Annotated in this window: 51 protein-coding genes (2 of these 51 running past the window's edge); 18 read left to right on the plus strand and 33 right to left on the minus strand. The window is 59.3% G+C overall.

From position 1 onward, the window contains the following. Positions 1 to 112: the end of a glutathione-dependent disulfide-bond oxidoreductase gene (gene yghU / locus BBB56_RS02135; RefSeq protein ID WP_123798341.1), read on the plus strand. Its footprint begins 755 nt before the window's first position; only the last 112 of its 867 coding nucleotides appear in the window; the start codon falls outside the window, past its left edge; its stop codon occupies positions 110 to 112. Positions 113 to 123: 11 nt separating this feature from the next. Then, positions 124 to 417, plus strand: a complete 294-nt coding sequence (locus BBB56_RS02140) for a DUF1330 domain-containing protein (RefSeq protein ID WP_123798342.1) — start codon at positions 124 to 126, stop codon at positions 415 to 417. Between the two features lie 129 nt (positions 418 to 546). Here the strand turns inward: BBB56_RS02140 and BBB56_RS02145 are convergent, their stop codons facing one another. Next, entirely contained in the window at positions 547 to 1,632 is a 1,086-nt protein-coding gene (locus BBB56_RS02145) for a YncE family protein (protein WP_123798344.1), read from the minus strand. A 125-nt stretch (positions 1,633 to 1,757) separates the two neighbouring features. Then, positions 1,758 to 2,675 (minus strand): LysR family transcriptional regulator, encoded by a 918-nt coding sequence (locus BBB56_RS02150; RefSeq protein WP_123798346.1) that lies wholly within the window; start codon positions 2,673 to 2,675, stop codon positions 1,758 to 1,760. 86 nt (positions 2,676 to 2,761) lie between these two features. Here BBB56_RS02150 and BBB56_RS02155 point away from each other — a divergent pair, with 86 nt between their 5' ends. Then, positions 2,762 to 3,838 carry a tartrate dehydrogenase gene (locus BBB56_RS02155; RefSeq protein ID WP_123798348.1) on the plus strand — a complete coding sequence of 359 codons (1,077 nt, stop codon included), beginning with the start codon at positions 2,762 to 2,764 and terminating at the stop codon, positions 3,836 to 3,838. Between the two features lie 18 nt (positions 3,839 to 3,856). On the opposite strand, the gene BBB56_RS02160 is transcribed toward BBB56_RS02155, so the two are convergent. Both BBB56_RS02160 and BBB56_RS02165 read right to left on the minus strand, forming a co-directional pair. Then, entirely contained in the window at positions 3,857 to 4,711 is an 855-nt protein-coding gene (locus BBB56_RS02160; RefSeq protein ID WP_123798350.1) for a glucosamine kinase nucleotide-binding domain-containing protein, read from the minus strand. 17 nt (positions 4,712 to 4,728) lie between these two features. Beyond that, a complete protein-coding gene (locus BBB56_RS02165; RefSeq protein WP_123798352.1) occupies positions 4,729 to 5,967 on the minus strand; it encodes an MFS transporter in 1,239 nt (412 codons plus the stop codon). A gap of 389 nt (positions 5,968 to 6,356) precedes the next feature. Here BBB56_RS02165 and BBB56_RS02170 point away from each other — a divergent pair, with 389 nt between their 5' ends. Together BBB56_RS02170 and BBB56_RS02175 are read left to right on the plus strand one after the other, a co-directional pair. Next, positions 6,357 to 6,944: a hypothetical protein gene (locus BBB56_RS02170; protein WP_233592972.1), complete on the plus strand. Its 588-nt coding sequence runs from the start codon at positions 6,357 to 6,359 to the stop codon at positions 6,942 to 6,944. 280 nt (positions 6,945 to 7,224) lie between these two features. Beyond that, positions 7,225 to 9,615: a glucose/quinate/shikimate family membrane-bound PQQ-dependent dehydrogenase gene (locus tag BBB56_RS02175; protein ID WP_123798354.1), complete on the plus strand. Its 2,391-nt coding sequence runs from the start codon at positions 7,225 to 7,227 to the stop codon at positions 9,613 to 9,615. Positions 9,616 to 9,724: 109 nt separating this feature from the next. On the opposite strand, the gene BBB56_RS02180 is transcribed toward BBB56_RS02175, so the two are convergent. The 5 genes from BBB56_RS02180 to BBB56_RS02200 form a co-directional block, all read right to left on the minus strand. Next, positions 9,725 to 10,156: a hypothetical protein gene (locus tag BBB56_RS02180; protein ID WP_233592973.1), complete on the minus strand. Its 432-nt coding sequence runs from the start codon at positions 10,154 to 10,156 to the stop codon at positions 9,725 to 9,727. Positions 10,157 to 10,163: 7 nt separating this feature from the next. Next, positions 10,164 to 10,661: a helix-turn-helix domain-containing protein gene (locus BBB56_RS02185; protein WP_123798356.1), complete on the minus strand. Its 498-nt coding sequence runs from the start codon at positions 10,659 to 10,661 to the stop codon at positions 10,164 to 10,166. A 98-nt stretch (positions 10,662 to 10,759) separates the two neighbouring features. After that, positions 10,760 to 11,956, minus strand: coding sequence for an MFS transporter (locus BBB56_RS02190; protein ID WP_123798358.1), 1,197 nt, complete (start codon positions 11,954 to 11,956; stop codon positions 10,760 to 10,762). Positions 11,957 to 12,064: 108 nt separating this feature from the next. Beyond that, the gene (locus tag BBB56_RS02195; protein ID WP_123798360.1) at positions 12,065 to 12,955 is read right to left on the minus strand and encodes a LysR family transcriptional regulator; all 891 of its coding nucleotides are present in this window, start codon (positions 12,953 to 12,955) and stop codon (positions 12,065 to 12,067) included. 66 nt (positions 12,956 to 13,021) lie between these two features. Then, positions 13,022 to 13,390 (minus strand): helix-turn-helix domain-containing protein, encoded by a 369-nt coding sequence (locus BBB56_RS02200; protein WP_123798362.1) that lies wholly within the window; start codon positions 13,388 to 13,390, stop codon positions 13,022 to 13,024. 186 nt (positions 13,391 to 13,576) lie between these two features. Here BBB56_RS02200 and BBB56_RS02205 point away from each other — a divergent pair, with 186 nt between their 5' ends. The 3 genes from BBB56_RS02205 (at position 13,577) to BBB56_RS02215 (ending at position 16,727) form a co-directional block, all read left to right on the plus strand. After that, on the plus strand, positions 13,577 to 14,236 hold the full coding sequence (locus tag BBB56_RS02205; protein WP_123798364.1) for a response regulator: 660 nt from the start codon (positions 13,577 to 13,579) through the stop codon (positions 14,234 to 14,236). Next, entirely contained in the window at positions 14,233 to 15,588 is a 1,356-nt protein-coding gene (locus BBB56_RS02210; RefSeq protein ID WP_123798366.1) for a sensor histidine kinase, read from the plus strand. The genes BBB56_RS02205 and BBB56_RS02210 overlap by 4 nt, the downstream gene beginning before the upstream one ends. 272 nt (positions 15,589 to 15,860) lie before the next feature. Further along, positions 15,861 to 16,727 (plus strand): nucleoside-specific channel-forming protein Tsx, encoded by an 867-nt coding sequence (locus BBB56_RS02215; protein WP_123798368.1) that lies wholly within the window; start codon positions 15,861 to 15,863, stop codon positions 16,725 to 16,727. Positions 16,728 to 17,007: 280 nt separating this feature from the next. Here the strand turns inward: BBB56_RS02215 and yjdN are convergent, their stop codons facing one another. Together yjdN and BBB56_RS02225 are read right to left on the minus strand one after the other, a co-directional pair. Continuing rightward, on the minus strand, positions 17,008 to 17,445 hold the full coding sequence (gene yjdN, locus BBB56_RS02220; protein ID WP_123798370.1) for a VOC family metalloprotein YjdN: 438 nt from the start codon (positions 17,443 to 17,445) through the stop codon (positions 17,008 to 17,010). A gap of 73 nt (positions 17,446 to 17,518) precedes the next feature. Then, positions 17,519 to 18,415 (minus strand): LysR family transcriptional regulator, encoded by an 897-nt coding sequence (locus tag BBB56_RS02225; protein WP_123798372.1) that lies wholly within the window; start codon positions 18,413 to 18,415, stop codon positions 17,519 to 17,521. Between the two features lie 104 nt (positions 18,416 to 18,519). Between BBB56_RS02225 and BBB56_RS02230 the strand changes: the two genes are divergently transcribed. The 4 genes from BBB56_RS02230 to BBB56_RS02245 all read left to right on the plus strand — a co-directional run bounded on the left by BBB56_RS02230 (position 18,520) and on the right by BBB56_RS02245 (position 24,469). Then, the gene (locus BBB56_RS02230) at positions 18,520 to 19,833 is read left to right on the plus strand and encodes an amidohydrolase (RefSeq protein WP_123798374.1); all 1,314 of its coding nucleotides are present in this window, start codon (positions 18,520 to 18,522) and stop codon (positions 19,831 to 19,833) included. Next, positions 19,830 to 21,272, plus strand: a complete 1,443-nt coding sequence (locus BBB56_RS02235; protein ID WP_123798376.1) for a M20 family metallopeptidase — start codon at positions 19,830 to 19,832, stop codon at positions 21,270 to 21,272. Before BBB56_RS02230 ends, BBB56_RS02235 begins: the two co-directional genes overlap by 4 nt. A 77-nt stretch (positions 21,273 to 21,349) precedes the next feature. Further along, entirely contained in the window at positions 21,350 to 22,870 is a 1,521-nt protein-coding gene (gene abgT / locus BBB56_RS02240) for a p-aminobenzoyl-glutamate transporter (protein ID WP_123798378.1), read from the plus strand. A 186-nt stretch (positions 22,871 to 23,056) separates the two neighbouring features. After that, the gene (locus BBB56_RS02245; RefSeq protein WP_123798380.1) at positions 23,057 to 24,469 is read left to right on the plus strand and encodes an MFS transporter; all 1,413 of its coding nucleotides are present in this window, start codon (positions 23,057 to 23,059) and stop codon (positions 24,467 to 24,469) included. Between the two features lie 48 nt (positions 24,470 to 24,517). Here BBB56_RS02245 and BBB56_RS02250 read toward each other — a convergent pair whose 3' ends face one another. From BBB56_RS02250 to BBB56_RS02260, 3 genes are read right to left on the minus strand one after another with little or no spacing between them, the layout of a single operon-like run. Further along, positions 24,518 to 25,834 (minus strand): c-type cytochrome, encoded by a 1,317-nt coding sequence (locus BBB56_RS02250; protein WP_123798382.1) that lies wholly within the window; start codon positions 25,832 to 25,834, stop codon positions 24,518 to 24,520. Positions 25,835 to 25,844: 10 nt separating this feature from the next. Next, positions 25,845 to 27,629 (minus strand): GMC family oxidoreductase, encoded by a 1,785-nt coding sequence (locus BBB56_RS02255; RefSeq protein WP_123798384.1) that lies wholly within the window; start codon positions 27,627 to 27,629, stop codon positions 25,845 to 25,847. 2 nt (positions 27,630 to 27,631) lie between these two features. After that, positions 27,632 to 28,363, minus strand: coding sequence for a gluconate 2-dehydrogenase subunit 3 family protein (locus tag BBB56_RS02260; protein WP_123798386.1), 732 nt, complete (start codon positions 28,361 to 28,363; stop codon positions 27,632 to 27,634). Positions 28,364 to 28,659: 296 nt separating this feature from the next. On the opposite strand from BBB56_RS02260, the gene sbmA reads away from it, so the two are divergent. After that, positions 28,660 to 29,901, plus strand: coding sequence for a peptide antibiotic transporter SbmA (sbmA, locus tag BBB56_RS02265; RefSeq protein WP_123798388.1), 1,242 nt, complete (start codon positions 28,660 to 28,662; stop codon positions 29,899 to 29,901). A gap of 140 nt (positions 29,902 to 30,041) precedes the next feature. Here the strand turns inward: sbmA and BBB56_RS02270 are convergent, their stop codons facing one another. The 4 genes from BBB56_RS02270 to BBB56_RS02285 all read right to left on the minus strand — a co-directional run bounded on the left by BBB56_RS02270 (position 30,042) and on the right by BBB56_RS02285 (position 34,649). Beyond that, positions 30,042 to 31,679 (minus strand): dihydroxyacetone kinase subunit DhaK, encoded by a 1,638-nt coding sequence (locus BBB56_RS02270; RefSeq protein WP_123798390.1) that lies wholly within the window; start codon positions 31,677 to 31,679, stop codon positions 30,042 to 30,044. Between the two features lie 109 nt (positions 31,680 to 31,788). Then, on the minus strand, positions 31,789 to 32,829 hold the full coding sequence (yncE, locus tag BBB56_RS02275; RefSeq protein ID WP_123798391.1) for a 7-bladed beta-propeller protein YncE: 1,041 nt from the start codon (positions 32,827 to 32,829) through the stop codon (positions 31,789 to 31,791). A 207-nt stretch (positions 32,830 to 33,036) separates the two neighbouring features. After that, positions 33,037 to 33,246 carry a YdgH/BhsA/McbA family protein gene (locus tag BBB56_RS02280; protein WP_123798393.1) on the minus strand — a complete coding sequence of 70 codons (210 nt, stop codon included), beginning with the start codon at positions 33,244 to 33,246 and terminating at the stop codon, positions 33,037 to 33,039. A 215-nt stretch (positions 33,247 to 33,461) separates the two neighbouring features. Further along, positions 33,462 to 34,649: an MFS transporter gene (locus BBB56_RS02285; protein WP_123798394.1), complete on the minus strand. Its 1,188-nt coding sequence runs from the start codon at positions 34,647 to 34,649 to the stop codon at positions 33,462 to 33,464. Positions 34,650 to 34,754: 105 nt separating this feature from the next. On the opposite strand from BBB56_RS02285, the gene BBB56_RS02290 reads away from it, so the two are divergent. Then, positions 34,755 to 35,717, plus strand: coding sequence for an AraC family transcriptional regulator (locus BBB56_RS02290; protein ID WP_123798396.1), 963 nt, complete (start codon positions 34,755 to 34,757; stop codon positions 35,715 to 35,717). On the opposite strand, the gene BBB56_RS02295 is transcribed toward BBB56_RS02290, so the two are convergent. From BBB56_RS02295 to gltP, 3 genes are all read right to left on the minus strand, one after another. Next, positions 35,714 to 37,258, minus strand: coding sequence for a methyl-accepting chemotaxis protein (locus BBB56_RS02295; protein ID WP_123798398.1), 1,545 nt, complete (start codon positions 37,256 to 37,258; stop codon positions 35,714 to 35,716). The genes BBB56_RS02290 and BBB56_RS02295 overlap by 4 nt on opposite strands. A 188-nt stretch (positions 37,259 to 37,446) precedes the next feature. Then, a complete protein-coding gene (gene murQ, locus BBB56_RS02300) occupies positions 37,447 to 38,346 on the minus strand; it encodes an N-acetylmuramic acid 6-phosphate etherase (RefSeq protein ID WP_123798400.1) in 900 nt (299 codons plus the stop codon). 152 nt (positions 38,347 to 38,498) lie between these two features. After that, on the minus strand, positions 38,499 to 39,800 hold the full coding sequence (gene gltP, locus BBB56_RS02305; protein ID WP_123798402.1) for a glutamate/aspartate:proton symporter GltP: 1,302 nt from the start codon (positions 39,798 to 39,800) through the stop codon (positions 38,499 to 38,501). Positions 39,801 to 40,337: 537 nt separating this feature from the next. Here gltP and acs point away from each other — a divergent pair. From acs to actP, 3 genes are all read left to right on the plus strand, one after another. After that, positions 40,338 to 42,293: an acetate--CoA ligase gene (gene acs, locus BBB56_RS02310; RefSeq protein WP_123798404.1), complete on the plus strand. Its 1,956-nt coding sequence runs from the start codon at positions 40,338 to 40,340 to the stop codon at positions 42,291 to 42,293. 141 nt (positions 42,294 to 42,434) lie between these two features. Then, positions 42,435 to 42,764: a DUF485 domain-containing protein gene (locus tag BBB56_RS02315; RefSeq protein WP_123798406.1), complete on the plus strand. Its 330-nt coding sequence runs from the start codon at positions 42,435 to 42,437 to the stop codon at positions 42,762 to 42,764. Beyond that, positions 42,761 to 44,410, plus strand: coding sequence for a cation/acetate symporter ActP (actP, locus tag BBB56_RS02320; protein WP_123798408.1), 1,650 nt, complete (start codon positions 42,761 to 42,763; stop codon positions 44,408 to 44,410). The genes BBB56_RS02315 and actP overlap by 4 nt, the downstream gene beginning before the upstream one ends. Before the next feature lie 70 nt (positions 44,411 to 44,480). On the opposite strand, the gene BBB56_RS02325 is transcribed toward actP, so the two are convergent. The 8 genes from BBB56_RS02325 to BBB56_RS02360 all read right to left on the minus strand — a co-directional run bounded on the left by BBB56_RS02325 (position 44,481) and on the right by BBB56_RS02360 (position 50,956). After that, positions 44,481 to 45,269, minus strand: a complete 789-nt coding sequence (locus tag BBB56_RS02325; protein WP_123798410.1) for an AraC family transcriptional regulator — start codon at positions 45,267 to 45,269, stop codon at positions 44,481 to 44,483. Then, complete coding sequence (locus tag BBB56_RS02330) at positions 45,232 to 46,197, minus strand: DMT family transporter (RefSeq protein ID WP_123798411.1); 966 nt, start codon at positions 46,195 to 46,197, stop codon at positions 45,232 to 45,234. The genes BBB56_RS02325 and BBB56_RS02330 overlap by 38 nt, the downstream gene beginning before the upstream one ends. A gap of 7 nt (positions 46,198 to 46,204) precedes the next feature. Beyond that, the gene (locus BBB56_RS02335) at positions 46,205 to 47,464 is read right to left on the minus strand and encodes an ATP-grasp domain-containing protein (RefSeq protein WP_123798413.1); all 1,260 of its coding nucleotides are present in this window, start codon (positions 47,462 to 47,464) and stop codon (positions 46,205 to 46,207) included. Further along, on the minus strand, positions 47,461 to 48,201 hold the full coding sequence (locus BBB56_RS02340; RefSeq protein WP_123798415.1) for a class I SAM-dependent DNA methyltransferase: 741 nt from the start codon (positions 48,199 to 48,201) through the stop codon (positions 47,461 to 47,463). Before BBB56_RS02340 ends, BBB56_RS02335 begins: the two co-directional genes overlap by 4 nt. 27 nt (positions 48,202 to 48,228) lie before the next feature. Next, positions 48,229 to 48,981, minus strand: a complete 753-nt coding sequence (locus BBB56_RS02345; RefSeq protein WP_123798417.1) for a HalD/BesD family halogenase — start codon at positions 48,979 to 48,981, stop codon at positions 48,229 to 48,231. Between the two features lie 206 nt (positions 48,982 to 49,187). After that, positions 49,188 to 49,733 carry a YfaZ family outer membrane protein gene (locus BBB56_RS02350; RefSeq protein ID WP_123798419.1) on the minus strand — a complete coding sequence of 182 codons (546 nt, stop codon included), beginning with the start codon at positions 49,731 to 49,733 and terminating at the stop codon, positions 49,188 to 49,190. Between the two features lie 109 nt (positions 49,734 to 49,842). Next, on the minus strand, positions 49,843 to 50,538 hold the full coding sequence (locus BBB56_RS02355) for an LrgB family protein (protein ID WP_123798421.1): 696 nt from the start codon (positions 50,536 to 50,538) through the stop codon (positions 49,843 to 49,845). After that, positions 50,531 to 50,956, minus strand: coding sequence for a CidA/LrgA family protein (locus BBB56_RS02360; RefSeq protein ID WP_123798423.1), 426 nt, complete (start codon positions 50,954 to 50,956; stop codon positions 50,531 to 50,533). The genes BBB56_RS02355 and BBB56_RS02360 overlap by 8 nt, the downstream gene beginning before the upstream one ends. 102 nt (positions 50,957 to 51,058) lie before the next feature. Between BBB56_RS02360 and BBB56_RS02365 the strand changes: the two genes are divergently transcribed. Then, positions 51,059 to 51,961: a LysR family transcriptional regulator gene (locus BBB56_RS02365; protein ID WP_123798425.1), complete on the plus strand. Its 903-nt coding sequence runs from the start codon at positions 51,059 to 51,061 to the stop codon at positions 51,959 to 51,961. Positions 51,962 to 51,975: 14 nt separating this feature from the next. Here the strand turns inward: BBB56_RS02365 and BBB56_RS02370 are convergent, their stop codons facing one another. From BBB56_RS02370 to soxR, 4 genes are all read right to left on the minus strand, one after another. After that, the gene (locus tag BBB56_RS02370; protein ID WP_123798427.1) at positions 51,976 to 53,625 is read right to left on the minus strand and encodes a Na+/H+ antiporter; all 1,650 of its coding nucleotides are present in this window, start codon (positions 53,623 to 53,625) and stop codon (positions 51,976 to 51,978) included. Between the two features lie 147 nt (positions 53,626 to 53,772). Beyond that, positions 53,773 to 55,122 (minus strand): NCS2 family permease, encoded by a 1,350-nt coding sequence (locus BBB56_RS02375; protein ID WP_123798429.1) that lies wholly within the window; start codon positions 55,120 to 55,122, stop codon positions 53,773 to 53,775. A 300-nt stretch (positions 55,123 to 55,422) separates the two neighbouring features. Beyond that, positions 55,423 to 56,097, minus strand: a complete 675-nt coding sequence (locus tag BBB56_RS02380; RefSeq protein ID WP_123798431.1) for a glutathione S-transferase family protein — start codon at positions 56,095 to 56,097, stop codon at positions 55,423 to 55,425. Between the two features lie 47 nt (positions 56,098 to 56,144). Beyond that, positions 56,145 to 56,625 carry the 3' portion of a redox-sensitive transcriptional activator SoxR gene (gene soxR / locus BBB56_RS02385; RefSeq protein WP_123798433.1) on the minus strand. 5 nt of this gene lie beyond the right edge of the window, so the window shows 481 of its 486 coding nt (coding positions 6–486); its start codon lies beyond the right edge, outside the window — the gene reads right to left on this strand; it ends in the stop codon at positions 56,145 to 56,147.

The raw sequence follows: 56,625 nt of genomic DNA on the forward strand, positions 1-56,625 counted from the left end.
GATCCGCGGCCGCAAGGTCAATCGCGTTATGGGCGAACCGGCCGACCAGCTGCACGAGCGCCACGACGCATCCGATTTTGATACCAATACCGAAGATAAACGCCAGGCGTAAAGGAGCCGACAATGAGCGCATATGTGATTTTTATTCGCGACAAAATTACCAATCCCGAAGAGTTCGCGATTTACGGCGAGAAAGCCGGTAACGCGCGCGGCGATCACCCCATTAAGCCGCTGGCGTTTTACGGTCAGCTGGAGACGCTGGAAGGGCCGGAAGCGGACGGCGTGGTGGTGCTGGAGTTTCCTACCGTCGAAGCGGCGCACGGCTGGTATGACAGCCCGGAGTATCAGGAAGCGAAGGCCCATCGCCTGAAAGGCGCGGAGTACCGCGTGGTGCTGGTGCAGGGCGTAGAGCAATAACAGAAGCTGAGCAGTAAAAAAGGACGCCGGAAGGCGTCTTTTTAAAATCTGGCGGCGTGCTGACGCGGGTTGCATGGCCCGCGTTTCACACTCTGTGCCGCCATAACTAAAACCAAAGGAAAGTTCGCCTTAATTCAGCGCGATGCGCGCCACGCTATCCGGTCCCTTGCTGCTGTGATCCTTGTTGAACCCCTGCTTAATCGTGACGTACAGCGTCTGACCATCCGGCGTGACCAGCAGGCTATTAGGATGCCCGTCAAACGACCAGCTGTTTTTCACCGCATATGTGGTGGCGTCAAGCTGCAATACTTTCTGCGATTCACGCTGGCTGATATAGATCTCATTGCGCGCGGCGTTGAACTTAATGCCCAGCGCATCGCCGTCGATCCGCTTGATCACCTTGCCGGTACGCTCGTCAAACACCAGCGTGGTCTTCGCTTTCGAGTTATCGGTGACAAACAGACGGCCGGTGGCCGGATCTTCCGCCATATTCAGCAGCAGATACTCTTTGCCGTCGCCTGCGGTTAAGCGCTTCTCGATCTTATGGCTGCGCGGATTGATCACCAGGATCTCGCCGCCGCCGTTCGCGGCGTAAAGTCGATCGGTAACCGGTGAGTAGATAATGCCCGTGACCCACTTGCCCGCGTTTTTAATGCGCGTTTTCAGCTTCATGGTCTCCTCGTCCACCACCCAGATCACGCCCGGATCGCCGACGCCGCCGATATAGAGCAGGCCGTCATGCAGGAAGATCTCACGCGCGCCGAACGGAAACCCCTTCTCGTTGCGTTCGCTGAACAGGGTGCGGGCAAGAACTTTTCCTTTTACCGGATCGATCTTCGACACGCCGCCGTCCAGCGAGTTGGTCACATAGAGCACGCTGCCATCGCTGTTCATGGTCATGCCAAAGTTTTTCAGATCGGTATAGCCCTTGCCGGTGGTCGCCAGCGTGGCGGGGTCGAGGCGATAGATCACGCCGCCGCTGACATCTTTAAAGGCATCCGCGCTGGCGACATAGAGCGCTTTCGCGCCAGGCGCATACGCCATCTCATACAGGCCGAAGCCGAGTTCACGCTGCTTTACCTGAGAGGCGGCGGGCTGCGCGGCAGCCGTCGGGGCGTCGGCTTTTTTTACCGGCGCCTGACAGGCGGTCAGGCCGAACGCGGCCATAACCGCCAGAGCAAGCGCGGCTTTACGCGGGCTGAAAGGAGATTTCATGCATGACTCCATGTAGAAAATAAATCGCCTCCGCCTGGCTCAGCCGCAGCGGTCAGCGTTTAAAAAGAATGAGAATCATACGCATTATCACGCATTGTGTAAATGTTAGCCCCTTGCCGCCGCGTTTACGCTTCCCGCTGTAGCTGCGCCTGCAAAAAATCGACAAAGGCCATAATGCGCGTCGGCAGCTGACGCTGCGCCTGCCAGACCGCGAAAATATCGCCGTCAGGCGCCTGCCACTCCGGCAGCACGCGCAGCAGTTCGCCGCGCGCGATGGCGTGCTGCGCATCCCACCACGACCGCAGCAAGATGCCGTGGCCGTCCAGCGCCATACGCATCGCCACTTCACCGTCGTTGGTGAGCAGCGTGCCGCGCACCTTCTGGCTGACGCTTTCGCCGTCCCGCACAAGGCGCCATAGCGTAAAGTCGCCCTCATGCTGGCGCAGCAAAATGCAGTTGTGCTGCGCCAGCGCAGGGACAGTGGCGGGCAGGCCGCAGCGCGCCGCATAGGCGGGCGAACAGCAGAGCACCCGCGGGTTGGCGCGCAGCCGACGCGCCACCAGCCGCGAATCCGGCGGCTCGCCGACGCGCACGTCAATATCGACGCTGGCGTCGAGAAAATTAAGCGGCTGACTGCTGAGCTGGAGCGAAATCGCCACTTCAGGATGCAGGGCGGCAAACGCCGAGACGCAGGGCGCGACGTGGCGTCGGCCAAAGCCGAATGAGGCGTTGATCGTCAGGGTGCCGCGCAGTGCCTGCGTCTGGCCGCTGACCGCCTCCTCCAGCGCCGCCAGCTGATCGAGCAGCGGACGCGCGCCTTCCAGGTAGCGTCGCCCTTCCGCCGTCAGCTCCAGACGTCGCGTGGTGCGCTTCAGCAGCTGCACGCCGAGCCGCCGCTCCAGCATGCTGAGCCGCTTACTCACCGCCGCCAGCGACAGGCCGAGATCGCGCGCCGCCGCCGTCAGGCTGCCCAGGGAGGCGATACGCACAAAGAAGGCGAGATCGTCGGTCGAGGTACGGGATTCTCTACTTTGATTCAACATTGGCTTGCGTTTCAGGCTAATTATTTCCCGGTGATGCAAAGTTATACTGCGCTAACAATTCGAACATCAACCCTGTGAGGTGCCCTGTGACGCAAAAAACCCATCGTATCGCTGTGATTGCCGGCGACGGTATCGGCAAAGAGGTGATGCCGGAAGGCATTCGCGTAATGAACGCGGCGGCAGAAAAGTTTGGTATCGCGCTGCGCTGGGAGTGGTTTGATTTCGCCAGCGCCGAGTACTGGCAGCAGCACGGTAAGATGCTGCCCGATGACTGGTTCGCGCAGCTGAAAAGCTTCGATGCCATCTACTTCGGCGCCGTGGGCTGGCCGGAGATCGTGCCGGATCACGTCTCGCTGTGGGGATCGCTGCTCCAGTTCCGCCGCGAGTTCGATCAGTACGTTAACCTGCGTCCGGTGCGCCTGATGCCAGGGGTGAAGGCGCCGCTGGCGAACCGTCAGCCTGGCGACATCGACTTTTACGTGGTGCGCGAAAACACCGAAGGCGAATACTCCAGCGTCGGCGGCACCATGTTCCCTGGCACCGACCGCGAAGTGGTAATCCAGGAAACGGTGATGACGCGCACCGGCGTCGATCGCATCCTGAAATTCGCCTATGAGCTGGCCAGCAGCCGGCCGAAAAAACATCTGACGTCCGCCACCAAATCCAACGGCATCGCCATTACCATGCCCTACTGGGATCAACGCGTAGAGGCGATGGGCGAACGCTATCCCGACGTCAGGGTCGATAAATACCACATCGATATTCTGACCGCTAACTTTGTGCTGCACCCTGACTGGTTCGACGTGGTGGTGGCCAGCAACCTGTTCGGCGACATCCTTTCCGATCTGGGTCCGGCCTGCACCGGCACCATCGGCATCGCCCCTTCGGCCAACATCAATCCGGATCGCACCTTCCCCAGCCTGTTTGAGCCGGTACACGGCTCCGCGCCTGACATCGCCGGGAAAGGCATCGCTAATCCCATCGGGCAGATCTGGTGCGGCGCAATGATGCTGGAGCATCTGGGTTATCAGGCGGCGGGCGAGGCGGTGCTTGACGCCATCGAACGCACGCTGGCGCAGGGAGAATGTCTGACGCGCGACCTCGGCGGACAGGCGTCCACAGAAGCGCTGGGCGCGGCGATAGCCGCCGCGCTCAGCGCCTGAAGCCAGCCGACCGCCGCGTCAGGCGCGGCGAGCCAGCGCCAGCGCGCCGCTCAGCGCGTCCCCCTGCGGCGGCGTCAGCGCGCGTTGCAGCGCTTCCGCCAGATAGGGGGCGATGGGCTGCGCCAGCCCGCCCATTAGCGCCAGCCTGCCGGGCTGGCGCGCCAGCAGCGGCTGCGTCATCAGCCTAATCTCTTCGGCGGTCTGCCGCACCAGCGTCAGCGCGTGAACGTCGCCCTGCTGCGCGGCGGCAAACACCTCTGGCACCACGCTGCCCCAGTCCGCCGTGGTCGCCTGCTGCGACCAGAGCAGCAGGGTTTCCGCGCTGTCGGCGAACCGCCGCATCAGGCGCTGCGTCAGGGGAGAGTCCGGCACGACCGCTTCATGCGCCAGCAGCGCCAGCCGCAGCGCGCGCTGCCCCAGAATCGCGCCGGAACCCAGGTCAGAAAGCGCAAAGCCCCAGCCGCCGAGCAGTGTGAAATTTTCACCATCCCAGCATGCGCCCTGACTGCCGGTGCCCACGATAAACACCGCGCCGGGCGCGCCGCCGTGCGCGCCCACGCAGGCGATCTCGACGTCTGTCACCACGCGCAGGGAGGCGCAGGCCGGATGCCAGTCGGCAAGACGTCGCTGAACCGACGGCACATTGGCCCCCGCCAGCCCGGCAACAATATGTATCTGCGTGGCCGCTATCTGCGCCTCATTCGCGACCTGCGCGATAAGCGCCTCAAGCACGCCGATAGCCGCTTCACAGTTAGCGAAGACATTGGCCGGGCCGCCTTCGGCCTGCGCCAGCATCGCGCCCTGCGCGTCAACGAGCCGCGCGCGGCAGCGCGTGCCGCCGCCGTCCAGTCCGAGGTAATAAGAAGAAGTCATATGCCGTTCCACGCCGCCTAAGGTTGCGGCTCATTTTCCAGTTTCTGACGCCGGCGTAAATGCGGAAACAGCGCCATCCACAGCCCGACCACCACCAGCGTGCCGATCCCGCCAATGGCGGCGGCGGGTACCGCCCCAAACCAGGCGGCCAGCATGCCCGACTCAAACTCGCCGAGCTGGTTCGAGGTGTTAATAAAGATGGCGTTTACCGCGTTGACGCGACCGCGCATATCATCGGGCGTATCGAGCTGCACCAGCGAGCCTCGAATCACCATGCTCACCATATCGAAGCCGCCCAGCGCGGCCAGCGCCAGCAAAGAGAGCCAGAGCTGAGTAGAGAGCGCGAAGACCAGGGTGGCGACGCCAAAACCGGCCACCGAGCCGAACATAATCATGCCGACATGCTTTTCCAGCTTGTTGCGGCTGAGCCACAGCCCCACCAGCAGCGCGCCCACCGACGGCGCGCCGCGCAGCAGGCCCAGTCCCCAGGGACCGGTGTGCAGAATATCCTGGGCGAAAATCGGCAGCAGCGCCGTCGCGCCGCCAAGCAGTACGGCAAAGAGATCCAGCGAGATAACGCCGAGCACGTCTTTACGTTCGCGAATAAAGCGCACCCCGGCAAACAGCGTTGACAGCGTCATCGGCAACCGCGCCTGCGGCGGCCGCTCGTAGCGCAACCAGGCGACCAGACAGAGCGACAGCAGATAGAAAGCGGCGGACACGCCGTAGACCACCTGCGGTCCGGCAACGTAGAGCAGTCCGCCAAGCGTTGGGCCGACAATGACCGCCGCCTGGCTGCCGACCGAGGTAGAGGCCATCGCCCGCGCCAGAATGCCGGGCGGCACCAGCGAAGGCAGCATAGAGGTAATGGCTGGCCACTCCAGCGCTTTGGCGACGGAGATTAAAAACACCAGCCCCCAGATTTCAATTTTCCCTGCCCAGTTAAACAGGGTTAACAACACCAGCGCCGCCAGCGCGGCGCACTCGATGAACTGCCCCAGCAGCACGATGCGGCGGCGATCGAACTGATCGGCCAGATGCCCGGCGGGCAGCGCCAGCAGCACCGAGGGTAAAAACTGCATCAGTCCAATCATGCCCAGCGCCATAGCGCTGTTGGTCAGGGCGTAAATCTGCCAGCTGATGGCGACTGAAAACATTTGAAAGCCAAACGATGAGCAGGTGCGGGCCAGCCAGAACGCGACAAACGCCCGGTGTTTTAACAGCGACTCGTCCGCTGCCGATGCCATAGAATCCATAGTGTATCCCGTTAATTAACGTGCTGGTTCACGTCGTGGCGCGAACCTCTCTTTTTATCTGTCCGTTCAGGCGGACAGGCAGCACAGCCTGCTTGATTTCTTGCTGCCTGACAACGGCGGGAAGTGCTTTAGCGGGTAAACTGGACTCAGCGCAGAGAGGCGGGTTAATTACTGACTATTATCTGAATCTTTATTTCCAGAAAACAGGAATCAGGTCCAGTAATTTATAAAAAACACATTACCAACACCTGTTAATTACCCTGCGGCACGGTGCATAAAAAGAGTGACGCCTTTAATATTTCCGTTTTATATTGAGTCCAGCCGTAACCTGAGCGTTACCTCAAGACCCTTTTTTAATTTTGTCCGACTTTTCTTTTAACCAGAGATGCATGGAAAATAGCTTGTACAATCCATATGTTACTGAAAATATTTATAGCCCGTCAGGGACTCTGCTGGGCTTTTATTATTCAAAGCCGTACCTTCGGGATGATGTGGAAGAGATCAATAATAACGCTGACATAATTGCCTGGATAAATTACTATGCAAATGAAGCAGCCTTAATGATTATTCCCCTCAATCTGCAACAAGTTAAACAAATCATCGCCGCGCCGGAACAATATTCATTCTGGCAGGAAGCGCATGTTCGACTGGCCATTAACTATGCCGTTTTTAAAGAATGCCGGCTCGCTTTACTTGAAATAACAAATGTTTTCAGCTTCTGGCTGCTGGATTTTGCTCCGCCCGGCGCAGACTGGCAGCTGATTGAAGCCTTTCCCTTCTCAGGCATCATGCTAAACGAGGATTTCTTTAACACTAATTATCAAAAATTCACCTTCCCGTTTTTATTATCTTCATTTGCTGAAAGAGATATTAAGGTTATAGTTCGCAGCACTCAGCCTGCTCCACCCGCCGGAGTGATGACCGCCCTCAATATATCCGGCTGGCAGCAGTGCCGCGCAGATCATCGGCTGGGGTAAATCTCCGCGGAAAAAACCAAACGCTGACGTTATGAGCGCAGGCTTTGCGCCATAACGCAGCGTAAACCTCATAAAATGTTGTGCTATTTACGCGCTTAAGAGCAAAGCGCTAAAAAAAACAAACTTCTTAACGTTTTTACTATAAAATTTAACTCACATGGACAGCGAGGCTCACAGGAAGAGCGGCATTGAACACCTGCTTTCTACGTACTTTATGACGTGAAGACAGCATAACTTGTTGTTTTCTGTGTTTTTATGGCAAAAAAACGAGGTCGACACTATGGGGAAAAATTCCTCATCTTTTGGCGTAATTCGTTTCCTGACGGTACTGTTCGCATTCCTGACGGGCGCGTTTATGCTGATTGGCGGTGGCTGGTTAGCCGCCATTGGAGGTTCCTGGTATTACGTTATCGGCGGTGTGGTTATGCTTATCACCGCTTATCTGCTGTCACGTCGCAAAAGCACCGCGCTGGTTCTCTATGCGCTGCTGCTGATTGGCACCCTGATTTGGGGCGTATGGGAAGTCGGCACTGACTTCTGGGCGCTTGCGCCGCGTACCGACGTGCTGGTGATCTTCGGCGTCTGGCTGATCCTGCCGTTTGTTTACCGTCGCGTAAACGCGGGCAGCAAAGCCGCGCTGGGCACCATGGCGGTGGCGCTGCTCGCCAGCGCGCTGGTGCTGGCATATGCGGTATTCAACGATCCGCAAACGGTGAACGGCAAGCTGCCGGAAACCGCGCAGAACGCCCCTCAGGCACAGCCGCTGAGCGCTATCGACGATGCCGACTGGCCAGCCTATGCGCGCGACCAGCAGGGCACGCGCTTCTCGCCGCTGAAGCAGATCAACCAGGAGAACGTGAAGAACCTTCAGGTTGCCTGGCAGTTCCAGACCGGCGACCTGAAAACGCCGAACGATCCGGGTGAAATCACCGACGAAGTGACGCCGATCAAAATCCGCGACACGCTCTATCTCTGTTCTCCGCATCAGATTCTGTTTGCGCTGGACGCCACTACCGGTAAGCAGAAGTGGAAATTCGATCCTGGCCTGAAGCCGAATCCGACCTTCCAGCATGTGACCTGCCGCGGCGTGTCTTATCACGAAGTGCCTGCCGCCGCTGACGCCGCTAATGCTCAGCCAGCGCTTTGCTCACGTCGCATCTACCTGCCGGTCAATGATGGCCGTCTGTTTGCCCTGGACGCGGAAACCGGCGAGCGCTGCCCGTCTTTCGGCAACAATGGCGAACTGGATCTGCAACACAAACAGCCGGTCACCACGCCGGGTCAGTATGAGCCGACCTCTCCGCCGGTGATTACCGACACCACCATCGTGATTGCGGGCGCGGTTACCGATAACTACTCAACCCGCGAGCCGTCAGGCGCCATCCGCGGCTTTGACGTCAATACCGGTAAACTGCTGTGGGTCTTCGATCCGGGCGCGAAAGATCCTAACGCGATTCCGGCGGACGAACACACCTTCACCATGAACTCGCCGAACTCCTGGGCGCCGGCGGTCTACGATCCGAAACTGGACATCGTTTACCTGCCGATGGGCGTGTCTACGCCGGACATCTGGGGCGGCAACCGCACGCCGGAGCAGGAGCGCTACGCGAGCAGCGTACTGGCTCTGAACGCGACCACCGGTAAGCTGGTGTGGTCTTATCAGACCGTGCATCACGATCTGTGGGATATGGACCTGCCATCACAGCCGACGCTGGCTGATATTACCGACAAAGACGGCAACACGGTTCCGGTGATCTACGCGCCGGCGAAAACCGGTAACATCTTTGTGCTGGATCGCCGTACCGGCAAGCCAGTCGTCCCTGCGCCAGAAACCCCGGTTCCACAGGGTGCGGCGAAAGGCGACCACGTTGCCGCGACTCAGCCTTACTCTGAGCTGACCTTCCGTCCGAAGCAGAACCTCACGGACAAGGACATGTGGGGCGCGACCCTGTATGACCAGCTGGTGTGCCGCGTGATCTTCAAGCGTCTGCGCTATGAAGGTCCGTTCACGCCGCCGTCTGAGCAGGGCACGCTGGTGTTCCCAGGTAACCTGGGCATGTTCGAGTGGGGTGGTATTGCTGTTGATCCGCATCGTCAGATCGCGATTGCTAACCCGATGGCGCTGCCGTTTGTCTCTAAACTGGTGCCGCGCGGTCCGGGCAACCCGATCGAGCCGCCTGAAGGCGCAAGCGGCGGTTCTGGTACCGAAACCGGTATTCAGCCGCAGTATGGCGTGCCGTTCGGCGTGGAGCTGAATCCGTTCCTGTCTCCTTTCGGTCTGCCGTGTAAGCAACCGGCCTGGGGCTACGTCTCTGCCGTTGACCTGAAGACCAACGAAGTCGTCTGGAAGAAACGTATCGGCACCACGCGCGACAGCGCGCCGGTTCCGCTGCCGTTCAAGATGGGTATGCCGATGCTCGGCGGTCCTATTGCAACGGCGGGTAAAGTGTTCTTTATCGGCGCGACCGCAGATAACTACCTGCGCGCCTTCAGCACCGAAACCGGCGAGCAGCTGTGGCAGGCGCGCCTGCCAGCGGGCGGCCAGGCGACTCCGATGACCTACGAAGCGAACGGCAAGCAGTACATTGTCATCGCCGCAGGCGGTCACGGTTCCTTTGGTACTAAACTGGGCGACTACGTTATCGCCTATGCGCTGCCGGACGAAAAATAACGACTTAAGTTAAGTCGCATACCGAATGCCGGTCGCCCTGGGTGACCGGCATTTTTTTTGCCTCAGGAAAACTTATCCAACAGCGCGTCGCGCACGGAGGGTTTCATTGTCAGGCCGAGGTCGAGAAAGGCCTGAAAAAAAGCCGCGCCTGCGCTTTGCTAATCAGGTTGCGGTTCACCGCCTCTTCCAGAATACCGCCATGTTGCGAGACTTTTATCCCTCGTTCCTGGCAGGTTTTACAGACGGCATTATCAGCAGACAGACAGGTCGCCTGCTGCAAGCGCGCCTGTATGACACAGCTAATATCAGCATGTTTAAGCGCGCGTCTGCGCGTTTTGATCTCCTGCATTTCAGCGTAGTGCTGGGGTTCGTAATCATTGGTGAAGGTGTAGGGCAACTGCAAATGCGCCAGCGCATGCTGAACGTCAAGCGAGTACTTCGCCTTGAGTTCTTCGCAGACATAAGGGTCGATCCACACCCCGCCCGGAAACAGCTGCCAGATTAGCGCTAAGCAGCCACACTCATGAAAATCCGCAAGCACATTGGTATCAATTACGCACCTGGGGCATTGAAATGGCATCCTGGCCAGCCTCCTGTTCGGCGTACCATTTATTCAGCAGTACGCTTAATTCCTGTCTGTTGAGTTCCAGTAGATCTGACAGGAAAGATTCAGAGGCCGCTCCGGCTTCCCATGCCTTGCGTGACAGTACTTTTAACCGGCTTTTATAACTCAGCGCCTCAGTTATCGGGCTGGGTTCATATTTATTCCAGCCTTCACGCTGGACGATTGCCCACAGCCAGGCTGAATTTTTTTGTGAAATCAACCGGCACTTGCTCAGGCGGTCAAGCATACAGACGAAAGAGACGCGATAGATATTTTTCAGCCGCAATACCGTTTCTTCATAGGCCCAGCCGCTCTGCGCCTGCTCGAATTTACCGTAGGTTTGCCGCACGACACCGATGGCATCGGCAACGGCGACCGCGCTCAGGCCCGCCTCGACGCGCGCCTCAACTAATTTTTTCGCTATCTGTTCCTGGATATTCATAGGTTACTCCCGGTTAACATTCACGGGAGCTTCTCAGGATTCCATGTTAATTATGGCATGCAGTATCAGTTCACCAGCCAGCAGGATAATGATTAAAATTAATAACGCCGGCTTTGCTGCCAGTTTACTGCGCCACACAACAGCATTACCGCCGCCGTCAGCAAAAACACCGGCTGCATGCCGAAGGCGCCAGCCACAAAACCGCCCGTCAGCGGACCGCTGACCTGACCGATATACTGCGCGGAGGTGGAATAGCCGAGCATCCGGCCAACCTGCCCTTCCGGCACGCTGTGGCGAATAATGGCCGTGACGCACGGCAGCAGTCCGCCCAGCGCCATGCCCATCAGAAAACGCAGCGCCACCAGCTGCCACGCGGCGCTGATAAACGCCTGGGGAATAAGCAGCAGCGCGCACGCCAGTAATCCGGCGCTCAGCACGCGCCAGTGGCCGATGCGGTCAGCCAGTTTGCCCAGACGCGGCGCAGAGAGAATGCTGCCCAGCGCAGCGGCGGCCATCACCAGTCCGGCCATCACGGTTGTCGCCTGCTGGCCCTGCACAAACTGCCCGACATAGAGCGTGATAATGGGTTCAATCGACATATTGGCGAAAATCAACAGCATGCCGGACAGCCACATCAGCCTGACCACGCGGTGATTCACCGCGCCGGACTCCCCGTCCGTACGCGCTTGCGCCGCAGGCTGCCGCGGCTGCTCTTGCAGCAGAAAGGTCGTTGCCAGGAAGGCGAGAAAAATAACGCCGCCAGTCAGCCAGAAAGTATGACGAATGCCGATAAGCGGCGGCAGCACGCCGCCGAGCAGCGGGCCGACAACATTACCCGCCATAATCCCGGACGACAGCACGCCAAGCGCCCAGCCGGTTTGCGCTTTCGGCGTTTGCGACGCCACCAGAATGGTAGAGCCGGAGGCGTAACCGCCGAGCAGACCGGCCAGCAGCCGCAGCGCCACCAGCTGCCAGGGCGCGGTCGCCATCCCGATCAGCGCCATCGCGATGGCCATGCCGAGGCTGGCGCGGATCAGCATCAGCTTACGGCCATAGCGATCCGCCAGCCGTCCCCACAGCGGCGCGGTCAGCGCCGCGCTCAGGAAGGTCGCGCCGTAGGCCAGTCCGGACCAGCGCGCAATGGCTGCCGGTTCCGTGACGCCAAGCTGCTGCACATAGAGCGGCAGAAAAGGCAGCAGCAGCGTCATCGCGACAATGGTGCTGAACGAACCCAACACGCATACCCATAAATTACGTTTCCAGATTTGCGCATCTGGCGCGGCGATCTGTTCCATAGCGGTCCCCATCGTTAGTGTGCGTTCAGGCTAACGATGTTGACGCCCGAACAACAGTCATGGCGCGATAATTGCCTGGGACCGCCTTTTGTTGTCTGCCAGCAACAATCAGCCGCCGAGCGCGGCGATCAGCGCATCGCCCAGCAGCGTGACGGGCGCGCCCGGCTGCGCCTCTTTCAGCAGCAGATAGCTTTGCAGACGATCCATCTGCCACTCCGCCAGCAGTTGAACAATCTCGCCGCGCGCCAGCGCCGCCTGCGCCATGTAAGAAGGCAGATAGGCAATGCCGCTGCCCGCCTGCGCGGCGTTGAGCAGCGCCATACTGTTATTAGCGCGAAAACGACTGCGCACGTCGACTACCAGCCGCTGCTTATCGCGGCGAAACGGCAGCGCGGCGGTGTGCGCCGGGCCGTGAAACATCAGCAGATCGTGGCGCGGCAGCATATCGGGATGAACGATGGGCGCGCGCTGGGCCAGGTAGTCTGGCGCGGCGTAGAGTCCCCAGTCGATATTGCCCAGCATCCGCACCTGGTCGCCCTGCGGCGCGCGAGCGCGAATAACGATGGCGACATCGACCTGTTCATCCAGCGTCTCGCTGCCGCGATCGGTCAGATCGAGATCGACGTTGATATGGATATGGCGACGCAGAAAGGCGTTAAGCGCGGGCGCTACGCACTGGCAGCCGTAGGTCACGGGCGCCTGCAACCGTACGTTGCCCGCCACATGCTGATGCAGCTGCTGGACAAAGGCGTCGGCGCGATGCATCTCAGCCAGCATGCGCGTGCAGAAGGGATAGTAGGCCAGCCCAAGCTCGGTCAGCGCCATTTTGCGCGTGGTGCGCTGCAACAGCTTAAATCCTAGCCGGACTTCAAGCCGGGCGATCTCCCGGCTGACGTGGGATTTTGACAGGCCGAGCGCGCGCGCGGCCTCGCTAAAGCTCTGACACTCCACCACGCGGGCGAACAGCATCATCGCCGTTAAGTTTTCGCTGTTATCCATGATTGTCGTTGTCTGCTGTAAAAAAGCAGACTAAACAATTCAGCCATCCGTGACATCTGTTTGTTTTCAGCTCGCCATCGCCAGCGGAAACAGCAGCCGGTCCGGCTCGACGCGCCGCTGTCGGCGCAGCTGGCCTGGGGTGACGCGAAAATAATTTTTAAAGGTGCGGGTGTAGGCCTGCTGGGTGTCGAACCCGTAGTTCATCGCCACCTGCAAAATGGCCTCGTTGCTGTTAAGCAGCAACAGCGCGGACTCCGTCAGGCGGCGCTGACGAATATATTCCGCCAGCGAAAAGCCGGTATGCTGACGAAACAGACGTTGCAGGTGCCAGCGGGAATAACCTGAACGGCGCGACACCTCGTCCAGATGCAGATCCTGACCTAAGTTGCTCTCAATCCACTCCAGCAAACTACGAATAAATTCACGCTGATTCATGGCTTCCTCCTGATACGGCATGATGTTCAGTGCAGCCACTTTAGCGCGGAAAATTTATCCCTTAATTAGCGGAAAATTAGCGCAGAATTAGCCTGACGCGCCGCGCGGGACGGCGTGCGGCAAAGTTAATTCTGTGCTAATAATCGCGGCGTAAACTGCGGCTATCTGTTGATGAGGGCATCGACTATGCGCGTGTTACTGGTTGAAGATGATGAAATGATCGGCGCGAATTTGCAGCAGGCGCTGGAAGGGGCGGGCTGGTCGGTAGACTGGGTGCGCGACGGCGTCTTCGCCCATAACGCCTGGAGCCAGGGCGATTACACCTGCGTCCTGCTCGACCTGGGCCTGCCGCGCGATGACGGGCTACAGGTGCTGAAGCGCGCCCGCGCCCGTGGCGACGCCACGCCGGTGCTGATTTTAACCGCGCGCGACACCGTCGCGCAGCGCGTGCAGGGTCTCGACAGCGGGGCCGACGACTACCTTCTTAAACCTTTCGATCTGCAAGAGGTGCTGGCGCGTATGCGTGCAATAACCCGACGCCGCCACGGCGCAGCGGACTCGCTGCTTGGCAGCGGCGATGTGCAGCTGGATATGATGACGCGCGAAGTGCTCTACAAAGGCCAGCGCGAGCAGCTTACCGCACGCGAATATGCGCTGCTTTACGCGCTGCTGGAGCGCCCCGGCGCGATCCTGTCGCGCGAGCAGCTTGAGAATCGCATTTACGGCTGGGGCGAAGAGGTCACCAGTAACGCGGTCGATGTTCTGATCCACGGCATGCGCCGCAAGCTCGACAATGACGCTATTCGCAACGTGCGCGGGCTTGGCTGGCGCGTACCCGCTTTATGAAACCCTTTACCTTTATGCGCTCCCTGCGCAATAAGCTGCTGAGCACGCTGCTGATTATCCATCTGCTGATGATCGGCGGCGTCACCTGGTATTTCTTCAGCTGCTATGGCGACATGATCGGCACCATGAAAGATGACCAGCTGTCGAAAATTGCCGACGCCTGGGCGACCAATAAAGAGATCCCGGCGCTGATGCCGCTGATGCTGCACGCCGACAAGGTGAAAAGCGCCTACGTGGTGCAGTTGTGGGACAGCAACGGCAAGCTGCGCGCCAGCTCCTGGCCGGAGCTGCACGCGCCGCTCCAGACGGAAAAAGGCTGGCACGACATCGAGGTCGGCGACTGCGACGAGTGCGCCTGGCGGATCTACACTCGTCCAGGCGAGCCGGGAAGCGAGATAAAAACTATTCAGGTCATGCATAACCTCAGCTATATGCGCGCCGTAATGGTTCAGCGCGCGCTGGCGGCGATTATCCCGATGATTTTAATGATGCCGCTCTCGCTGCTGGTGATCTGGCTGGTGGTGCGCAAAATTACCCGCGATCTGCGCGTCGCGTCGCGCCAGATCGCCGCTCAGGAGACGCTGCATCCTCACCTGGTGTCGCCCGAAGGGTTGCCGGATGAGATCCTGCCGCTGGTGGACGCCTACAATTCGCTGCTCAATAAACTGCGCGCCGCCTGGTCGTCGCAGCGGCAGTTTCTGGAAGATGCCGCGCATGAGCTGCGCACGCCGGTTACCGCCGTTACGCTTCAGCTGGAAAATCTGCGCCAGCATATCCAGCCGGGCGAAGCGAGCCGCCAGTTCGACCAGCTTGAGGCCGGCGTCACGCGCACCCGTCATCTGGTTACGCAGCTGCTCAACATTTCGCGTCAGGAAGATAAAACCGTGGTGGCGACGGTTGAGCAGATTGAGCTGGAAGAGGTGCTGAAAGAGAGCATCGAACAGCTGATGGTGGTGGCCGATAAGCGCGGCATCGACATCGGCTTTAACGGCTCGACGCACTACCGCCTGCAAGCCAGCCGATCCGAGCTGCGCAGTTTGTTCGATAACCTGATTGGCAACGCCATGCTGCACACGCCGGAAGGAAGTCTGGTGGACGTGCTGCTGCATCGCGTAGATGACCATACGGTGGTGGATATTATTGATAACGGTCCGGGTATGCCGGAATCCTTTATCGACCGCGCCTTTGATCGCTTTACCCGTTCGCCTGAGGTAAAAGCGCAGGGCAGCGGATTAGGTTTGTCGATCGTGCGCAGCGTCGCGCAAAAACACCATATTCAGGTCTCCCTCTCCAACTGTCTCAATCCGCAGGGCGCCGTTTGCGGCTTGCAGGTGCGCGTTACCCTGCCCTGATTTCACGTTCGCGCGCGATAGCGACAACGTAAACGGTTGCGGCGTTCCGTTCGCCGCCGCTTAATTTCGTGACGCACTTCACATTTTCACGTAAACATCATGCAACACATTTTGACAAACGTGAGCAAAATCTATTTTCTATCGCCCTGTAACGGTCAGGCTACGCAGGCTTCACTCCGATAGTAAAAACGGTTACACCTTCGCCGCCCACTCTGGGATTGATTTCACCTTGACTGCGTTTTTGCGCGGTCGAAAGCATGTGGTTAATGAGAATGACATTTAAAACCTTGGTAGCAGGTGCCTTGCTGGCGACATCTCTGGCGGGCAGCGTGCAGGCCGCTGAAAGCGATCCGCAATATCTCTCCGACTGGTGGCATCAGAGCGTCAACGTGGTAGGCAGCTATCACACCCGTTTCGGACCGCAGTTTAATAACGATGTCTATCTGGAATATGAAGCCTTTGCGAAGAAAGACTGGTTCGATTTTTACGGCTATCTCGACCTGACTAACTTTTTCGGCATGGGCAACAGCAACGCCAACGGTATTTTTGACCACGGCTCGCCGATGTTTATGGAAATTGAGCCGCGTTTCTCAATCGACAAGCTGACCGGCACCAGTCTGGCCTTCGGTCCATTTAAAGAGTGGTATTTCGCCAATAACTATATCTACGATATGGGCCGCAACAGCGCCAACCGTCAAAATACCTGGTATATGGGTCTGGGCACCGACATCGACACGCACAGCGACATCGGCCTGTCGCTGAACGTCTATGCCAAATATCAGTGGGAAAACTACGGCGCGGCCAACGAGAACAGCTGGGACGGCTATCGCTTCAAGGTGAAGTACATGGTGCCGATCACTACCCTGTGGGGCGGCAACCTGAGCTATATCGGCTTCACCAACTTTGACTGGGGTTCCGATCTGCGCGACAAATCTGACGCCTCGCGCACCAGCAACTCCATCGCCTCCAGCCATATTCTATCGCTGGGCTACGATCACTGGCACATCTCCGCCGTGGCGCGTTACTTCCATAACGGCGGTCAGTGGGCGGATGGTCAGGAGCTGAACTTTGGCCGTGGTCCATTTGAAGTGAAATCTACCGGCTGGGGTTACTACCTGGTGGCGGGTTATAACTTCTGATAACGCGGGCGGCTAAGCGCGCCCGCTTTAAAAGCGAGCGGTTGCTCGAAAGCCGATCCGATAGCAAAGACGCAGGCCGGGCATCCATACCAGCCCGGCCTGCGCAATCAGGCGTCTCACCCCTGAGGCGCGCCCGTTGCCGGGCGGCCTGTTTTTCCCCTGGCGCAGCACGCTTTGTTTCTCAAATCGGCTCTCCCGCTTGCAGGCTTTACCGCTGTCTGTAAATCACCGCCTTGCTGCCGGATCAGGCTCACCGCGTACGCGCTCTGCGTGGCCCTGCTTAATGCTGCGGTTTTACCACGTTAATACGCCACGGAATGCCGAACTTATCGATAAACATGGCGAACCCTTTCGACCAGAAGGTCTCCTGCCACGGCGTCGTGACTTTCCCACCGGCCGACAGTTTTTCAAACCAGACTTTCCCCTGCTCCACGTCGGTGGTCGACAAACTGACCGCGTAGCCCGCATGTTCTGAAGCCGGCGGCTGGTCGGTATTCCCGTCGCTCAGCATCAGCTCGCCCTGGCCGATGCGCAGATGAGCATGCATGATCTTCTCTGGCGGCAGCGGCGTCGCAGACTGGTCGCCGACCTGTTCGCCCTGATCCGGCATATCGCCGAAGGTCATCTTGTACAGCAGCTCGCCCTCGGTGGCTTCCAGGTAAAAGTCGATAGCCTCTTCGCAGCGGCCATAGAGAAACAGATAAGGACTGACTTGCATCTTCACCTCCGTTTGTCGGTTGGATTTCTTACAGCACCCTGAAAGTGTAGACGATCGCCCTTTTCTCTTGATTTTACTGACAATAACGTCGAAAAAGCTGCGCCATATAGGCGCTCATCGGCGTCAGCGCCGTATCCTTACGCTGGATCAGGTAGAAAGTGGCCTGCGGCAGCGGATCCGCCAGATCCAGCGCCACCAGATGCTGCCCCAGCACCGCGTCGTTGATCACATCTACCGACAGAATGCTGACAAAATCGCTCTGCGCCACCAGGCTGGTGCAGGCCATAAAGGTCTCGCAGGAGACGACGATCTTCGGCGCCATGCCGCGCTCGGCGAAAAGATCGTGCAGCAGGCGATAGTAGCTGCCCTTCGGCGTCGGCATGGTCCAGTCGCAGTGCTGCAATTCCGCCAGCGATCGCGCCTTTTCCATCGGGTGTCCTTTGCGCACCACTACTCTGTAATCACGCTGCATCACCTTCTCAAAGCTCAGTTCCTGATCGAGATGGCTTTGATCGTAGGTATTAATGGTGAAATCGAGTTCTCCCTGGCGCAGTTCTGGAATCATCGACACCAGCTGTCCCTCGACGATCCGCACTTTCACCAGCGGATATTCGCGATGAAACTGGGTGATAACCTGCGGCATGATGGTACGCGCCACGCTGCCTCCCACGCCAATATTGACGCGACCGCCCGCCAGACCAAGCCGCTGCTGAATATCCTCCTGCGCCACACGTAATTCTTCTAAAACGAGACTGGCATGGCGAAAAAAGTTATCACCCGTGTCGGTCAGCACCACACCCTGCTGGCGGCGAATAAAGAGTTTTGCGCCTAAAACCTGTTCAAGTTCCTGTATCGCTTTGGTCAGCGCAGGCTGGGAAAGCCCGGAAAGACGGCTTGCGGCGCGGATGCTGCCCTGACGGGCGACGTCAACGAAGGCGCGTAGCTGATGCAGTTTAAGCTGGGCAGGCATGATAACCACTGTTTATCAGGAATAAGTTATTCGCATCTTATGCGGTCAGAAAGGCTTGTGTAAATTCGGGGGTGTGCATAAAAAACCAACAATAAGGATTTCCTATGACAACCCTTTCCGAGCAGGTCCTGGCGCTGCAACCTCAGATGCAACGCTGGCGACGCGATCTGCACCAGTTTGCCGAGTCCGGCTGGCTGGAGTTTCGTACCGCTACGCGCGTCGCCGAGACGCTGCACAAGCTGGGTTATCACCTGCAACTGGGCCGCGAGGTCATTAACGCCGAGGCGCGTATGGGCCTGCCTGACGCCGACGTGCTTAAACAGCAGGAGGCGCGGGCGCTGCAACAGGGCGCGCTGCCGCAGTGGCTGCACTACTTCTCCGGCGGCTTTTGCGGCATTGTCGCCACGCTGGAGACCGGCCGTCCCGGTCCGGTGATGGGCTTCCGCGTCGATATGGATGCGCTGGATCTCAATGAGAGCCAGGCCGCTGAGCACCTGCCGCAGCGCGAAGGGTTCGGCTCCTGTAATCCCGGCATGATGCACGCCTGCGGCCACGACGGCCACACCACGATTGGACTCGGCCTCGCCAGCGTGCTGATGGCGATGAAATCGCAACTGAGCGGCACCATCAGGCTGATCTTTCAGCCTGCCGAAGAGGGGGTGCGCGGCGCAAAAGCCATGGTCGAGGCGGGCGTGGTGGACGATGTCGATCTCTTTACCGCTATCCATATCGGCACCGGCGTGCCCGCTGGCGAACTGGTTTGCGGCAGCGACAGCTTTCTCGCCACCACCAAGCTGGACGTGCGCTTTACCGGCGTCGGCGCGCACGCGGGCGGCAAGCCTGAAGAGGGTCGCAACGCCTTACTGGCGGCGGCCCAGGCCACGCTGGGGCTGCACGGGCTGCCGCAGCACAGCGGCGGCGTGGCGCGCGTTAACGTCGGCGTGCTCCAGGCGGGAACCGGCCGCAACGTGGTGGCCGACACCGCGCTGATGAAGGTCGAAACGCGCGGCGTCAGCAATCAGGTCAACGACGACATCTACCAGCAGGCGCTGCGCATTATCGCTGGCGCGGCGGCGATGTACGGCGTCGAGTATGAGGTGAAGCTGATGGGCGCGGCGCGCAGCTGCACGCCAACGCAGCCCTGGGTTGACTTTGTGCATCAGCAGGCCGAGGCGCTGGGCATTTTCGATTCGGTGGTGGATCGCAAAGCGCAGGCCGCGGGTTCCGAAGATGCGACCTACATGATGGAGCGGGTGAAACAGCGCGGCGGTCAGGCGACCTACGCCATTTTTGGCTGCGAACTGGCGGCAGGCCACCATAACGCGAAGTTCGACTTTGACGAAAGCGTAATGGGTAAAGCGGTGCAGACGCTGGCGACGCTGGCGCTCAACCAGGCGCAGTTCGGGGGCGGGCGATGAACGCGGATTTTCTTGCCGACTATATCGAAGCCAACCAGGCGCGCTTCACCGCCATCAGCGACGCTATCTGGGATACGCCGGAAACCCGCTTTGCCGAAACCCGGTCCAGCGCGCTGCTGGCCGACGCGCTGGAGAGGGAAGGCTTCTCCGTGACGCGCGGCGTGGGCAATATTGAGACGGCGTTTATCGCCAGTACTGGCGAAGGCCAGCCGGTTATCGCCATTCTCGGCGAGTTCGATGCGCTGGCGGGCCTGAGCCAGCGCGCGGGCTGCGCGCGGCCTGAACCGCTAAAGGAGAACGGCAACGGCCACGGCTGCGGCCATAACCTGCTGGGCACCGCAGGCGTGGCGGCGGCCTTTGCGCTTAAAGCCTGGATGCAGCAGCACGGCGGGCGCGGTACGGTGCGCTTTTACGGCTGCCCCGGCGAAGAGGGCGGCTCCGGCAAAACCTTTATGGTGCGCGAGGGACTGTTTGACGACGTCGACGCCGCCGTCACCTGGCATCCTGAAGGCTTTAGCGGGCTGTTTAATCTCAGCACCCTGGCCAATATCCAGGCGGCCTTTCACTTCAAAGGCGTGGCGGCGCACGCGGCCAACTCGCCCCATCTGGGACGCAGCGCGCTGGACGCGGTAACGCTAATGAATACCGGCGCGAATTTCCTGCGCGAACATATTGTGCAGGAGGCGCGGCTGCACTATGCGGTCACCAACAGCGGCGGCGTCTCCCCCAACGTGGTACAGGCCGACGCGGAAGTGCTCTATCTGATCCGCGCGCCAGCGCTGCCGCAGGCGCAGGAGATTTATCAGCGCGTCATTAATATCGCCAAAGGCGCGGCGCTGATGACCGACACCCAGGTCAGGGTGCGCTTCGATAAAGCCTGCTCTAATTACGTGCCCAACCGCGCGCTGGAAGCGGTAATGGAGCGATATTTGCATCATTTCGGTCTGCCGCGCTACAGCGACGAGGAGCGCGCGTTTGCGGCTGAAATCCGCGCCACGCTGAGCGAGGACGATCTGCATAACGCCCGACTGAACGCGGCGCGTACCGGCGGCGAGGCGGGCGCGGCATGGATTGAGACGCACGGCGACAAACTGCTGATGGATGAGGTCGCCCCCTGCGTGGCGACACGCGAGCTGCTTTACGGCTCTACCGACGTCGGCGACGTCAGCTGGGTGACGCCGGTTGCGCAGTGCTTTACGCCCTGCTTTACCTTCGGCACGCCGCTACACACCTGGCAGCTGGTGGCGCAGGGCCGCACCAGCATCGCGCATAAAGGCATGCTGCTGGCAGGCAAGGTGATGGCCGCGACCGTGCTGGATCTGCTCACCGATGCGCAGGCGCTGGCGCGCTGTCGCGACGAGTTTGAACGGGTGCGCCGCGCGCAGCCCTATCAATGCCCGATACCCGAAGGCGTCACGCCTTCAAAACTGGCCAATTGAGCCACGGCCGCGCCTCAGGCGCGGACCGATAACACAATAAAAAAACGCAAACACGACCATACAAGACGAGGAATATCATGACCGTAATGTCGGAGAATCGCAGCCCAGGGAAAGTTTTCGGCTGGATCGAGCGGGTCGGCAACAAAGTCCCCAACCCTTTCCTGCTGTTTGTCTATTTAATCGTGGTACTGATGGTGGCCACCGCCATCATCAGCAGTCTGGGTATGGCGGTAAAAAATCCCGCCAGCGGCGAGATGGTGCGCGTCAACAACCTGTTGAGCGTCGCCGGTTTGCAGTGGATCCTGCCCAACATCATTAAAAACTTCAGCAGCTTTACGCCGCTCGGCTCGATCCTGGCGCTGGTGATTGGCGCGGGGCTGGCGGAAAAAGTCGGTCTGTTGCAGTCGCTGATGGTCAAGATGGCCTCGCGCGTGAGCCGCCGCTACGCCAGCTATATGGTGCTGTTTATCGCCTTTTTCAGCCATATCTCTTCCGACGCGGCGCTGGTGGTGATGCCGCCGCTTGGCGCGCTGATCTTTCTTGCCGTGGGTCGTCACCCCGTGGCGGGACTGCTGGCGGCGATTGCCGGCGTCGCGTCCGGCTTTACCGCGAATCTGCTGATCGTCACCACCGACGTGCTGCTCTCCGGCATCAGTAGCGAGGCGGCGAAGGCGGTAAGCGATACGGTGCACGTCAGCGTGATCGATAACTGGTTCTTTATGGCGTCGTCGGTGATTGTGCTGACCATCGCGGGGGCGATCCTGACCGATAAGTTCGTTGAACCTCGTCTGCCGCAGTGGAAAGAAGGCAGCGGCGAGCGGCTGGCGGCGCTAACGCCGCTGGAGAACCGCGGCCTGCGCGCGGCGGGCATCGCCGCCCTGCTGTTTATCGGCCTGATGGCGCTGCTGGTGGTGCCGGAACAGGCCCCGCTGCGCGATCCCCACACCGGCGGCATCGTGCCCTCGCCGTTTATTAAAGGCATTGTGCCGATCATTATTCTGTTCTTTTTTGTCGTGGCGATTGTTTACGGCGTGGTCACGAAGCAGATCCGTCGCCCGGACGATATTCCGCAGCTGCTGGTCGATCCGATGAAAAGCATGGCGGGCTTTATTGTTATGGTGTTTCCGCTGTCGCAGTTCGTGGCGTTCTTTAACTGGAGCAACATGGGCAAGTTTATGGCCATCGGGCTGACTGACGTGCTGGAGAGCGCGGGCATCAGCGGCGCGCCCGCCTTTCTCGGCCTGATGTTCCTGTCGGCGTTTCTTTGCATGTTTATCGCCAGCGGGTCGGCGATCTGGTCTATTCTGGCCCCGGTGTTCGTGCCGATGTTTATGCTGCTGGGCTTTCACCCTGCCTTCGCCCAGATGATCTTCCGCATTGCCGATTCGGCGGTGCTGCCGCTGGCCCCGATGTCGCCCTTCTTGCCGCTGTTCCTCGCCTTTTTGCAGCGCTACCAGAAGGACGCGCAGCTCGGCACCTACTACGTGCTGATCTTCCCCTATCCGCTGGTGTTCTTTATTACCTGGATTGCGCTGCTGCTGGCCTGGTATGCGCTGGGCTTACCCATTGGTCCGGGCGTCTGGCCGCAGATGCCGTAACGCCTGCGCCAGGGACGGCGGAAACTGCAACGTGCGTTGCTAAAAACTCACCACCAACCCTCTCGGCAAGGATCGCCGAATTGATTATTCTGCACTCTCTTCGCTTGCTAACGGTCACTATTTTTACAACATCGCCATGCCGTTAGCAGGTTATGCAAACATCGTCACACCGAGGTTCACACCAAAATGACAACAGCCTGCACTTCAGGGATGGCGCCGGGTTTCGCTGCGCCAGCGCCGAATAACAGCCTGGCAGGGCGCATTGACGCCCTGCCTTCTTCACGCGGTTTATGGCGTTTTATCACCCTACTCGCGCTCGGCGGTTTTTTTGAACTCTACGATCTGTTCGAAACCGGCTATATCAGCTCAGGGCTGCTGGCCGCTGGCGTTTTCCACACCGGCAGCGCTGGCGTGTTCGGCATTGCCGATCAGGCGGCTTTTGCCTCCGCCACCTTTCTCGGCCTGTTTGTCGGCGCCAGCCTGCTTGCGCCTTACGCCGATCGCTTTGGCCGCCGCCTGACCTTTATGTGCGCGCTGGCGTGGTATGGCGTTTTCTCGCTGCTGATGGCGTTCCAGCAGAGCGCAGAGATGATCATTCTGTTCCGCTTTCTGGTGGGCATTGGCCTTGGCATTGAGCTGGTGACCATCGACACCTATCTCTCGGAGTGGGTGCCGACGCATCTGCGCAGCCGCGCCTTCGCCTTCTCTTTCTTCGTGCAGTTTCTTTCGGTGCCTGCGGTGGCGCTGATGTCCTGGTGGCTGGTGCCGCAAACGCTGCTCAGTCTGGAAGGCTGGCGCTGGGTAGTGATCGCAGGCGCGCTCTGCTCGCTGGTGATCTGGTTTATCCGTAAGGATCTGCCGGAATCGGCACGCTGGCTGGCGCAGCAGGGCCGCCACCAGGAGGCGCATCAGGTGCTGAGCGCAATGGAGAAACGCTGCGGCGTCGCGCCAGGCGCGGATTTTCCTCAGGATGACGCGGCGGCGCAGCTGCCGAAGCGCGGCAGTTTTAGCGAAATCTGGGCGCCCGCTTACCGCAAACGCACCCTGATGCTGGTGGTCATGAACTTCTTTCAGGCGATTGGCTTTTTCGGCTTCGGCAACTGGCTGCCCGCGCTGCTGTCAGGCAAAGGCGCGACCGCCACCCACAGCCTGCTCTACGCCTTTTTTATCACGCTCGCCTACCCGCTGGGTTCGCTGATCTGTAGCCGCTACGCCGACAGGATTGAGAATAAGTGGCAGATCGTCTTGTCCTGTCTGATGACCGTGGTGTTCGGCACGCTGTTTGCCTTTCAGACCAACCCGATATTATTGATTATCTGCGGCTTCCTGATTACTTACTCCAACGCCTGGCTGACCTTTAGCTATCACGCCTATCAGACAGAGATTTTTCCCACCCATATCCGCGCCCGCGCGGTGGGCTTTTGCTACTCCTTTAGCCGCCTGTCGACGGCATTCAGCAGCATACTGATCGGACTGATTTTGCAGTATGCGGGCAGCCAGGGCGTTATCGCCTTTATCGTGGTGAGTATGCTGATGGTCATGCTGTCGGTGGGGATTTACGGGCCGAAAACCCGCGGTATCGATCTGGAAAATATCTGAGTATAAAAAAGGCGCTCCAGCCTCAGCCGGAGCGCCTTGATGGATGTTTTACTGATTTTCGAGCTGATGAATATCCGCGCTGCCCTGATAAGGCTGAATGGTCTTATCTTTGCGCAGCTTCGCCACATCCCTGGCCGTCACGTCAGACTTGCCGCCATTCCCCCAGCTGGTGCGAATAAAGTTCACCACGTCGGCGACCTGCTGATCGTTCAGCCGCCAGCCGAATGCGGGCATAGTGATGGTTGACGGCGCGCCTTTCACGCCCGGCAGGGTTCCGCCTGCCAGTACGATATGGATCAGCGAGGTTGGATCCTCAGCCATCACCACCGGATTGCCGCGCAGCGCCGGGAAGAAACGCTGATAGCCGCTGCCGTCGGTTTTATGACAGGCCGCACAGCTGTCCACATAGACCGATGCGCCGGTCGCGCTGTCATCGCCTTTCCACAGCGCTTTCGCCGTGGCGTCATCCACGCTGAAGGCGGCCTGGTTCGGGTCCTTCGCGCCGAGCGACTTCAGGTAGCGGGCAATGGCGGCGACGTCTTTATCGCTCAGGTGTTGCAGGCTGTGCTCCACCACCTCGGTCATGCCGCCAAACGCGGCGGTGTGATCGTTGCGGCCATAGCGCAGGAACTGACGCAGATCTTCCTCGCTCCAGCGCCCCAGCCCGTCGCGGTTATCGCCGCGCAGGTTGCTGGCGGTCCAGCCGTCAATCGGCGCGCTGCTGCCCGCCAGATAGTCGTTGCCTTCGCCGTTGTTAAGCGCTTTTTCCTGCATGGTGATGCTGCGCGGGGTATGACAGGCGCCGCAGTGGCCCAGCCCTTCCACCAGATAGCGACCGCGCGCCAGCTCAGGATCTTCCTGCGCCGCAGGCTGGAACGCCTTCACGTCCGGCGCAAACACCGAGCGCCAGATCGCCAGCGGCCAGCGCATCGACAGCGGCCAGGGAATGTCGCTTTTGTGGTTAGCCTGCTCAACCGGCGCGACGCCGTGCATAAAGTAAGCGTACAGCGCCTGCATATCCTCGTCGCTTACCACCGCATAAGAGGGATAAGGCATCGCCGGATAGAGGGTATCGCCATTTTTCGCCACGCCGTGACGCACCGCCTTCTGGAAGTCGTCATAGCTGTAGTCGCCAATACCGGTCGTCTTGTCCGGCGTGATATTGGTGGAGTAGATGGTGCCGATCGGCGTCGCCATCGGCAGTCCGCCAGCAAAGGGTTTGCCATCCTTGCTGGTGTGGCAGGCGATACAGTCGCCCGCGCGCGCCAGATACTCGCCGCGTTTTACCTGATCGCCGCCGTTGTCGTCTGCCAGCGCAGCAAAGGTCATCGTGCCCAGAATCAGGGCCAGTAAGCCGTTTTTCATCGCCATTTCCTTATGCCTGCACCAGTGGACCCGGATTTTTCAGATACTGCTCGCGGATCGCCTTCGCCGACCAGTAGGTCAGCGCCGCCACCATGCCCGTCGGGTTGTAGCCCAGCCCCTGCGGGAAGGCCGATGCGCCCGGCACAAAGACGTTAGGCACGTCCCAGCTTTGCAGATAGCGGTTAACCGCGCTGGTTGACGGATCTTCGCCCATGATCGCGCCGCCGCTGATGTGCGTGGTCTGATAAACCGTGGTGTCGAAATGGCTGCCTGGCTTTTTCGCGCCGCCGATAATCATCTTCGGACTCATCGCCTCGGCAATCTTATGCATCTTGCCGACCATAAACTGCGCCATCCTGATATCGTTATCCTGCCAGTCAAAGGTCATACGCAGCAGCGGCTGGCCGTAGGCGTCTTTGTAGTTGGGATCGAGATCCAGATAGTTAACGCGGTAAGACTGGTGCGCGCCGTGGGCATCCATGGAGATATGGTGCGTATAGGTGTCGGCGACGGCCGCTTTCCACTTGCTGCCCCAGTTTGGCGTGCCGGTCGGCGTCGGCAAGCCGGAGATCGGCTTGGTGCCCGCCTGGTTTACCCAGAACGGCGAACCCCCGACGAAGCCGTGCGGTCCGTGGTCGAAGTTATCGGCGTTAAAGTCATCGACGCCAACGCCCGCGCCGCCCGCGCCAATAAACGGGTTGGTAGTGGTGTTTTTGTCGAACAGCGCCTTCAGCGTCGAGATGTTCTGATAGGCGAAGTTGCGTCCCACGGTGCCTTCATTGGTAATCGGGTTGTAAGGCTTGCCGATACCGGAGAGCAGCATCAGGTGCACGTTATGGAACTGGAACGCCGAGAGGATCACCAGGTCCGCAGGCTGCACCACTTCACGCCCCTGCGCGTCGACGTAGGTCACGCCGGTGGCGCGCTTTTTATCGTCGGTCAGGTTGACGCGCAGCACGTAGGCGTTATTGCGCAGCTCGAACTTCGACTCCTGGCGCAGCGCGGGCAGAATATTGACGTTCGGCGAGGCTTTGGAATACATGTAGCAGGCGTAACCGCTGCAATAGCCGCAGAAGTTGCACGGACCCATCTGCGCGCCATAGGTATTGGTGTAAGGGCCAGAGGTGTTGGCCGACGGCAGATCGTAAGGATGGTAGCCAACGGATTTCGCCGCCTCGGCAAACAGCTGCGCCGAATACGTGCGCTTCTGCGCAGGCAGGGGAAATTTATCGGAGCGATCCGGCGCGAACGGGTTGCCGCCGCTATCCTTGCCGATCACCTGCCCTTTAATGCTCCACGGCGTGCCGGAGGTGCCGAACACTTTTTCCGCCTTGTCGAAGAACGGCTCCAGCTCGTCGTAGGTGACGCCGAAGTCCTGAATCGTCATGCCTTCCGGGATAAAGTTTTTGCCGTAGCGCTCTTCGTAATGGCTGCGCTGGCGCAGTTCGGTCGGGTCGACGCGGAAGTGCACGCCGGACCAGTGCAGCCCCGCGCCGCCCGTCCCGGTGCCGGGCAGAAACGCTGCCAGCTGGCGATAGGGAACCGCCGTCTGCGAGGCGTCGTGACGGATGGTCACGGTGCTTTTCGACAGATCCTGGAACAGCTTTTTACGGATGTTGTAGGTCAGCTCGTCAATCGACTGCGGATAAGAACCATCGGGATAGGTATCACGATGCGGACCGCGCTCCAGCGCGACGACGCTGAGACCGGCTTCGGTCAGCTCTTTCGCCATGATTGCCCCGGCCCAGCCGAAACCCACAATCACCGCGTCTGCTTTTTTCATTTCATTTGCCATGGTTACGCACGCTCTCCGCGAATCGACACCGACGGGAACGGATAATGTTCGCCGCGCTCTACCCAGTCCATAAAATCGGCGCGCGCGCCAGGGAAGCCGATCAGCTTCCAGCCCACCATATTCTGGTTGCCGCCGTGGATCGGATCGCTAAAGAAACCTTCACGGGTGTTCTGGATCAGAAAGGCGAAGAAGGTTTTTGCCGGGAGCTGATGGAAATCGGCCTGGCCGCTCTCCATCGCCGACAGCAGCGCATCCTGCTGTTCGCCGCTAAGATCGGCAAACACTTTGCCATGCTGACGTTTGCTGTAGTCATCGGCATCGGCGAGGCCGAGACGGTAGATCTGCTGCGGCACCAGCGGCAGCTGATAGCCCAGCTCTTTCGGCAGATCGGGATTGAAGGGTCCCTGCATATACCAGTTAGCCCCGGTCGCATAGGGCGTGTTCATCTGGCGATCGATAAACTCCGGCACGCCCGCTTCCAGCGCGCCGGGTCCCCGTTCGTCATTGGGGATGAGGCGCGCCACGGCGGCCTTGATAAAAGCGAACTCTTCGGCGGTAAACCAGCCTGGCTGATAGTCGCGCGCGGGCTGCGCGGCGGCGGGGTCGGCGGCCTGCGCCGCAGGCGCTACGCTAAACCCGCCTACTACTGCGCTTCCGGCTGCCATAGCGGGCGCCAGCGCGATGGTTTTTAACAGAAAATCCCTGCGTGTCTGCCCACGTTTTTGTTCTGACATGACATTGCCTCAGTACCGCTTATAATGCGGCATGAAAGTTAAACAGTTGCGTTGTAATGATTTTTTTATGCGGATTAAGGGATACAGCAGTACTGTTACCGGTAACAGCGGGCAATAGTGTAACACCGTTGCGGTAAAACATTTAGATCCCAGAAACAAATCCGCACAAATTCATTAACATCTCATCAGGATGCGTTACCTGAGACAGGCATAACTGTCACCACCAGATACAAACCCACCACAGACAGATAACGACAAAAAACGTTATAAAAGGTGCTCATTACCGCGGAGAGTCTATGTTTAAGTCCTTTTTTCCCCGACCGGGGCTGTTTTTTAGCTCGGCAGCGATCTGGAGTCTGGTCGCCATTTTTGCCTGGTTTGGCTTTGCCGATGATTTGCCGTCACGCTGGCCTGCGCTACAGGCGGCCATGCATCAGCCGCTGCCAACCTCGGCCGCGCGCTTTATCGCGCCCAGCCAGCTGTGGTTCTACGCCTATTACTGGCTGATGGTGACAATTTTTGCGCTGGTCTGGCGGGTGACTGATAACCATCCCTGGCAGCGCTGGTCGGTGTGGGGTTCCGCGCTGATTATCTTCGTCACCTGGTTCGGCGTGCAGGTCGGCGTGGGCATCAATGCCTGGTACGGTCCGTTTTACGATCTGATCCAGCAGGCGCTGACCAAAGCCGGTTCGGTGCAGATAGCCCAGTTTTATGCCGAAGTGCTGGCGTTTCTCGGCATCGCCCTGATTGCGGTGGTCATCGGCGTAATGAACTCGTTCTTTATCAGCCACTGGGTGTTCCGCTGGCGTACCGCGATGAACAACTACTACATGCACAACTGGCAGCGGCTGCGTCATGTCGAAGGCGCGGCGCAGCGTGTGCAGGAAGACACCATGCGTTTCGCCAGTACGCTGGAGAGCTGGGGCGTCAGCTTTATTCAGGCGATCATGACGCTGGTGGCGTTTTTGCCGGTGTTAATCAGCCTGTCGCATCACGTTAAGGATGTGCCGATTCTGGGCAATATCCCTTACGCGCTGGTGATCGCCGCGCTGCTCTGGTCGCTGTTTGGTACGGCGCTGCTGGCGCTGGTGGGGATTAAGCTGCCGGGGCTGGAGTTCCGCAATCAGCGGGTCGAAGCGGCCTATCGTAAAGAGCTGGTGTATGGCGAGGACAATCCCGAGCGCGCCACGCCGCCGACGGTGCAGACGCTGTTCAGCCGCGTACGCCGTAACTATTTCCGCCTCTACTTTCACTATCTCTATTTTAATATCACCCGCATCCTCTATTTACAGGTGGATAACGTGTTCGGCCTGTTCGTGCTGTTTCCCTCCATCGTGGCGGGCACCATTACCCTCGGCCTGCTGAACCAGATCACCAACGTGTTCGATCAGGTGCGCTCCTCGTTTCAGTATCTGATCACCTCGTGGTCAACGCTGGTGGAGCTGATGTCGATCTACAAACGTCTGCGCAGCTTTGAGCAGATTTTGCAGGATATTCCGCATCAGGAGATGATGCGCGAAGCGGCGGAAAACGAGTAAGACGTCCGGCGTAACCCTGCTGGGCGACGGTAACAGGAGCCGGGCGGTTTCCCGTCACACCGCCGTCCGCTGAAAGGCGCACCTCAGGGATGAGGTGCGTATCTGCGCGGGTCAGCCTCCTGCCGACAGCGTGTCTCAGCTTAAACCAGCGCGGCAAACACCTTCTCGACGGCGTACGCGCCGGGATCTTTTACCCCATCCAGCGTCTGCTGATTTAAGTAGGATGCGCGCCCCGCGCCTGCCTTCTGCATCTGCGCGGTCGCCTCCGCCCCCTGCGCGGCCGCTTCAGCCGCCTCTGCCAGGGTTTTGCCCGCCACCAGCGCATCCAGCGCCGGTTCCAGCGCGTCGATCAGCGTGCGGTGACCGACCTGCGCGCCGCCGTAGTGCTTCATCTGCTCCAGCCCCTGCTTCAGCGCCTCCGGCAGCGTGCCGCCCTGCGTCAGATGCTGGCCCGCAGCGGTAAACATAATTGACATCAGCACGCCGCTCGATCCGCCCATCACCGTCGCCAGCTGCTCGCCCACCAGCGCGAACAGCGACGGCAGATCCGCCAGCGGCAGCTGCCGCGCCTCCAGCGCGCTTTTCACCTTGCGCGCGCCGGCCGCAAAGGTCGAGCCGGTATCGCCGTCGCCGACTTTAGCATCCAGCGCATTGAGTTCCGCTTCCAGATCGATCAGCGTCTGCGCCACGCGGCTCACCACCTGCGCCGCCTGCTCATCCTGCGACGGCGTGACTTCCAGCTGGCTGACCACCCGCTCGCTGGTCAGGGTGGTAACAGGTTCAACCGCATGGATCGGCGCCCAGCCCAGCACTTCGACCGGCGCTTTCAACGCCTCCAGAAACGCCGCTTCGACCTGCAACACCGTCAGGGAAAACCCTTTCATATCCAGCGCGCTCACCAGCGTGGCCGGGCCGATCAGATGGCTTACCTGCGCCGCCAGCGGGCTTTTCAGCACGTCGCGCGTGACCAGCGCCAGCTCCAGCATAGAGAAGCCGCCGAGGTTGTTGACCAGCAGTACCGCTTTAGTGCCGGAGGAGAGACTGCTGGCCAGCTTTTGCGTCATGATGCTGACCAGCTGCGTGCTGTTTTGCGTATCCAGCGTGATGACGCCCGGCTCGCCGTGGATCCCCATCCCCAGTTCGCTCTCTCCCTCTTTCACGCGGTTATCGCGCCTTTCCCCTGGAATATGGCAGGTCGAAAAGGCCACGCCAATGCTCGCCGTTGCTTTGATCGCCCGCTGCGCCAGGGTTTTCACCTGCTCCAGCGACTGCCCCTGCTCTGCGGCAAAGCCCGCGATTTTATGGATCAGCGCGGTGCCTGCGATGCCGCGCGGCTGCGGATTTTCCGGCAGCGCAATATCGTCCTGCACCATGACCATTTCGACCCGATAGCCCTGCGCGCGCGCCTTCTCGGCCGCCAGGCCAAAATTCAGACGATCGCCAGTGTAGTTTTTTACAATCAGCAGACAACCGGCGTCGCCGGTGACGTTGATAATGGCGCTCAGCACCGCATCGACGCTGGGCGAGGCGAAAATATCGCCGCACACCGCAGCGGTCAGCATGCCTTTGCCGACGAAACCGGCGTGGGCCGGCTCATGTCCTGAACCACCGCCTGAAATCAGCGCGACCTTGCTTTTATCCCAGTCGTTACGCACCACAACGCGAATGTCTTCGCCCAGATCAAGGCGGCTGAGGTTATGCCACGGCGTGCTCAGCAGCACGCCTTCGATCGCTTCGTTGACCAGATTATTTTTTTCATTCATCAGGAACTGGCTCATTGCATCCTCTCCGTTGGTGTTGATGCCGCCAGGCAGCGGCACGCTAATAAAGGTAGCCGAAGAAATACAAAGGGCGGCGCAGCGGCCGCCCCTGAAGAGAGAGGGAAAATTAAAGCGCGATGCGCATCACGCTGTCCGGGTTTTTTGGCGGCGCTTTGCGCGAGCCAGGCTGTTTGACGCTGACAAACAGCGTTTTGCCGTCAGCCGACAGCGCCAGGCTGTTGGGCAGCCCCGGCGTTTTAACGCGGCGTTTTACCCTGTAGCGGTCGGCGTCGATGATGCTGACCTCGCCCGCGTTACGATGGGTGACGTACAGCTCGTTGCTTGCTGGATTGAACAGCACCGCCAGCGATTCCGGCACCTCGATCGCCTGGATAAGCGAGCCGTCGCGCAGATCAACGACCTGCACCTGCGCCTGCTTTGCATCGCTGAGGAATGCGCGCTGGCCTTTGCTGTCCAGCGCGATATTCAAAAAGAAGTGCGCCTTATCGCCGTCGATCTTCTGGCGCTTTTCAATGGCGTTGGTGCGGGTGTTGATGGTGACCAGTTCACCGTCGGCGTTGGTGACATAAAGTTTCTGCCGCTCGCTGTCCACCGCCAGCCCGGTGCCCATCTTGCCAGTACCGGGAACCACGCTAATCAGCTGAAGCGTTTTGCCGTCAACGACCCACACTACGCTCTGCGGCCCCAGGCCGGTTACGTAAACGCGATTGGTTTTCACATCGACGGCAACCTCGCGCGGCTGCAAAGGGCGCACGCTTTCGCTGCGCTGACGACCGTCCAGCACCAGGGTATTCATCACCTTGCCGCTGGTCGCGTCGATGGCGGTCAGCGCGCCGTTTACCGTATTGCCGATATAGAGCACGTTGGTTTGCGGGTTAATCGCCGCGCCAAAGTTTTTTAATTCGGTGGGGATAGTTTGCGTAATCGCCAGGCTGTGCGGGTCGAGGCGAAACACCGCGCCGCCCTGCGCATCATTGCCCTGCGAAGCGGCGAGGAACAGGGCGTTGTCGCGAGAGCTAAAGGCCAGTTCATACGCGCCTTTGCTAATCGGCTGACTGAGTTCGTCCGCATGCGCCAGCATGCCGGTGGCGGAAAAGAGCAGGCTCGCAAATAGCGTGCTGCGCAGCGCAAAAGATAAGGATGTCATGATCTCTCCATAGCAAAAATTCACCGCCATCAGGCAGTGCAGGAAAGCTCACATTGCAAAGCAGACAAAAAGAGACAGCAGCCCGGAGGCCGAAAGCAGATAAGTTTTTGGCAAATCATAAGGATTTATTGCCGAAAGGAAAGCGTTTTCAGGCGCCTGAACGCCGCCAGGGCGCCCTGAGGCGCCCTGTCAGCAACTGCATTTCGCTTATTTCAACAGTTCGGCCGTCATGTGCACGCCGTTGTTGTTGTAGGCTTCGGTCACTTTATATGACGCGCCCGCTTCTTTAGCCTGAGCGGCGATTTTGGCTTCAGCGCCGTCCAGAGTGGAGTCCACAGCGGTCACGCTCTGGGCGAAGCTGGTGAGCGGCAGAAAGGAGAGAGCGATTACAGCAGCAAAAGTTTTGATAGTGTTCATGGTCATTTCCTTAACAGATATTGAGTTGAGTAAGGCGTGTCGCCTTGTTGAGAGAGATAATAGAACGGGGAAGCTGCCAGGGATAGCGGAGATAATTGCGGAACTTCATCAAAATAACTGATGATGAAAGCGCACAAGAGGTATAGCAGCGGCACAAAAGGTATACTTGCTACCTTAAAGAAAAAGGGCAGCATAATTGGCTGCCCTTTCGCCTTTTAACCGTGATGTCGCACGCGGGTAAAGATAGTGAGCGCCGCCAGCAGCATCAGCACGCCGCTGGCGAGAAAGACGCCGCCTGCGCCCTGCAAATCAAACATCCAGCCGCCCGCCGCCGCGCCTGCGGTGATCGCCAGCTGGATAGTGGCGACCAGCAATCCGCCGCCAGACTCCGCGTCGTCCGGCACCGCGCGCGAAATCCAGGTGGACCAGCCGGTCGGCATCGAACCAAAGGCGAGTCCCCACAGCGCGACGCCTGCGCCGACCGTCCAGGAAACGTCAGCAAAGCTCACCAGCAGCAGCGCGGTGGCGCTCATCACCAGCGCCATGCCGCTCAGGGTCAGCGATACGCTGCGCGTCACCAGATAGCCTGCCAGCGAGGTGCCGAAGAAGTTCGCTACGCCAAACGCCAGCAGCACCAGCGAGAGCTGATTGAGGTTGAGCTGCGCGCTGCTTTCCAGAAATGGCCGCAGGTAGGTAAAGAAAGCAAAGTGGCCGGTGAACATCATAATCACCGCCAGCATACCCCAGCGCATCAGGCCGCTGCGCAGCAGGTCGAGGACGCCGCCGCTGCGCGCTTTGTTCTCTGGCGGCATCGCCGGCAGCGTAAAGCTCTGCCAGATCAGCGCCAGCACGCCCAGACCGGCGGTGAGCAGAAAGATATTGCGCCAGCCGATTAGCCCGCCCAGATAGCTGCCGAGCGGCGCGGCGATAATGGTCGCCAGCGAAATGCCGCTAAAGACAATCGACAGCGCGCGCGGCACCTGATCGCTGGGCACCAGACGCATGGTAATAGCGGTAGAAAGCGTCCAGAAGCCGCCTATCGCCATACCAAGCAGCACGCGCGCCAGCAGGATCAGCGTCAGGTTGCCGGCCAGCGCCACCAGCAGCGCCGACGCCACCAGCAGCAGGGTAAATGCCAGCATCACCACGCGGCGATCGAGCCGCCGCGTGACGCTGCCGACCACCAGACTGGTAAGCAGCGCCACCAGCGCCGTTACCGTCACCGTTTGTCCCGCCTGCCCTTCTGACACCTGTAGCGAACTCGCAATCGGCGTCAGCAGGCTAACCGGCAGAAATTCCGCGGTAATTAAGCCAAACACGCCAAACGCCATTGAAAACACTGCGCCCCAGGCGGGACGCGCGGGAACGGAAACCTCATCAGCCACTTCTGTACTCAGACTCATGCAGCTTCTCCATAGATAAATTAGGTAAGGCTGGAGCATAGAGATTGAAGGCAAGACGATCTATGATGGCAACACCTTCATTGTTGATAATTCGTCTGGAATGCCATGAGTCACTACGAAGATCTGACCAGCGAACTGCTGATGGGCATGCGGCTGCACGGCGTGAAATACCAGCGTATTCAGCTGGCTGCGCCCTTTGGCCTGCGTTATGCGCATGCGCCAGGCCGCGCGCAGTTTCACTTTGTCGGACGCGGGCCGCTGCTGGTGCGCGGCGCGTCAGGCGCGATCTACAGGCTGAATACCGGCGATGCGCTGCTGATCCCGCACGGTAAGCCGCACAGCCTGCTTTCCTCGCCTGACGCCCCTAGCGAAGATATTGCCGCCTTTGTCAGCAAGCCGATCTGCGACAGCGTCTGCGCCATCGGCGCGCCTGCCAGCGCCTGCGACGACGAAGAGAGCGTGATCCTGTTCAGCGCCTGCATGAAGTTTGAACTAGGCGGCATGCAGCCGCTGATCAATACCATGCCGGACATCATGCTGGTCAGTACGCTGCTGTCGCAGTACCCGGAGATCCAGCCGATTCTCGACGCCATGGAGCGCGAATCGCGCACGCGCCACGCCGGGTTTGCCGGTATTCTGTCGCGGCTGGCGGACGTGGTGGCGGCGCTCATCGTGCGCGGCTGGGTAGAGAACGGCTGCGGCCAGGGCAGCGGGCTGGTGCAGGCGATGCGCGACCCGCGCCTGAGTAAGGCGATTGCCGCGATGCATCGTGAACCCGGTGAAGCCTGGACGGTAGAGCGGCTGGCAAGCGTGGCGGGCTGCTCGCGTTCCGTATTCGCCGAACGCTTTCAGCACGCCACCACCATGACGCCGCTGCGCTATCTGACCGAGCTGCGGATGCGGCTGGCGGTGCAGCGCATCGTCAACGACGGCGAGGCGGTGGAAGCGGTGGCGTTTCAGCTCGGATATGGATCGCTGGCGGCTTTTAGCCGCGCCTTTAAGCGCATTGTCGGTCAGCCGCCCGGCGCGCTGCGCGCCGGACGGGAAGAGACGCGCGCGGCCTCTTAACGAAAGACGCTGATGGCCTCCACCAGCCGGTTGGCCTGATGGGTCATGCGGCCAGACGCCTCGGCGCTCTCCTGAACGCGCGCCGCATTGCGGTGGGTGATGTCGTCGAGATCCTCAACCGCCGTCGAGACTTCGCTTAGCGCGGTAGACTGTTCGGCGGTGGCCGCGCTGATCTGCGCAATCAGCGACGAGACGTTCTGCACCTGCGCGACGATGTCCTGCATAGTACGGCCCGCCGCGTCGGCGTGGCTGCTGCCCAGCTGAACGCGGCTGGCGCTGGTCTCCACCAGGCTTTTGATTTCACTGGCGGCTTTGGCGCTGCGCTGCGCCAGGCTGCGCACCTCGCCGGCCACCACCGCGAAGCCCTTGCCCTGCTCGCCCGCGCGCGCCGCCTCCACCGCGGCGTTAAGCGCCAGGATATTGGTCTGGAAGGCGATCCCGTCAATCACGCTGGTGATACGGGCGATACGCTGGGAGCTTTCGGCGATTTCGGCCATCATGCCGACCATCTCCTGTATTACCTCGCCGCCTTTGCTCGCCGCCTGGCTGGTGTGGGCGGACAGGGTATTCACCTCGCCCGCCGTTTCGGTATTGCTTTTTACCGTGGCGGTCATTTCGTTCATAGTGGCCGCGGTCTGCTGCACGTTGGCGGCGGCCTGCTCCGTGCGGCGGCTCAGCTCGTTATTGCTGTTGGCGATGGCGTCGCTGGCGCTGAGGACATTAATCGCCTGGCCGCTGACGTCATCTACCAGCCAGCGGAACATCAGACCGAGCTGGCCGATGGCTCGCAGCGTCATGCCCACTTCATCAACGCGATCCATCTGCTCGACTTTGTGGCTGGCCCCGGTCGCCACGCTCAGCGCCTGGCTGCACATACGTTCAATCGGCCGGGATATCTGCTGCTCCAGCCACAGACTGGTCAGCAGCAGCAGGATCGCCAGACCGCCGGTAAAGCAGCCCAGCGCCGTGGCTGTCATGCCGAGCAGCGCGGCGCTGAGCGCGGCCAGCGGCAGCAGCGCCATCAGCGGCAGGCGAATGCGCCAGCGCAGCGGCAGCGTCTTCAGCAGCGACAGCGGGCGTCGCCAGCCGGTGCGCACAATCAACCCTTTATGAAAGCGACGTCCCTTCGTCCGTCCTTCGCGAAACGCCTGGTAGAGCGCTTCGGTCGCCTTCACCTCGGCGTCGTCTGGTTTGGTGCGTACCGACATAAATCCCTGCATCTTACCGTCGCGCACCACCGGCACCGCGTTGGCGCGCACCCAGTAGTGATCGCCATTTTTACGTCGGTTTTTCACCAGCGCCGACCAGGGTTCGCCCTGTTTCAGCGTCGCCCACATATCGGCAAAGGCTTCCGGCGGCATATCCGGATGGCGCACTATATTGTGCGGCTGCCCGTTGACCTCTTCCGGCGTAAAGCCGCTGACGTCAATAAAGGCATCGTTGGCGTAGGTGATATAGCTGTTGATGTCGGTGGTCGACATCAGGGTCGCGCGTTCGTCAAAGACGAATTGGCGCTGAGTGACGGGCTGGTTATTGCGCATGGGAGTCCTTGAAACGGCTGCTGAATGTAGGGGGATATCAGTTATGTTTTTTTATATTTTCGGCAGCGAAAGACCCTGGCTTTAGAGCGTGATCTAAATTTTTGGCATTAAAAAAGCGGTCTGGCGAGGATCTGCGCTGCCGGGACCGCTGGTATAATTCGTAAGCTATTTTAAATAATTCCCCCGCACTACTCCTGTAGCGCCGGACGAATAAAGCCCCGATGGGCGCTAAGCCGGGCGCGGGCGGCGGCGGCATCCAGGCCGGTCAGCACCATCAGAATCGCGGTCTTGCAGTGGCCTTCGCAGGCGGCCAGCGCCGCGCTGGCGGTGTCGGCGTCGCACTCGGTCGCCTGCATAACGATGTTGATCTGGCGCTGAACCAGCTTCTGATTGGTGGCTTCCACGTCCACCATCAGGTTGCCATAGACTTTGCCGCTGCGGATCATCGCGCCGGTGGTGAGCATATTGAGCACCAGCTTTTGAGCGGTGCCCGCTTTCATACGCGAGGAACCGGTCACCACCTCCGGGCCAACGACCGGCGTCAGCGCAATGTCCGCCGCCTGAGCCATCGCGCTGTTGGGGTTACAGGTCAGCGCCGCCGTGACTGCGCCAGCCGAACGCGCATACGCCAGCGCGCCCAGCACATAGGGCGTGCGGCCGCTGGCGGCAATGCCCACCAGCACATCTTTCGCGCTGAACTGGATGTCACGCAGATCCTGCGCCCCCTGCTCGCGGTTATCCTCCGCATTTTCTACCGCTTGCAGTATCGCCTTATGACCGCCCGCGATCAGCCCGATAACCTGGCCGCGCGGCGTGCCAAAGGTCGGCGGGCATTCGCTGGCGTCAAGAATGCCAAGACGCCCAGAGGTGCCTGCGCCGCTGTAGATCAGACGTCCGCCCTGCGCGAATGCCGCGACGATGGCGTCCACCGCCTGCGCGATCTGCGGCACAATACGCTCTACCGCCAGCGCCACTTTTTTGTCTTCGTCATTAATAACGCGCAGCATGGACTCGGTCGAAAGTTCGTCAATGTGCTGGCTGGCCGGGTTGCGGCCCTCGGTGATCAGCTGGCTGAGGTCGATAGTCATAGGAGGTGCTCCGGGATCAATTATTCAGGCCGGTTTTATCATATTTGCGGGATAAAAAAAGGGTTCAGACGATGTCTGAACCCTGCTGTGTGAAAAGCTGTTGTCCCCTGGGCAGATCAGACTCGCGGTCTGAAAGCCCGATCAAACGGAGGTCAGCTCGCCGTTTGCGCGCGCAGCTTCAGCTCATAGGCTTTCGCCTGCTCGGCGTCGAACTGGTTCTCCCAGCGGGCGATAACCAGCACCGCCAGCGCATTGCCGATCACGTTCAGCGCGGTACGCGCCATATCCATGATGCGATCCACGCCGGCGATAAAGGCCAGGCCTTCCAGCGGGATCCCCACGCTGCCCAGCGTCGCCAGCAGCACCACGAACGACACGCCCGGTACGCCAGCGATACCTTTCGAGGTCACCATCAGCGTCAGCACCAGGATGATCTCATCAGTCAGCGACAGGTCGATGCCGTAAAGCTGAGCGATAAAGATAGCGGCAATACTCTGATAGAGCGTCGATCCGTCCAGGTTAAACGAGTAGCCGGTCGGCACCACGAAGCTGGTGATCGCCTTCGGCGCGCCGTAGGCTTCCATCTTCTGCATAATACGCGGCAGCACGGTTTCCGAGCTGGAGGTCGAATAGGACAGAATCAGCTCGTCTTTGAGGATACGCATCAGGGTGGTAATGCGCAGCTTACAAAAGCGCGCCACGCCGCCGAGGATCACAAAGGCAAAGAACAGAATGGCGGCGTACACCAGCAGCACCAGCTTCGCCAGCGGCCACAGCGAGCTGAAGCCGAAGTTGGCGATGGTAACGGCGATCAGCGCGAACACGCCCACCGGGGCGTAACGCATGATCATATGCGTCACTTTAAACATGGTTTCCGACACGCTGCGGAAAATGTTCACCAGCGGCTCGCGCTGCTCTGACGGCAGCGCCGACAGGCCCATGCCGAACAGCACCGAGAAGAAGATAATCGGCAGCATGTCGCCCTTCACCAGCGAGGCGAAGATATTCTGCGGAATCAGCGACAGAATGGTAGTGACCAGGCTGTGCGGACCGTTCTGCACCGCTTCGGTTGTCGCTTCATACTTAGAGATGTCCACCGTTGCCAGCGTTGACATATCAATGCCGGTGCCGGGTTGAAACACGTTAGCCAGCGTAATGCCGACCACAATGGCAAGGGTGGTGATCACTTCAAAATAGACAATGGTTTTTACGCCAATACGCCCCAGTTTCTTTGCATCGCCGACGCCCGCAATGCCGACAATCAGCGATGAGATCACGATAGGCACGACGATCATCTTGATAAGATGAATAAAAATGTCGCCCGCCGGGCTGAGAATATTGGTGATTAGCCATTCACGATCGTCTGGCTGATTATGCAGCACTGAACCCACAACGATGCCAAGCACCAGTGCAATCAGAATCTGCCAGGCCAGGCTTATTTTAAAACCTTTCATAACGCGTTATTTCCTCAGTCAAAACCCCTATTGCTACGCTGCGAAGGTGCAGAGAAGGATACACACAGGGAAGTGAGCAAAAGCCCGGTAAATTAGAGGGTTATTGAGGACAGCGTCCCGCACGAAAATGCGACGATTCCCGTACCCTTTTCAGACGCCGTCTGGTTGAGTCCTGCTGAGCAGGGGCGAGATAAGTACCATTTTCGCTGTAGTAAATGCAACCCCTGGCGCGTTCGATTAAAGATTAGCCACTCTGACAGGATAAAATGCTGTTTAGTTATCAAACCCCTAACTTGCTGTTATAAAAAGTAATAGTTTTCAACAAAACCGCATAGCTATGCACAAATGCGCAAAAAGGCTTCGGGTTTGTTTGCGCATTTTTTCGCCACACCTTCCCGCGTCTGCCGGTGTTCTGCAAGGCCTGGCAGGCAGGCTTTTACTCTCGTGATCTGAGGCGCAAAAAAGAAACAAAGCGATGGCAGAGGCTTCACTTAACCTTTGATTGACATATCATTAACATCTTCAAGGAGAGCCGCCATGAGCCAAATACATAAACATCCGATTCCTGCCAGCCTTGCCGCAAACGCCCTGATCACTGCCGAGCAGTATCAGACGATGTATCAGCAGTCCGTCAGCGACCCGGATGCGTTCTGGGGCGAACAGGGCAAAATCCTCGACTGGATCAAACCTTACAATAAAGTCAAAAACACCTCTTTCGCCCCAGGCAATATTTCTATTCGCTGGTATGAAGACGGCACGCTAAATCTGGCGGCTAACTGCCTCGATCGCCATCTGGCCACGCGCGGCGACCATCCCGCTATTATCTGGGAAGGCGATGACGCCAGCGAAAGCAAGACGCTGACCTTCAGCCAGTTGCACAATCAGGTGTGCCGCTTCGCCAACGTGCTGCTGTCGCTGGGCGTGAAAAAAGGCGACGTGGTAGCCATTTATATGCCGATGGTGCCGGAAGCGGCGGTGGCGATGCTCGCCTGCGCGCGCATTGGCGCGGTGCATTCGGTGATTTTCGGCGGCTTCTCGCCGGAAGCGGTCGCGGGCCGCGTGGTGGACTCCAGCGCGAAACTGGTGATTACCGCCGATGAGGGCGTGCGCGCCGGACGCACCATTCCGCTGAAAAGAAACGTCGATGACGCGCTGAAAAACCCCGGCGTCAGCAGCGTGAAAAACGTAGTGGTGCTGAAACGCACCGGCCAGCAGACAGACTGGCAGGATGGCCGCGATCTCTGGTGGTCCGACTTAATGGATAAAGCCAGCGAGCAGCACGCGCCCGCCGAGATGCAGGCCGAAGATCCGCTGTTTATCCTCTATACCTCTGGCTCCACCGGCAAGCCGAAAGGCGTGCTGCATACCACCGGAGGCTATCTGGTCTATGCCGCGACGACCTTTAAATACGTGTTCGACTACCATCCGGACGATGTCTACTGGTGCACCGCCGACGTCGGCTGGGTAACGGGCCACAGCTATCTGCTTTATGGCCCGCTGGCATGCGGCGCGACGACGCTGATGTTTGAGGGCGTGCCCAACTGGCCGAAGCCGAGCCGCATGGCGGAAGTCGTGGACAAGCATAAAGTGACGCTGCTCTATACCGCGCCCACGGCGATCCGCGCGCTGATGGCCGAGGGCGACAAGGCCGTTGCGGGCACCAGCCGTCAGAGCCTGCGCATTATGGGATCGGTGGGCGAGCCGATTAACCCGGAAGCCTGGGAGTGGTACTACAACAAGATTGGCGACGGCCGCTGCCCGATTGTTGATACCTGGTGGCAGACCGAAACCGGCGGCTTTATGATCACGCCGCTGCCGGGCGCTACTGAGCTGAAGGCGGGTTCCGCGACCAAACCCTTCTTTGGCGTGCAGCCCGCGCTGGTAGATAACGAGGGCAACCCGCAAGAGGGCGCCGCCGAAGGCAATCTGGTCATCACCGACTCCTGGCCGGGCCAGGCGCGCACCCTGTTCGGCGATCATGACCGCTTTGAACAGACCTACTTCTCTACCTTTAAAAACTGCTACTTCAGCGGCGATGGCGCGCGCCGTGACGAGGACGGCTACTACTGGATCACCGGCCGCGTCGACGATGTGCTTAACGTTTCCGGCCATCGCCTCGGCACCGCTGAGATCGAGTCGGCGCTGGTTTCCCATCCGAAAATCGCCGAAGCGGCGGTAGTCGGCATCCCGCACAGCATCAAAGGCCAGGCCATCTACGCCTATATTACGCTGAACCACGGCGAAGAGCCGTCGCCGGAGCTGTACAGCGAGGTGCGCAGCTGGGTGCGGAAAGAGATCGGTCCCATCGCCACGCCCGATATTCTGCACTGGACCGATTCGCTGCCTAAAACCCGCTCCGGCAAGATTATGCGCCGTATTCTGCGCAAGATCGCCGCAGGCGACACCAGCAATCTCGGCGATACCTCTACGCTGGCCGATCCGGGCGTCGTGGACAAGCTGCTGGAGGAGAAGCAGGCGATCCGCATGCCTTAACGCTTTTACCGGCGGGAAGGCTCTTCTTCCCGCCGCCCTTTCCTTACGCTGTGTGTTTCTGAAGTCACATAACAATATCTGTCAGGCCTTTCTCGCGCAGCGCGTGAGGCTGTCGCCTGCACCACCTCTGGAGAAACTGTGATGAACGACGCTCTTTCGACGCAGGAGGCAGTGAATCAACGGATTGAACGCCATCCCCGCTTTCAGGAGCTGGTGCATAAACGCCAGCGCTTTGCCCTGTTGCTGTCGCTGGTTATGCTGGCGCTCTACGTCGGCTTTATTCTGCTGATCGCCTTTGCCCCCGGCTGGCTCGGCACCCCCCTGCATGACGGCACCAGCGTTACGCGCGGCATTCCCATCGGCGTGGGACTGATCGTGATTTCTTTCGTGCTGACCGGCGTTTATGTCTGGCGCGCTAACGGCGAGTTCGATCGCCTGACAAAGCAGATCGTCACCGAGGTGAAACCATGAAGCGTCTTTCTCTCTGGCTGCTGGCGCTGCTGCCAGCCGCCGCGCTGGCGGACGCCCTGACCGGCGCGGTGCAGAAGCAGGCCACCAACTATCAGGCGATCGTCATGTTTGTGGTGTTTGTCGCCGCCACGCTGGGCATTACCTGGTGGGCGTCGAAGCGCACCCGCTCGCGCAGCGACTACTATACGGCGGGCGGCAATATCACCGGCTTCCAGAACGGGCTGGCGATGGCAGGCGACTTTATGTCTGCCGCCTCGTTTCTGGGCATCTCGGCGCTGGTTTACACCTCCGGCTACGACGGGCTGATCTACTCGCTCGGCTTCCTCGTGGGCTGGCCGATGATCCTGTTCCTGATTGCCGAACGCCTGCGCAATCTGGGCCGCTACACCTTCGCTGACGTCGCCTCTTACCGTCTGCAACAGAAGCCGATCCGCACCCTTTCCGCCTGCGGCTCGCTGGTGGTGGTGGCGCTCTACCTGATTGCGCAGATGGTCGGGGCGGGCAAGCTGATCCAGCTGCTGTTTGGTCTCGACTACCATATTGCCGTGGTGCTGGTGGGTATCCTGATGGTGCTGTACGTGCTGTTCGGCGGCATGCTGGCCACCACCTGGGTGCAGATTATCAAGGCGGTGCTGCTGCTGTTTGGCGCCAGCTTTATGGCGATTATGGTGATGAAGGCCACCGGCTTCAGCTTCAATAACCTCTTTACCCAGGCGATGGCGGTGCATCCGAAAGGCGCGGCCATTATGCAGCCTGGCGGGCTGGTGAAAGATCCCATCTCGGCGCTGTCGCTGGGGCTGGGGCTGATGTTCGGCACCGCCGGACTGCCGCATATTCTGATGCGCTTCTTTACCGTGGCCGACGCGCGCGAAGCGCGTAAAAGCGTGTTCTGGGCCACCGGCTTTATGGGCTACTTCTACTTCCTGACCTTTATTATCGGCTTCGGCGCTATTCTGCTGGTGGGCGCGAACCCCGCCTTTAAGGATGCCTCCGGCGCGCTGATTGGCGGCACCAATATGGCGGCGGTGCACCTGGCGAACGCGGTCGGCGGCAGCACCTTCCTCGGCTTTATCTCCGCCGTGGCCTTCGCCACCATTCTGGCGGTGGTGGCCGGACTGACGCTGGCGGGCGCGTCGGCGGTGTCGCACGACCTCTACGCCAGCGTGATCCGTAAAGGCCAGGCCACCGAGCGGGAAGAGCTGCGCGTGTCGAAGATCACCGTGCTGGTGCTGGGGGTGGTGGCGATTGCGCTGGGCATTCTGTTTGAGAAACAGAACATCGCCTTTATGGTCGGACTCGCCTTCTCTATTGCCGCCAGCTGTAACTTCCCGATTATTCTGCTGTCGATGTACTGGTCAAAGCTCACCACGCGCGGCGCGATGATCGGCGGCTGGCTTGGACTGATTACCGCCGTGGTGCTGATGATCCTCGGCCCGACGATTTGGGTGCAGGTGCTGGGCCACGCGTCGCCGGTTTATCCCTATGAGTATCCGGCGCTGTTTTCGATGATTGTGGCCTTCGTCGGCACCTGGTTCTTCTCGATTACCGACCACTCGCCGCAGGGCGCGCAGGAACGCGGCCGCTTCCGGGCGCAGTTTATCCGTTCGCAAACCGGCATAGGGATCTCGCAGGGCAAGGCGCACTGACGTCCGGGTCATGACACCACACCGCAGCCTGATCGCTGCGGTGTTTTTTTGCCCGGCGGGCAGCGCAGAACTATTTCACTAAGCGGGACAGCACGCCTGGCGTGATGCCAAACATGTTTTTAAAGTTGCGCGTAAAGTGCGCCTGGTCGCTAAAGCCGAGATCGGCAGCCAGCGAGGAGATAGGCTGTCCGTTGAGAATGCGCTGTTTAGCAATCTTAAGCTTTTCCCCGCGCAGCCAGGTATAGGGCGGCATGCCGTAGGCGGCAGAGAAAACGCGCACCAGCTGGACAGGCGTCAGACCATAGCGCAGCGCCAGAGTTTCAAGCGCGGGCGGCGTCGCCATCTCCTCCATCAGCTGCGAGGCAATGGCGGCCGCCAGCACCACATCTTTATGACCAAACAGGCACTTTGTTTGCGTGCCCGCCTGGCTGGCCACCTCGGCGAGCAGGCCGGCGATGCGCTCCATCACGTCATTATCGCTGTGCTCGCGGCTCAGGGAGAAGGCGGCGGTTTGCCGGATCTGTCGGGCAATCTCTGGCGCGTTGAATACGCTGCGCCTGAACCGCTCATCGGCGGGCAGCCCCGTCAGCTCGCACACCAGCGTCGGTTGCAGATAAAAACTGTAGTAAAGCCAGTTATAGGGCGTCGGGGTCGCGGCCTGAACCTGTCCTGGGTTATAGATGGTAATATCATCAATGCTCGCCTCCGTGCTGTGGCCGTCGAGCCAGATCTTTTCGCGCCCCGAAAGATTCGCGCCAATATAAAACTCATCGTGAGAATGTCTGGGAAAAACATGGGCAGTGCTGTCAGAAAAGGTAATTTCAACTCCGCCGATTTTCCGGTATGCCGTGATAGCCATCGTCAACATCGCCTTGTGTATTACTGACGCGCCATATTTCCGTCGCCACAGAGAAAAAACATAGTAACAAAATCGCTACAAATGAGAATGGCGACGGGGACAACCGGGGATCAAACAGTTGGAAGACGAAGGTGAAAGCCGGACTTACAGCCATAAATACCATGACTTTGACGGGAGTCAGCACTTTAATAGCATATTGCAAACACCACAGCGGCACGATCACACCCAGAATCGCCAGCAGCACAACGCCGGGCAGCGCCGGACCCATGACATCGGACAGCTCGTTCACGCCTGAGCTAAAGGCAAAGGTAATCGCGATAGTGAGATAGAAGCGGTGCGCCATAATGGTTTCCGGCGGACAGTCGTGATTGCTCAGCTTTTTGCTGAAGATGCTGGAAAACAGACTGAACAGCGCGCAGGCGACGGCAAAGCCGATGCCCGAAACCACCTCCCGCAGGCTGTAGCCGTTTTTCGTCCCGCCCTCCTGAATGCTCAGCCAGCCAAGCCAAATAGAACAGAGCGCAATGCCCAGCAGAAAAACCAGCCGATACTCTCTTTTTTCCGTGCGGGAAAAGAGCGGATAAATCAGCACGATCAGCAGCGGCGCCAGGCCGGTAATAATGGCCGACGCCACGGCCGGCTCCAGAAACCGCAGCGAGTAGAAAAAGGTAATCCAGGCCCCTGCCGTGGTCAGGTTCAGCGTCAGCAGCGTCAGTCCGTGTTTCAGCGGCAGGCTATAGCGCTGACGCATGCGGGTGAGGCAGAGAAACTGAAAGAAAAGGAACACAATGGCAAACACAATAAATGTCACCGACATGGGATGCGCCGTCTGTATTAAATAGCCTGAATAAACCTCCTTTCCGGCATCGAGGAAATTATACAGCAGCACCATAGTCAGTCCGAAAAATGCACCATTTCTCTCAGTCATTGTCATCTCAGGCTAGCTCAAACAGTAAACCGTCATTTTCCAGCTGACGAATCATTTTATAATCGCTGATAATCTGCTCTTCGCTGTTGTGGCAAAGATAGATAATGCCTGGATTAGTAAACAGATCTCGGGTGCGGTAAATTCTCTCCCCCGCCTCTGGCGTATGCATCATGCCGAAATAAGAGGGAAGATGATGAATTAACTCTTCACAGCGGTTTTTCACCACCACGCCCTCGAATTTCGACGCCAGGGTGACGCAGAACAGATGCGCTTTTCGCACATATTCCTGAGAGAGCCTCTGCGCGAATTTCTCTGGCGTCAGATAGCGCTCGGCGGTTAAGGTGACATGGCTGTAGCCCAGCGCGGTAATCACCGCGTCATGCATAATAGTGCCCTGCATTCTGGCCGCCGTTTCAATCAGCACCGGTCCCGCTTCCGTCCACATAATTTCGCTGTGCGACGGCCCTTCATTAACGCCCAGCAGGGTCAGCGCCTGTTTCATATAGGCAATCAGACGCTGTTGTATTTCGCCCTGATAGGGCAGCAGAATCTCTTTTTCACAGATTAACGACGCCTCTGAAACCAGAAGTTTATCGTCGGACCAGATCTCGGTAATTAAATGCTCGCCGTTCATGCTGACCGCGTTAACAATAAACTGCTGGCCATGCAGCCGCTCCTGAAGCAACACATGGGTATTAATCAGGCCAAGTTTATTTCTTTTACCCAAAATCTGATCAAACGCCTGCGCCAGCTCATCCCGGCCGCTGCAAAACCTGACGCTGTCCGCGCCCGCGCTGTCAACGGGCTTGACCACCACCGGCCACTGTTGCCGCGCTTCAGCCCAGCTCAGGGCCTCATCCAGCTGCGACGTGATGCACTGCGGAATAGACGCCAGACCGCCCTGACGCAGCGCGTCCTGCATGGCGAATTTATCTCTGCGCAAGCGGCTGGTTTTCCAGCTGTTGCCAGGCGTGCCGAGCCGCGATGAGAGATAATCCGCAAGCTCCACGCCGGTCTCCGTGCCGGGGATAATGTAGTGCGGCCGGGCAGCCTCCAGCTGGCCCAGAATGGCGTTAAACCCGTCGAGGTGACCGGAGACCGGCGCAAGAAGCAGGTCAAAGCTTTCCGGCACAAAGGTCGGCAGGTATTCATCGGGTATTTCCGGACAGGACTGTACGTGAATACAAAACCAGCCTGCCTGTTTGAAAAAGGGCACCAGCGCGGCCCCGGTTGAATAGGCATCAACGATGCAGATGACCTTTTTCATGATGCGTTTCCTTTCCGTGCCACAAAGACGACATTGTCATCAGCGCCTTTCGGTCTCAGGTCAAAATCGCCGTAGATGCCCACCTCGTGAAAACCTGCGTTCAGCAGCGCCGCTTGCAGCGTTTCTTTCTCATACAGCCGCGTCAGGCAGGACCAGGAGCGCCCTTCCTTGCTGTACTCCACTTTCAGCAGTCGCTTCTCCCAGTCCATAGAGAGCCGCTCGGTTACGCCATTATTGATGCGCGTCAGTTTCCCCTGAACATCAATGCGGTTGCGCGCCCTGTCCATATCCGCCAGTTCCATAATCAACACGCCGCCCGGACGTAGCGCCTGAAACCAGACCGGCAGCAGCGAGAGATCCTCTTGTTCGCTATTGCAGTAGCCAAAGCTGGTATAGACGTTGACCAGAATATCGAACAGGCCAGAGGGGGGATTGGCCATATCGCGCTCGGTATAGTGCGGGCCGGGAGAAATAGCCTGGGCGATATTGAGCTGCTCGGCGGACAGATCCAGCCCGGTTACCCGATAGCCCTGTTTAAACAGCGCCATACTCATCTTTCCAACGCCACAGCCAATATCCAGCAGCGCGGGATACTCTACCGGCGGAAAATGAGTCGCAATCGCCTGGGCTGCGCGCTGATAATTCTCGTATCGTCCCAGCGCGTCAGAGATTTCGGTGAAGAAAACCGGGAACCCCTGTTCATCGTTCATTCCGCCTGCGTTTTTTCTGTTAAGCATGTTTCTCTCCATTAATTGCGCTGGGTTTCAGGCTGAAGTGTCTTGCGGATAAATCGCTTCCATTGAGTCATGCGTAAGATTTTCATCATTGAGATCAAGATCGTTCGCATAGGTGAAAACAATAACCGTGCGTCGCGATTCCGACGTCAGCGGAGAAATACGGTGCAGCGCATCCCTTGCCCGTAACAAATAACACTGCCCTTGCGAAACATGGCGGCTAAATACCGTGTTCTCTTTTAAAACGTTTTTTATCCAGTCGCGCGTGTCGGTTTTTCGCCACGGAATACGCGGGATGAACTCGACGCGGCCGCCGGATAAGACGTCCGGCTCATCAATCACCCAGACCAGCGCATAGGAGTAGTCGTCCCAGTGCCATCCATGCGTATCGCCGCTTTTGTTTTGCGAATTAATAATAAACTCCTCCGGCTCATAGGGAACCCGATAGAGTTTTTCGCCAGTTACCTGCATAAAAAAATTCAGAATAGCCGGGCTGTCGAAAAAGGCCGGAATATACTTGCCTTTTTCACGGATAATATTCCTGCCGACGCTGTCATAGGCGCGCGGCGTATTTCCGCTTTCGGCAATAATCACCTCTCTGCGCAGCGACTCCTCTTTCAGCAATGTCCGTGCCTCATTTTCCATTTCAAGTTTAATATTTTGCGGCAGCAGGTCATCAATGACGACCATCAGATCACTTTGATAATCGCTTTTTAAATAGTTAATCAGTGAGACGGGGAAGCTATTAATGTGCTTTTCAATTTGCTGTTCAATGCCGTTCATATTTTCCTGTCCATAGTAAAAATGTGTTTGCCGTCCCCATTTTCCTTTTTTACGTTAGCGGGTCTTGTATGTGATTTCAGGTTGCGCTCACTTTTTGAGCAATTAGTAAGAGGCAGGAGTAAGTCCATGAAAACAAAAAGCCTGCCATCCGGAGAGATGGCAGGCTTTAGGATAAAACGCAGGCTGCTCAGGCGAGCAGCAGCGGTTTAGAAGCGCAGCGAGGCGCCGACGTACGGGCCGTCGACCAGCACGTTGTCTTTGCGGCCGCCCTTGTTGTTCAGCTCAATGTACTGATAACCCACGCGCAGGTTCAGCAGAGAGATCGGCGTAAAGCTCAGGCCGCCTGCCGCTTCCTGATAACTGTCCAGATGGTCAGTCAGACCTTCCGGCGCATAGTAGTATTCGCCATACAGTCCCCACATGCTGTTGAAGCTGTACTGCGCACCGCCGCCCAGCGCCACGGCAAAGCCATCTTTACCATCTTCCGGATGGGTGAAAATGGTCTTGGCGGTCGGAGCCAGACGCAGGCCGCCGATATCGACGTTATAACCCAGGCCAAGGCCATAGGTGCTGCCGTCATGGTCGCTGCGCAGCCAGTTGCCTTTAAGGAACAGACCTGGCGAGGTGGTGCCGAGGCCAAGATTCAGATTGGTGTTGTGCTCGCCCACGTCCACGCTGCCTTCAATAGCCTGTGCCGCGCCGCTCAGCAGCACCAGACCCAGCGCGCTTCCGGTAACAAGTTGCTTAAACATGATTCCACTCCATGAAAGGACAATTATTTCGGCGCAAAGGTTAACAGCCTGAAATCCCCTGACAACTCTATTTGGCAACCTTTACGTAAACAGACATGTCGGGCCGATTTCACGCCGTCCACATCAGGTGGCCGATAAGCGGAGCCAGCACCACCGTCACCACGCCAGAAAGCATCATCACCAGGCTGGACACCACGCCCTCCTGCTCGCCCAGCTGATAGGCGCGCGCCGTGCCTGCGCCGTGCGAGGCCGCGCCGAATCCCGCGCCTTTCGCCACGCCCTGCTGAATAGCGATGCGCAGGAACAGTACGTCGCCAATCGCCATCCCGAACACGCCGGTGATCACCACAAACAGCGCCACCAGATCCGGCTGGCCGCCCATGGGCTTCGCCGCCGCCAGCGCGAAAGGCGTCGTCACAGAGCGTACCGCCAGGCTGCGCTGGATAGATTCCGGCAGCGTCAGCAGCCGCGCCAGCCACACAGAGCTGCACACCGCGACCAGCGTCGCGGTCAGCACGCCCGCGCTGAGCGACAGCCAGTGCCGACGGATTATCGCCATGTTCTCATACACCGGCACGGCAAACGCCAGCGTCGCCGGGCCGAGCAGCCACAGCAGCCAGTGGCTTTCGGCGATATAGTCCTGCCAGGAGACGTGCGTCACCAGCAGCAGCCCCACCAGCAGCAGCGGCGTCGCCACCAGCGGCATCAGCAGCAGGATGCGCCAGCGGCGATAGAGGCGTTTATTAAGAAAGTAGATCAGCAGCGTCACCGCCAGACAGAGCAGACTCAGGATAAAATCACGCATCGCGCTGCTGCTTACGCGCTGCGCGCGACACTTCGTATTTATACAGGCGATCGACCACCAGCGCGGTAGAAGCCAGCACCAGCATGGTGCTCAGCGCGATCACCACGCAGATGCGCCAGCCGTCTACGCGCAGCAGATCGCCGTAGTTGACCACCGCCACTACCGCCGGAATAAAGAACAGCAGCATCTCGGCCAGCAGCCAGCGCGACCCCGCTTTGACCCAGCGCAGCGGCAGCACGCGCGTTACGATCAGCGTCAGCATCAGCAGCATGCCGACGATATTGGCCGGCAGCGGCAAATGCAGCCAGCTCACCAGATGATCGCAGGCGATAAACATCCCGACGTACAACAGCAGCTGTAGCGGCAACCAGAGTCGTTGCAGCCTGCCCGTTCTCTGCGGGCTGAGCGCTAACGCCATTTTTTCTCTCCCCCTATATTGTCCGGCGGTTAGTATAAATCCGCCGCAGAAGGTGAAAAAAATGAATTAAAATTATTTTAATCATGCATAAAAGGAATAGTTATGGACGTCCGCGCATTGCGCTACTTCACAGAAGTTGTGCGTCAGCAGAGTTTTACCCGCGCCGCGCAGAAGCTCTATGTCACCCAACCGACTATCAGCAAAATGCTGCGTCAGCTGGAAGAGGAGTTGGGCTGCACGCTGCTGCTGCGCGATGGCCGCAAGCTGCATCTGACCGACAGCGGGCAGGCGGTCTACCAGCGCGGGCTGGCAATTTTGCAGGAGTTCCATCAGCTGGAGGTAGAGATTGGCGATATTAATCAGCTGAAAACCGGGGAGCTGCGCCTCGGCATTCCGCCTATGGTGGGTATGCAGATTGCGGGATCGATTTCAGCCTTCCGCCGCCGCTATCCTGGCGTCGAGCTAAAGATCGCTGAGTTCGGCGGCCTGACGGTGCAGCAGGCGGTACTGACGGGCAGTCTGGACATTGCCCTGACCGCGCTGCCGATCGATCCCGATCTGCCGCTCAACACCCTGCCGCTGATGCACCATCCGCTCTGCGTGCTGGTGCCGCGTCAGGCCGACTGGCTTAGCCGCAGCCGGGTCGCGCTGTCAGAGCTGGCGGCGCATCCGCTGCTGATTTTCAACGAGGAGTTTTCGCTCAATCGCCAGCTGATGAAGGCGTTTCAGCGTCTGGGCGTCACGCCCAATATCGCGGTGCGCAGCGGACAGTGGGATTTTCTCGCGGCAATGGTTCAGGCGGAGATGGGGCTGGCGATCCTGCCGGAGCCGATCTGTCAGCGGCTGGATAAGCAGTCGCTGCTGTGGCTGCCGCTGGAGTCAGAGCTGAAATGGAGTCTGGGGCTAATCTGGCGCGAAGGAAATTATCTGTCGCGCAGCGCGCAGGCGTGGATTGACTGCTGCCGCGAGCACTGGCCGGACAGAGCGCCGCGCCTGAAGGTTTAGGCGCGGCGCTGGGGTTACTCTTCTTTCTCGATCAGCAGGGCCTCCAGCAGGTCGAGATCGCGCAGCAGCCGCTGCATGCTTTCATCCGAAATCTGCTGCGTCGCGCGCAGATGATACACCTCGGCGCGTTCGGCGCGCAGCGCGGTCAGGCGGAAGCGGCGTTCAAGGTTCTCGGCGAACAGCGCCTGCTCCAGGTCGCTCTTGCCGTCGGCGCGGCGGCGCAGATTACCGATCACGCGCAGGCTCACCTCTTTCAACAGCTCAGGATCGATATTCTCCTCGGTGTCGTTTTCCAGCCGCTCTTCCATTTTATGCAGGCTTTCAATCGCCACGCTGGCCATCACCGCGCGGGCATTTTGCAGCTCGCGACGATGTCCGGCCTTATCGATGCCGTCTACGCCGCGCAGCAGCAGCGGCAAAATCACCACGCCAACCAGCAGCGAAAACAGGATCACGCCGGTGGCGATAAACACCAGCTCATAGCGCGCCGGGAACGGCTCGCCCGTGGTAAGAAACAGCGGAATAGAGAGCACGCCCGCCAGGGTAATGGCGCCGCGCACGCCGGCGAAGGTAGCGATCAGCAGCTCACGCAGCGAATAGTTGGCAAACTCCATCGGCTTTTTCTTCAGCACGCGCTTGCTGAGACGCTGCATGATCCACAGCCAGCCGAAGCGCACCACCATCAACGCGGCGTAAACCAGAATGATGTCGGTAAACAGCATCCAGAGTTCGACGTTGGGATCGGCATTCGCGGCATCAATCGAGTTATTGATGATGTCCGGCAGTTGCAGGCCGAGCATCAGGAACACCATGCCGTTAAAGACAAATTCCAGCATCTGCCAGACGCTGTTGGCGCGCAGGCGCATCGCCAGCGGCGCCTGACGGATAATGCCGGAGCGGGTAATGGTCATGCCCGCCGCCACCGCCGCCAGGATGCCGGAGACGCCCAGATGTTCGGCGATCAGGTAAGAGGCGAACGGCAGCAGCAGCAGCAGCACGGTTTGCGTGGCCGGATCGTCGCCGCTCCAGCGGCTCAGCAGGCGCAGCGATTTACCGTACAGCCAGCACACCGCCACGCCGGCCACCAGGCCGCCGACCGCCACTTTAAGAAACTCAATGCTGGCGCCGCCCCAGGTGAACACCATAGTGCCCATCGCGACCGCCACAGCGAACTTCAGCGAGACCAGGCCGGACGCATCGTTCATCAGGGCTTCGCCCTGCACGATGGACATGATTTTCTTCGGAATGCGCCCTTCGCCGACAATGCCGGAGAGCGCGACGGCGTCCGTCGGCGACAGCACGGCGGCCAGCGCAAAGGCGGGAATAAGCGGGATGCCGGGCACTGTCCAGTAGATCAGGTAGCCAATACCGACCACGGTGATCAGCACCAGCACCAGCGCCAGGCCGATAATTTCCCGACCGTGGTGCAGAAACTCGCTGATGGGCGTTTTCCAGCCGTCCGCAAACAGCAGCGGCGGAATAAACAGCACCAGAAACAGTTCCGGGTCGAAGTCAACGTGCAAACCGAAGGTCGGCCAGGCAAGCAGCGCCCCGGCAAAGATCTGCACCAGCGGCAGCGGGATCTGGAACGGGAGAATGCGCGCGGCAACCCCGGACAGCGATACCACCAGCGTCATAATCAGAATGGTAAAAAAGATTTCCATGCTTTCCTTAGGCGAATCGTAAAGTCAAAAAATGTGGTGAGCGCTAAAGTGTAAAGCAAAGTGCGCAGAGAATGGCAAGTCACGCGTGCGGCGCGGCAAAAATCAGGAGAATGTAGCGGGCGAGGCCAGCCTCGCCCGCCCTGGCAGTTAAATCGCCCAACCGCCAGCGTAAAAAATCACCAGCGCCACAGCGATAATCACGGTGCCGAGGTTTAGCTTACGCCATTCGCCTGCGAACAGGCGGCCAACGACCAGCGTGGCGAAACCGAGCATGATGCCGGTAACGATATTGCAGGTCAGAACGATAAACACCGCCGTCACCAGGCCAGACATGGCGTCGACGAAATCGCCGAAGTCGATTTTTGCCACGTTGCTGAGCATCAGCAGGCCGACATACATCAGCGCAGGCGCGGTCGCATAGGCGGGCACCAGATAGGCCAGCGGCGACATAAACAGAATCAGCAGGAACAGCAGGCCCACCACAATCGCCGTCAGGCCGGTTTTACCGCCGGCTGCGGTGCCGGCTGCGGACTCGATATAGACGGCGGCAGGCGATGCGCCCACCAGACCGGCAAACAGGCTGCTGATGGAGTCGGTGGTCAAAGCCCGTCCGCCATTAATAATCTGCCCTTTCTCATCCAGCAGGTTCGCCTGCCCTGCCACTGCGCGAATGGTGCCGGTGGCGTCAAACACCGCCGTCATCACCAGCGCCAGCACGCTCGGCAGCACCACGGGCTGAAGCGCCCCCATAATATCCAGGCTGAACAGCAGCGACTGTCCCTGGCTGTCGCGCAGGCTGGGCCAGGCAAATAATCCCTGATACTTCACCGCCGGGTCGAAAATCAGCCCCAGCACGGAGATAGCAATAATGGTCAGCAGAATCCCGCCCGGCACGCGGCGTTTCTCCAGGCCAAAAATAGCCGCCAGACCCAGCAGCGACATGATTACCGGGAAAGAGGCGAACTGGCCCAGCGCGACCGGCATGCCGGGAGCCGGATTTTTCACCACCAGCCCGATACCGTTAGCCGCGATCAGCAGCAGAAACAGGCCAATGCCGACGCCGGTGCCGTGCGCCACGCCCATTGGCAGATTGCGTAAAATCCAGGCGCGAATGCCCGTAACGGAGATCAGGGTAAACAGCAGCCCCATAAGAAACACCGCGCCCAGCGCGACCGGCACGCTGATGTGCTGGCCCAGCACCAGACTAAAGGCCGTGAAGGCGGTCAGTGAAATCGCACAGCCAATCGCCATCGGCAGATTAGCCCACAGCCCCATGACGATCGAACCAAAGCTGGCGACCAGACAGGTAGCGACAAACACCGCCGTTGGCGAAAAACCGGCTTTGCCCAGCATGCCGGGCACCACGATTACCGAGTAGACCATCGCCAGGAAGGTGGTCAGTCCGGCCAGAATTTCCTGCCGGACGCTGCTGCCGCGTGCAGAAACAGAGAACCATGCGTCCAGCTTGCCAGCGGACGAGCGTGATTCGTATGACATAGTTGAGCCTCAAGAATTTTTGTAGTGTAAAACGCCCTGCGTCGCTGCCTGCCAACTCCCTGGTAAACGACCCGACGCGGTGGCGCGTCAGGCGGCAGGCAAACGTTTACTTCGCAGCGGATAACTGTCTGCTATGCCGACAGGTAAAAGGCAGGGGATTATCCGGCGTTTGGCCGCCGATTTTCAACCGCTTCCTCGCCTTAATTCAGCATAAAGCGGAACCCTTTAGGGAGTGTTTCAAAGCATCCAGGGCGGCTATTCAGCGCCGCCGCTACGTTACTGCCTGATGTGGCGGGGTTTTTACGTCTTTTCGCTGCCGGGCAGTACGTCGCCGCCCTTTTCAATCGCGCGCTGCCAGGCGGCGCGCTGCTGGATGGTGCCGAGCCAGGCGGCGGTAGCGGGCATATCATCCAGGCCGCCGCGCGACTGCATCGCCAGCAGCGGAAAACTCATCTGAATATCGGCGATGCCGAAGCGCCTGCCCGCAAACCACGGCTGCGCGGCCAGATGCTGCTCGATCATCTGACGATGCGGCACCAGCTGCTTGTCCAGCCAGGCCTTCTGAATGCCTTTGCCCAGGGCGGCGCCCGCGGGGCGTAACAGCCAGGGAACCGGCGCTTTGCCCAGGCGGCCAAATACCAGCTTCATCAGCAGCAGCGGCATCAGCGACCCTTCCGCATAGTGCAGCCAGTAACTGGTTTGCAGGCGCGCCTGCTCGTCCGCCGGTTTAAGCCGCTGCTCGCTGTCGTATTTGCCTTCCAGATAAGAGAGGATGGCGCCCGATTCAGCTATCACCTGATTCTCATCGGTAATGACGGGCGATTTGCCCAGCGGATGCACTTTCTTAAGTGCTTCCGGCGCCAGCATAGAGGCTTCACGCTGGTAGCGTTTGATTTGATAAGGCACCTCCAGCTCTTCCAGCAGCCAGAGGACGCGCTGTGAACGCGATTGTTCAAGATGGTGAACGGTGATCATGGTGAATCCCTGTTATGGTCTTCAGCCAAGTATAGCGTCCCCTCTCTTTAGCGCGGCGGCTCGCCTTTATCGTCCTGTTCGGGATCGAGCAGCACCGCGCCGGAGCCCTGCTGCGCCAGCCGGTCGCCGGGATTGCGCAGCGGGCAGTCGCGCATCGACAAACAGCCGCAGCCGATGCAGCCGTCAAGATCGTTGCGCAGACGCGTCAGCGTTTCGATGCGTTTATCGAGTTCGTCGCGCCAGTGCTGCGTCAGCGCGTCCCACTCCTGAGTCGACATGCGCTTATTGGCGGGAATATGCATCAGGCTGTCTCCTACCGTCGCAAGCGGAATGCCAATGCGCTGAGCAATCTTGATAATGGCGACGCGGCGCAGCACATCGCGGCTGTAGCGTCGCTGATTGCCGCCGTTGCGCGTGCTGGAAATCAGGCCTTTGCTCTCATAAAAGTGCAGCGCGGAGACCGCGACGCCGCTGCGCTGCGCGACTTCGCCCGGCGTTAATACCGGTTTCGGGTAGTTGCGATCTTTT

The organism is Candidatus Pantoea deserta (genome assembly GCF_003813865.1).
Taxonomy (GTDB): Bacteria; Pseudomonadota; Gammaproteobacteria; order Enterobacterales; family Enterobacteriaceae; genus Pantoea; species Pantoea deserta.

What these genes read in the sequence shown, in the direction of transcription:
- BBB56_RS02140 (WP_123798342.1), top strand. Translation starts at nt 124, where the DNA reads ATGAGCGCATATGTGATTTTTATTCGCGACAAAATTACCAATCCCGAA.
- BBB56_RS02145 (WP_123798344.1), bottom strand. Translation starts at nt 1,632, where the DNA reads ATGAAATCTCCTTTCAGCCCGCGTAAAGCCGCGCTTGCTCTGGCGGTT.
- BBB56_RS02150 (WP_123798346.1), bottom strand. Translation starts at nt 2,675, where the DNA reads ATGTTGAATCAAAGTAGAGAATCCCGTACCTCGACCGACGATCTCGCC.
- BBB56_RS02160 (WP_123798350.1), bottom strand. Translation starts at nt 4,711, where the DNA reads ATGACTTCTTCTTATTACCTCGGACTGGACGGCGGCGGCACGCGCTGC.
- BBB56_RS02165 (WP_123798352.1), bottom strand. Translation starts at nt 5,967, where the DNA reads ATGGATTCTATGGCATCGGCAGCGGACGAGTCGCTGTTAAAACACCGG.
- BBB56_RS02170 (WP_233592972.1), top strand. Translation starts at nt 6,357, where the DNA reads ATGGAAAATAGCTTGTACAATCCATATGTTACTGAAAATATTTATAGC.
- BBB56_RS02175 (WP_123798354.1), top strand. Translation starts at nt 7,225, where the DNA reads ATGGGGAAAAATTCCTCATCTTTTGGCGTAATTCGTTTCCTGACGGTA.
- BBB56_RS02185 (WP_123798356.1), bottom strand. Translation starts at nt 10,661, where the DNA reads ATGAATATCCAGGAACAGATAGCGAAAAAATTAGTTGAGGCGCGCGTC.
- BBB56_RS02190 (WP_123798358.1), bottom strand. Translation starts at nt 11,956, where the DNA reads ATGGAACAGATCGCCGCGCCAGATGCGCAAATCTGGAAACGTAATTTA.
- BBB56_RS02195 (WP_123798360.1), bottom strand. Translation starts at nt 12,955, where the DNA reads ATGGATAACAGCGAAAACTTAACGGCGATGATGCTGTTCGCCCGCGTG.
- BBB56_RS02200 (WP_123798362.1), bottom strand. Translation starts at nt 13,390, where the DNA reads ATGAATCAGCGTGAATTTATTCGTAGTTTGCTGGAGTGGATTGAGAGC.
- BBB56_RS02205 (WP_123798364.1), top strand. Translation starts at nt 13,577, where the DNA reads ATGCGCGTGTTACTGGTTGAAGATGATGAAATGATCGGCGCGAATTTG.
- BBB56_RS02210 (WP_123798366.1), top strand. Translation starts at nt 14,233, where the DNA reads ATGAAACCCTTTACCTTTATGCGCTCCCTGCGCAATAAGCTGCTGAGC.
- BBB56_RS02215 (WP_123798368.1), top strand. Translation starts at nt 15,861, where the DNA reads ATGACATTTAAAACCTTGGTAGCAGGTGCCTTGCTGGCGACATCTCTG.
- yjdN (WP_123798370.1), bottom strand. Translation starts at nt 17,445, where the DNA reads ATGCAAGTCAGTCCTTATCTGTTTCTCTATGGCCGCTGCGAAGAGGCT.
- BBB56_RS02225 (WP_123798372.1), bottom strand. Translation starts at nt 18,415, where the DNA reads ATGCCTGCCCAGCTTAAACTGCATCAGCTACGCGCCTTCGTTGACGTC.
- BBB56_RS02230 (WP_123798374.1), top strand. Translation starts at nt 18,520, where the DNA reads ATGACAACCCTTTCCGAGCAGGTCCTGGCGCTGCAACCTCAGATGCAA.
- BBB56_RS02235 (WP_123798376.1), top strand. Translation starts at nt 19,830, where the DNA reads ATGAACGCGGATTTTCTTGCCGACTATATCGAAGCCAACCAGGCGCGC.
- abgT (WP_123798378.1), top strand. Translation starts at nt 21,350, where the DNA reads ATGACCGTAATGTCGGAGAATCGCAGCCCAGGGAAAGTTTTCGGCTGG.
- BBB56_RS02245 (WP_123798380.1), top strand. Translation starts at nt 23,057, where the DNA reads ATGACAACAGCCTGCACTTCAGGGATGGCGCCGGGTTTCGCTGCGCCA.
- BBB56_RS02250 (WP_123798382.1), bottom strand. Translation starts at nt 25,834, where the DNA reads ATGAAAAACGGCTTACTGGCCCTGATTCTGGGCACGATGACCTTTGCT.
- BBB56_RS02255 (WP_123798384.1), bottom strand. Translation starts at nt 27,629, where the DNA reads ATGGCAAATGAAATGAAAAAAGCAGACGCGGTGATTGTGGGTTTCGGC.
- BBB56_RS02260 (WP_123798386.1), bottom strand. Translation starts at nt 28,363, where the DNA reads ATGTCAGAACAAAAACGTGGGCAGACACGCAGGGATTTTCTGTTAAAA.
- sbmA (WP_123798388.1), top strand. Translation starts at nt 28,660, where the DNA reads ATGTTTAAGTCCTTTTTTCCCCGACCGGGGCTGTTTTTTAGCTCGGCA.
- BBB56_RS02270 (WP_123798390.1), bottom strand. Translation starts at nt 31,679, where the DNA reads ATGAGCCAGTTCCTGATGAATGAAAAAAATAATCTGGTCAACGAAGCG.
- yncE (WP_123798391.1), bottom strand. Translation starts at nt 32,829, where the DNA reads ATGACATCCTTATCTTTTGCGCTGCGCAGCACGCTATTTGCGAGCCTG.
- BBB56_RS02280 (WP_123798393.1), bottom strand. Translation starts at nt 33,246, where the DNA reads ATGAACACTATCAAAACTTTTGCTGCTGTAATCGCTCTCTCCTTTCTG.
- BBB56_RS02285 (WP_123798394.1), bottom strand. Translation starts at nt 34,649, where the DNA reads ATGAGTCTGAGTACAGAAGTGGCTGATGAGGTTTCCGTTCCCGCGCGT.
- BBB56_RS02290 (WP_123798396.1), top strand. Translation starts at nt 34,755, where the DNA reads ATGAGTCACTACGAAGATCTGACCAGCGAACTGCTGATGGGCATGCGG.
- BBB56_RS02295 (WP_123798398.1), bottom strand. Translation starts at nt 37,258, where the DNA reads ATGCGCAATAACCAGCCCGTCACTCAGCGCCAATTCGTCTTTGACGAA.
- murQ (WP_123798400.1), bottom strand. Translation starts at nt 38,346, where the DNA reads ATGACTATCGACCTCAGCCAGCTGATCACCGAGGGCCGCAACCCGGCC.
- gltP (WP_123798402.1), bottom strand. Translation starts at nt 39,800, where the DNA reads ATGAAAGGTTTTAAAATAAGCCTGGCCTGGCAGATTCTGATTGCACTG.
- acs (WP_123798404.1), top strand. Translation starts at nt 40,338, where the DNA reads ATGAGCCAAATACATAAACATCCGATTCCTGCCAGCCTTGCCGCAAAC.
- BBB56_RS02315 (WP_123798406.1), top strand. Translation starts at nt 42,435, where the DNA reads ATGAACGACGCTCTTTCGACGCAGGAGGCAGTGAATCAACGGATTGAA.
- actP (WP_123798408.1), top strand. Translation starts at nt 42,761, where the DNA reads ATGAAGCGTCTTTCTCTCTGGCTGCTGGCGCTGCTGCCAGCCGCCGCG.
- BBB56_RS02325 (WP_123798410.1), bottom strand. Translation starts at nt 45,269, where the DNA reads ATGGCTATCACGGCATACCGGAAAATCGGCGGAGTTGAAATTACCTTT.
- BBB56_RS02330 (WP_123798411.1), bottom strand. Translation starts at nt 46,197, where the DNA reads ATGACTGAGAGAAATGGTGCATTTTTCGGACTGACTATGGTGCTGCTG.
- BBB56_RS02335 (WP_123798413.1), bottom strand. Translation starts at nt 47,464, where the DNA reads ATGAAAAAGGTCATCTGCATCGTTGATGCCTATTCAACCGGGGCCGCG.
- BBB56_RS02340 (WP_123798415.1), bottom strand. Translation starts at nt 48,201, where the DNA reads ATGCTTAACAGAAAAAACGCAGGCGGAATGAACGATGAACAGGGGTTC.
- BBB56_RS02345 (WP_123798417.1), bottom strand. Translation starts at nt 48,981, where the DNA reads ATGAACGGCATTGAACAGCAAATTGAAAAGCACATTAATAGCTTCCCC.
- BBB56_RS02350 (WP_123798419.1), bottom strand. Translation starts at nt 49,733, where the DNA reads ATGTTTAAGCAACTTGTTACCGGAAGCGCGCTGGGTCTGGTGCTGCTG.
- BBB56_RS02355 (WP_123798421.1), bottom strand. Translation starts at nt 50,538, where the DNA reads ATGCGTGATTTTATCCTGAGTCTGCTCTGTCTGGCGGTGACGCTGCTG.
- BBB56_RS02360 (WP_123798423.1), bottom strand. Translation starts at nt 50,956, where the DNA reads ATGGCGTTAGCGCTCAGCCCGCAGAGAACGGGCAGGCTGCAACGACTC.
- BBB56_RS02365 (WP_123798425.1), top strand. Translation starts at nt 51,059, where the DNA reads ATGGACGTCCGCGCATTGCGCTACTTCACAGAAGTTGTGCGTCAGCAG.
- BBB56_RS02370 (WP_123798427.1), bottom strand. Translation starts at nt 53,625, where the DNA reads ATGGAAATCTTTTTTACCATTCTGATTATGACGCTGGTGGTATCGCTG.
- BBB56_RS02375 (WP_123798429.1), bottom strand. Translation starts at nt 55,122, where the DNA reads ATGTCATACGAATCACGCTCGTCCGCTGGCAAGCTGGACGCATGGTTC.
- BBB56_RS02380 (WP_123798431.1), bottom strand. Translation starts at nt 56,097, where the DNA reads ATGATCACCGTTCACCATCTTGAACAATCGCGTTCACAGCGCGTCCTC.